The organism is Streptomyces sp. NPDC006430 (genome assembly GCF_040612395.1).
Lineage (GTDB): Bacteria > Actinomycetota > Actinomycetes > Streptomycetales > Streptomycetaceae > Streptomyces.
Window position 1 is genome coordinate 562,318 of sequence record NZ_JBEXQA010000002.1, and the last position, 56,870, is coordinate 619,187.

Consider the following 56,870-nt stretch of genomic DNA (forward strand, 5'->3'; position numbering starts at 1 on the left):
CGGAAGGGGCGGTCAGCCCCCCGGCGTACCGGTCAGCGCCCCCGGCGTACCGGTCAGGCGCCCCCAGAGGGCGTCGTCCTGGCGGAAGAGGCGGTCCTTGACCTGGGTCGGGCGGACCCCCGTGCCGACCGCCTCGTGCCAGTCGCGGGCGAACGCCCCGGCGTCCAGCAGGCGTACGGCGGGAGCCCCCAGCCGACCGGCCGCCCGGGCCCGTGCGTACCCGTCGGACTCCGCAGCCAGCGCACCGTCCACGGCGGCGGTGAAACGGGCGGCCTCGGTCGCGTGCCAGGGGGTGCGGGGAGCGATCGCGAACACATAGCGCGGGGTGTGGTCCGCCGCCGGTTCGACCCGGCACGCCACGTTGTGCAGCGCGAGTCCGCCGGCGGTCAGGGCCGTGTGCAGGGCCCTGACCACCTGGGCGTCCCGCAGCCGCTCACCCGCCGCGTCGGACCGGCCGCCCCGGCCCGCGTACTCCACCCGTGGCACCCCGCCGACCCGGTCCACGACCCGGACCACGTCACCGACCGCGTACCGGTACAGCCCGCCGACATGACTGAACACCACGTGGTACTCCTGGCCGGTTTCGAGTTCGTGCGGCAGCAGGGTGTCCCGGTCGGGGGCGAGGTCCTGATCGGCGGGCACGAACTCGTACACCGAGGCCGACGCGACGAGGCTGCCCGCCGAGGCGTGCCGGTCCAGCGCCACGCCGACCGGACCTTCCGAGGCGGCCACCGGCGCGGGCAGCACGGTGATGCCGGCGCCGAACTCCTCCCGCAGCGCCGGTAGATAGAGCGAGGCCACTCCGGTCGACCAGCAGAACAGCGCCCGGATGCGGGGCCACACATGTGCGGGGCGCACGGTCCCGAAGTAGTCCGCCAGTCGTTCGAGTTCGGCGGCGCGCTCGGGGTCCGGCGCCCGGTGGGGCACACCGCCGAGGGTGCCGTCGCGCACCTCCTTCACGATCCGCGGCCACCACAGGTTCAGCTGGTACGGGACGGCGGCGATCATCGCCGGATTGATGCCGATCAGAGCGCGCACGTCGCTCTGCACCGCCAGCCGGAGCCGCAGGTACGCCCGCTCCAGGTGGTCACCGGGCTCGGTGGGCACCGGGAGCGTCGCCCACGGTGCGCCCGTGCCGGGCTCGGCGGCGAGGGGTTCGCCGAACCTGGCGCCGAAGTCCACCTGGCTGGCGCCCACGTGCGGCCGGCCGTCGGCGGTGGTGGGCGGGGCGCTCAGCGGATCGTGCTTGAGGTTGAGGACGGCGTCGGGCCGGTCCAGCACGTCCGGGAAGTGCTCGATCAGCGGGGCCCACGCCGCGAAGTAGAACGGCATGAACGTCGTCCTCATGAAGCGCGGGGTGACGGGCACCTTCTTGTGCGCTCCGGTGCTGCCGCTGCTGGTGAAGTAGACCGCGGGGGCGTCGGCCGACAGCAGGTTCCGCTCTCCGGCGGCCGTCCGCTCGATCAGGGGGGCGTGGGCGGCGTAGTCGCGCACCGGTACGGCCGCACGGAAGTCGTCCATCGTACGGATACGACCGAAGCCGTGCTGCCTGCCGAACTCGGTGGCGGCGTTGAAGCCCAGCAGATCGGTGAGGACGCGCTGCTGCGCGCCCCGCAGGTCGGCGTGCTCGGCGGCCAGTCGCTCGCGCGCGGCGAACACGCGCTGACGGTAACGGTCGGTGTGGCCCGGGGTGTGCCAGCCGGAAGGAACGTTCACGCGCTCAGCACCTCCCGTACGGCTTCGGCCGCCCGGTCGGCGTCGGGTTGCTCGCGGAGCATGGTCACCGGCAGGTCCCGCACCTCCTCCAGCATCAACTCGCGCAGGTTCTTCTGGTACCGCTCGAAGTCCGCCCGGTCGCCGTCGTCCCCGTCGTGCTCCAGGAGGTTGAGCCGTGCCCCGTTGCCCCGGCGGCGCCAGGCCGTGCCGGGCGAGACGTCGAGGAAGACGACCCCGCTCGGCTGCGGGAAGGAACGCCACCAGGAGTACATCCGGCTGTCCCGGACACCGGCCGTCCGGCACTTCGCCAGGATCTTGTAGTAGTACGAGTCCACGAGCACCGGCACCTCCGGGTCCCCGCCGCAGACCTGGTCCCTGAGGTGGACCACGGCCGTCTGGAGCACGCTGGCCAGGAAGTCCACCGAGTAGGCGGCACCGAGGCCCGGCAGCAGGTGCGCGTGCAGGTCCCGCCGCAGGCGGGGGATCAGCGCGTGCTCGGGGGCGACGAACGCGTCGTCCGTCGAGACCAGCCGCCACTCGGGCAGCATCCCCGCGAGCCGCCGCATGACCGACGACTTGCCGGCCCCGTCGGGCCCCAGCAGCACGTGGAACCGACGCCCGTTCATCGGGTACGCATCGGCGAGGGACGCCGGGCCAGCCGGTCGCGCAGCTCTTCGTCGTCGCCCACGACCACGGGGTGCCCGACGAGTTCCAACATCGGCAGGTCGGACACGTGGTCTCCGTAGGCGTAGCAGTCGCCCGGGTCGACATCGGGTCGGGAGGCCAACTGGCTCAACACAGCCGCACGTTTGCCCTCGCCGATGACCGGGGTGTCGACCTCGCCGGTGTACCTGCCCTCCGAGACCAGCGGGCGGGTGCAGTGGATCGCGGCGGCCCCCACCTCCCGGGCCAGTGGTTCCAGGAGGGGCGGGAACGAGCCGGAGACCAGGACGAGGGTCGCGCCGGCGGCGCGGTGGGCGCGCAGGGCACGACGCGTGGAGTCGATGTAGAAACCCCGGGTGGACGCGGTGCGTTCGGTGAACCAGTCGTCCGCCAGGCGCGTGACCGTCGCCACGGAAACGTTCTTGTAGTGGCTGTAGTAGAAGCGGTTGATCTCCGCCCGGGGCGCTGCGTCGGCGGCGCGCCGGCGGATCGCGGCGGTGATCCGCTCGTACTCCTCCTCACCGGCGGTGCCGTGGCGGCGCACCAGTTGGTAGTGGAGGAAGTCGAACATGCTCTTGATCGTGATCAGCGTCTCGTCCACATCGCTGAAGACGATGTAGGGCCGGTCCACATCGGACACGTACGTGGCTCCTTGTCATGACGGTTGGCGGCCCGCCCGGGACGTACGGGCCGCCGTTTCAGGTGCAGCTCCTCGCCATGGTCATGACATGCGCGCCTCCGTCCTCGCCGGAGGCGCTGCCGCTGCCGCAGCCGCCGTGGCCAGGGCCACCCCGTCCTGGAGGGAACGCTGCGCCGCCCGCATCTCCTTGGCGTGGGAGGCCCGGGTGTCGAAGGCGGTGAACCGGACGTCCAGGCCCGCGGTCTCCGACCCGCCCTGAGTCACGGTGAGTTCGCAGTGGAACGTGGCGCGCGTGTGGTGCGGGGAGCGGTGGGCGAGGACGTGGCACCGCACGACCGCCGGCAGCGGGAAGAGGAAGTTGCGGTACCGGGTGGCGAAGGAGTCGATGACGAAATATCTGCTGCCCACCGCTTCGGGCGGCAGGTAGAACTGCTCGGCCACGGCGATGAACATCTGCCGCCCGGCCTCCGTGGCCAGCATCCCCTGCATGTGCTGTCCGGTCAGGTGGTCGGACATCACCTCGTTGGCGGCGTCCACCAGCAGGTCCGCCTCGTACCAGTCGGCGCCGACCGGACGCGGCTCGGAGATCAGCACGTTCTCCAGGCGGTGCTTGTGCGCGATCTCCCGCCCGGCGCGGGTGTGCAGCGCCTGGTCGTCGATGACGACCCGGTCCGCGAGCCCGCGCCGGGCCAGGGTGTCGCGTACGAACTGGACGTCGAACAGGGAGACACCCTGCCCCAGGCTCACCCGGACCTCGCCGGGTCCCTCCGGAAACGTCCCGTTCTTGATCAGACGGGCCAACTGGGAGACGGTGAACACGCCTTCGTGGTGGGCGAACTCGGCGAACACGTCGCCGACGAGGAACATCGCGCCCGGCTTGGAATCGGTGACCCGGGACTCTTCGTGGGGCATGGCTCTCGACCTTTCCGTTCTCGTGTGTGGATGTCTCGGCGCTCGCGTCCTCAGCAGTCCTCGCGCCGGCCTCGCCGGGGACCCGTCACGTCATTCGGTCGGACGCCGGCTCAGCTCCGGGAACTTCGGGTCGCTGCCCAGGGCCCCGCCCTCCGCCCAGCGGTTGCGCGGCACCTCCTGGATGTAGACGGTGATCTTGTCCAGCGGTGCTCCCGTGATGCGCCTGACGGTGCGGGTCAGCTCCTCCATGAGTTCTTGGCACTGGGCGTCGTCCTGACCGTCCCAGGTGGTGACGGAGATGATGGGCATGGGCCTCTCCCGGGCTCTGTGGTCTTCCGTGGCGGTCCGTTGGTCCCGCCGGGTGTCCTGTTGCTGTGGCCGGCGCCGTCAGGGCTGTGGGGCCCCGGTGGTCCGCAGGTCCTGGAAGGACGGGCCGCGCAGCTTGAGATGGGCGTGGATGTCGCCGCCGAGACCGAACTCTCCGATGGCGCCGCCGTAGCTGCGCTGGTAGCTCATCCACAGCACGACCACGTTGACGATCCGGTTGGCGCCGGGGAGGTCCGGGTCCGGGAACGGGTTCGGCAGCGTGGCGTGGTAGCGGGCGGCGCCGTCGGCGTCCGTGACGAACACGTTCGGTACGCCGAGCGGGCCCGGCCGGGTCGGCCCCGCCGGATCGAGGTCACGGGCACGCAGCGACATCACGGTGTAGACGCTGTGCGGTACGAGGCGGGAGAACGCGAAGTCGAAGGTCCCGGACCGGCCGTCCGGGGTGACGCCGACCTCCAGGGTCCCGCTCGCCCGCATCCACTGGCCCAACGTCACCGGCTCGACGACCTTGGGCCCGTCCTGCGCCCGCAGGTCCGGGATCGGCACCTCGTGGAAGGCGTGGCTCGGCCGCTCGACCCGGTCGGCATCGGGCCGTTGCTCCGGCGCGAACACCATGGGGTAGTTGTTGCACGGCAGGGGCAGCGGCAGCGTGTGGAGGACCAGGTCCCGGTCCGCCCCGTCGGGGTCGGTGTCCAGTTCGCGCAGCACCGTGTAGGGGGCCAGACGACCGAACTCGGGAACCGGACTGTCCGGCGAGACCACCGCCGCGCCCCACTCGGGCACGGCCCCGCCGTCCGGGGCGGGCCGGTTGATCAGGCCCACCACCAGGAAGTTGCCGTCGCCGTCCATGACCTCGCTCGGCGGGTACAGGGGGCCCTGGGTCGTCAGACCGAGTGCGTGGGTCTCCCTGCGGTTCGGGGTCGCGAGCGGGGCCGGGCCGGTCCGCGTACGGGTCTCAGACATCAGCACGCTGGTAGACGCGCGTGTACAGACCGCTCTCGCCGCCCACGATGTAGCGGTCGCCCGCCTGCTGGACGATCTGCTGGTACTCCGGCGACGTGAAGACCGACTGGTACTCCTGCGGCTCGCACTCGAAGCCGGACACGAACATCACGCCGGGCTCGGTGCTCAGCAGCGAGTGGTACGCCAGGAACGCCTTCACCTGGTCCGCGCGCCGGACGACGTCGAAGATGGTGTTCTCCCGCCACTCGCGGTAGGCCGCGTACTCCCGCGGCTTCACCTCGATGTGCCGCAGCTGGACGTACGGGGTCTGCGGCAGCGGGTCGGCGACGTCCTTGGGCGCCTCGACGAACTCCAGGAGCTGGCGCCGGAAGTCGGTGACCAGGTCGCCCGACACCTCTTCCCAGAGCTTCTGCCAGCCCGCGCTCAGGGCGCCCAGCTCCGAGAGGTCCTTGACGGGCGTGATCTCCAGGACGTTGCCGTCGTCCACGCTGCGGTACAGGGCGCGGCCGACCACCGGCTCCTTCTGGTTCAGTTCGCCCCAAGCGGCCAGGACCTGGTCCTCCTTGCCGGGGGCTACGGCGACTTCGGTGAGGACGAGCAGGGTGGAAGACATCGGTGTTCCTCTCGAACGAAACGTGGCTGACAGCACGACCGGCAGCACGGCGGTCGCGTGGGGGGTGGGGGGTGACGAAGGTGATGGGGAACGACGAGGGTGCGCGGCGCGAACGATGCGTGGCGGCGCGGGGCGCGGCGCGTCAGGCTACGGTGACGCCCTTGGCAGCGAGCACCGCGGCTGCCTCCGCAACGGTCTGCTCGGGGACGAGTTCACCCATCTCGATCTCGACACCGAAGGACTTCTGCAACCGCAGCGCCAGTTCTTCCAGCAGCAGCGAGTCGATCTCCATGGCCTCGAACGTGGTGTCCGGTGTGACGTTCTCCGTCGACACGTCCAGTTCGGCCAGGACCGTGACCACCCGACTGACGATCGAATTATCCATTGCATTCCTCCGTGAATCAACAGGAACGCCGACTTTCGATGGTTATTCGGCCACCTGAAAGAGGGCGGAATGTCATCGCGGGAAGGGAACTCTTCGAATTCCTCCGCGTCCCACGGATTCATCATGGGATCCGGGAGCGGGCGGAGGAAGTGTCTCCTGATCGTGGTGGTGCGAACACCACCCGTACCGAAAACCGGATCACGGTCCCGGAGTCCGGCTTTCGCATCGGCGTACGGTTCAGCCGGCGGCGCCGGCGTGCGCGCCGACCAGCTCGCGCGGCCGCTCGGCCGAATCCGTCCCGGGCTGGGCGATGTACAGGGTCAAGAGCGATTCGGGGCAGTCCGGCACGCGCATCACCACGCGGTCGTAGACCCTCACCCCGGCCTGTGGGTGCGCGATCTTACGGATGCCCTGGTTCGGGCCGACCACCTCGTGGCAGTCCCACAGCGCGGCGAAGCGCGGACTCCACCCACAAAGCCGTTCGGCCATCCGACCGAATTCCGGATCCTCCGGGAAACGGGCCGACTGCGCCCGGAACTGGGCGACCAATCCCCGCCCCACCTCGTCCGCGTCCGGGTATTTTTCGCGCGTGGACGGTTCGGTGAAGAATTTCTCCACGCAGTTGTCTCCACGAGTGTCGATGCGGAACAGGGAGCGGGCCGAACGGCTGGCCAGTTCGATGCGCCCGTACCTGTCGGTGATGTAGGCCGGATTGAACGACCATCCCTCGACGAGCGCGTGCATCCGCGCGTACGCGCTGTCCCACCGGTGGCCCTCCGTACGGGGTGGCGGGTTGTGGCCGGCCAGCCGGTAGAAGTACGTGCGCTCGCACTCTTCGAGCCGCAGGGCGTTGCTGACGGCGTTCACGATTCCTTCGGAGACGTTGATGTCCCGGCCCTGTTCGAGCCAGGTGTACCAGGACACCCCGACCCCGGCCAGGGCCGCCACCTCCTCGCGCCGCAGTCCGGGCGTACGCCTGCGCTCCACGTTCACCAGTCCGACTTCTTCCGGCGTGATCCGTTCCCGGCGGGCCCGCAGGAAGTGCCGCAGCCTCGCTCGCCGTAGGAGCCCGGACACCGGGGGAGATGCGGTTGCCTGCACGTAGCGACCTCTTTCCTTCTGAAGAACATTTCGGTGACGCAGACCGGGGGAGGAGACGGGGACGGGGATGGGGGCGGGGGAGCCGTAGGGGTGCGCCCGACGGTCAGGGCCCACCGGTGGTGGTGGCACCACCCTGTTCGACAGACACTCCCTCCCTCCGGTCCGCGACGTCAGACTGGCGGGCATGTTCCACACAGCGGCGAACATCCCGGCAGGCCCGGCGGCGGGTACGGCGGAGAGCATCCCGACGAAGAACGGGGCGGCACAGCTGCGCCTGTTCTGCTTCCACCACGCGGGCGGCAGCCCCTGGTCCTTCTCGGGTTGGGGGCAATGGCTCGGCCGGGAGGTGGAGGTGGTGCCGGTGTCCATGCCTCCCAGGTCGGCGCCCGCGGCCCGCGCCCCCGGTGCCGTCAGCACGATGGACGCCCTGGTGCGCGAGGTGACACGGCAGTTGACCCCCTTCCTCGACGAGCCCTACGCCTTCTACGGCCACAGCATGGGCTCGCTGGTCGCCTACGGAGTGGCGCAGCGGCACATCGCCGCGGGACGGCGCCCACCTGCTGCTTTCGTGGCCGGGGCCCACCGTGCGCCGCACGTCCAGGCTGCGCCCGACCTGACCGTAGGGCTTTCGGATCGTGCCGTCCTTGAGTTGTTGTTGGGTCTGGGTGGAGCCGGCCGTCTGCTGCGGGAGAACCCGGTACGCATGCGGGCGGTCACGGCCCGGCTCCGCGAGGACCTCCGGGTGTGCGCCACCTACCGACATCCGACGGCAGGGCACCGGCCGCTGCCCTGCCCGGTGCACGTCCTGCTGGGCCGCAGCGACCCCTTGGTCCCCGCCGCGGACGCCGCGGCGTGGCGCGTGCACACGAGCGCCCGCTTCACGCTCCGCTCCCTCCCGGGCGGTCACTTCTTCAACCGGGAACACAAGGACCTGTTCTTCGCCGAGTTGGGGCGCGTCCTCGGGGATCTCGACCACTGAACGACCGCCCCCCGACCAGGCTGCACCCGGCCCGCCCGCTGCCGCCGTACCGAGGAGCACGCGCGCGCCCGTGTACCGGGCATCCGGCTCTCAAACGGGCAGCGGTGTGATCCTCGCCGCTGACAGTGCGTGTCGGTGTGACCTAACTTCGGTCGGTATGGACGCCATGCCTTCCGGTACCGACAGTAAGAAGAAGCGGCGCAGCCAGCTGGCGCACTTCCTGCGCAGCCGCCGTGCAGGGCTCTCCCCCGAAGACGTCGGACTGGCAACGGCCGGCAGGCGCGCGAGGGTCGGGCTCCGCCGGGAGGAGGTCGCGGTCCTGGCCGGGGTGAGCGCCTCCTGGTACGCATGGCTGGAACAAGGTCGCCCCATCAAGGTCTCGGACGGGATCCTGGACGCCATCAGCCGCGCCCTGCGCCTCAGTGAACTCGAACGGGTGCACCTGTACCGGCTCGCGGACTCCAACCCGCCGTTACCGGTTTCGACTCCCGCCCCTTCGGACCCCGAAGTCTTCCAACGGCTCGTCGACACGCAGCTGTTGGGTCCGTCCTGCGTCATCGACCGTTACTGGGACGTCCTCGCCGCCAACGAATCGGCGGTGGACGTGCTGCGCCTGAACCGCGACGGCAACCACAACTTCCTGACCAGCTTGTTCACCGGTTCCCACGGCGAGCAGTATCTGAACCTGCCCCGGGTGGCACGGCAGATGACGGCCCGGTTCCGCCTCCAGGCCTCCTACGGCGCCGACGACCCGCGGTACGAGGAGATGGCGGACCACCTGTCGCGGAGCGATCCCCGGTTCGCCGAGCTGTGGGACCGCCACGAAGTCGAGGAGTTCGTCCCGACGGCCGTCGAACTGCACCGGCCCGACGACGGGCGCCTTCCCTTCGTGCTGTTCGCCATGGACCTGGACGAAGCCGCCCGCACCCGGCTCCTGGTGTACCTGCCGCCGGGCGTCGCCGGGCCCCCGTCGGCCTGGCAGTAGGCGCCGCACCGCACGGCGGGCAGGGTGGTGGTCCCGCCACCACCGCCGCCACCCACTGCGTCAGTACGGTCTGGAAGGGATCGGCCCGCCGCCGGACAATCGACCTACGTTTTCGAGACGGCTCGGCAGTCCGAGCCGTTCGTACCGGGTCGCGCCCGGTGGCCGCGTACCGCGGCCCGCCGGCGACGTCCGTTTCCGCGTCCGTCGCCCTTCGCCGAGCGGAGTGCGGCCCGTTCCACTGTGCCCGGTAGCGGCGTCCCGCACCGGCGATGAGGGAGGCCCCCCTTGACGTATGTGTCGTCCCACGGACAGTTACCCGCAGCGCCGCGCGCAGCGGTCCTCACCGGGCTCGGGACGTTCGTCCCGCCCCGCGTCGTGACCAATGAGGAGCTCTCCCGGACCCTGGACACCTCGGACGAGTGGATCCGTACCAGGACGGGCATCACCCAGCGGCACTGGGCCGATCCCGGGACCGCCACCGGCGACCTCGCTGTGGCAGCGGGCGAACGGGCGTTGAAGTCGGCCGGCTCCGGCGACGTCGACCTGGTGGTCCTGGCCACGACCACTCCGGACCACCCGTGCCCGGCAACGGCCCCCGACGTCGCCTCCCGGCTCGGCCTGGGGAACGTGGCGGCCTATGACATCGCCGCCGTCTGCAGCGGATTCGTCTACGCGCTGGCCTCCGCCGCGGGCGCCATCGCCGCGGGCACCGCCGAACGCGTACTGGTCATCGGCGCGGAGACGTACTCCACGATCCTCAACCCGGACGACCGCACCACCTCGGTCATCTTCGGCGACGGCGCGGGAGCCGTCGTGCTCAGGGCCGGTGACCCCACCGAGCCCGGTGCGCTCCTGGGGCACGACCTAGGCAGTGACGGCTCGTTGAAGGACCTCATCGTCGTTCCGGGCGGCGGCTCGCGGCAGCCGGCCACCGGAGCCGACGGGCCCGGACCGCGCCCCGCAGACTCGTACTTCACCATGCAGGGCCAGCACGTGTTCCGGCACGCCGTCACCCGTATGGCGGCTTCCTCCCAGGCCATGCTCGACCGCGCCGGATGGGCTCCGGAGTCCGTGGACCGGTTCGTGGGCCACCAGGCGAACGTACGGATCCTGCACGCGGTGGCCGATCAGCTCGGGATGGCGCGGGATCGGACGGTCGTCAACCTCGACCGTGTGGGCAACACCTCGGCCGCCTCCATCCCGCTGGCGCTCGCCGACGCCGTCACCGGCGGCTCGATCACACCGGGGGACCGCGTGCTGGTGAGCGCCTTCGGCGGCGGCGTGACGTGGGGATCGACCGCTCTGGTGTGGCCCGACGTCCTCGCGTACTGAGACCCACCCCCCGTCGGCCGTCGGTCAGAGGTGACCGACGGCCGACGCCCATGTCCGCCGTCCCCCGGCCGAGTCGTCCCCCGTACGCACGGAAGAACCAGAAGAACCAGAAGAACCAGAGGAGTTCCACATGACCGGATCGGCGATCCCCCTGAACATCGGCATCCTGGGTGCCGGGAACATCGGCCGCCCGCTCGGCCGACACTGGCTGGCCGCCGGCCACGCCGTGACGTTCGGCTCTCGGGATCCGGGCCGACTCGCCGCCTTCGTCGAACCGCTGGGCGACCGGGCCCGGGCCGCGACGTACGCCGAGGCGGTCGAAGCGAGTGACGTCGTACTGCTGTCCGTTCCGTACCCGGCCCTCGACGAACTGCTGGAGCAGTTGGAGGGCCGGCTCGCCGGAAGGACCGTGATCGACGCCACCAGCCCGATCGGCCTCTCCGAGGACGGCCTCTTCGTCTCCCAGCTCGGACCGGGCCTGACCCAGGGGAGCTGGGCCGCCGAGCGGCTGCCCGGCAGCCGCGTCGCACGCGCGTTCACCCACTTCCCGGACGAACTGCTGTGGTCGCGCGGCACGCAACAACGCCACTTCTGGGGCATGGGCATCGCGTCGGACGACCCGGGCGCCCGGCAGGTGACGGAGACGCTCGTGCGCGACGCCGGTTTCGTCCCGGTCCATCTGGGCCGCCTGGAGGAATCGGCCGCCGTGGATCCCGGCGGGGCGCTCTTCGGATACGTCTCCACCGCCGCGGGCCTGCGCGCCGCAGCCGGCCTCTCCGGCCGCGCCTGATCCCGTACGGAAACGCAGCGGACCGCCTGCCCCACCCGGACGGAGCCGGGCGGGGCAGGCGGTCCCTGTATGAGTGCGCGTGTACGTGCGGGTGCGCGAGCCGTACGAGCGGACGGGCCGGACGCGCCAGACGGCGGCCGGCCCGTCCACTCATCGCTCACCCCTCGGCCGCGCCCTGGGTGGCGAGGGGCCGGGACCCGGCCGCGGGACGCACGGCCACCGGCTTCTTCTTCGGGTTCGACCAGCGCCGTGTGATCGGCCTCTCGATCAGCTCGTACAGCGCCCACGAGGCCAGGATCGCGACGGCCATGCACAGCACCATCAGGCCGGCAGCCCCCGGAACCGAGTACGACGCGCTGCCCAGCAGCTTCCACACGCCGACCATCACGGTGTAGTGCACCAGGTAGAAGGCGAACGAGATGTCGCCGAGCCAGACCATCACGCGGTTGCGGAACAGCGTGAACCGTCCCTCGTTGTCCGCGATGGCGCCGGCGGCGATGAGCAGGGCGGCGGGGACGACGCAGACCGCCCGCGTCGCGTAGATGGGCGGCAGGAAGTAGCCCACCACGTAGCTGGCGACGAGCAGTGCGCCGGACCAGACCATGCCGATGTTGCGCCAGCGCCCCGCCATCACCGAGCGGGCCACGAGGATGCCCAGGGCGAAGTCCAGCACCCGGGGCAGCGGCAGGATGTACGAGAAGAAGTACTGGTTGATCGAGGTGTCGGGCTCCGTGGGCATCATCGCCCCGGCCGGGACCAGCAGCGTCGAGAGCAGCGGTGTCGCGATGATCCCGGCGGCCACGCCCAAGGCCCACAGGTTCAGCCGGTGCGCGGGGATCTTCTTGATCCAGTGCAGCAGGACCGGGAAGAGGAGGTAGAAGACGGCCTCGACGCCCAGGGACCAACCCGCCGGGTTCACGCCGAAGTTGATCGCGAAGTCCGGGTACCAGACCTGGACCATGAACAAGTTGAGCAGCCCGATCGTCATGTCCGTCAAGGGAGCGGCGAACACCAGCATGGCCAGCGTCCAGACCACGACGTAGTTGGGGACGATCTTGAGGAAGCGGCGCCGCCAGAAGCGCGGTGCGGTGTCGGTGTCCCGGGCCGACCAGGTCAGCACGAACCCGCTGAGCACGAAGAAGAAGGTGACGCCGAGGGCCCCGGCGTGGGCGACGGCGTCGTAGTAGGTGGTCACGGCCGAGCTGCTGCTCAGCCAGGGGACGCCCAGGAAGGCCAGGAGGGACGCGTGGTACAGGAACACCACGAAGGCTGCGGGGAAGCGTAATCCGGTCAGCGTGTCGAGGCGGTTCACCCGGGTGCGTCCCGGCGTCGCCGGGCCGGCGGCCGGCGGCGCAAGGCCCACGGTTTCGTGCTCCGTCCCACGCATGCGGTCCGTCGACAAGTCTCTGCTCCTTCAGGAGGGGGGATCTACGAGGCGGGGTGGTGTGACGAGTGGTGCGGCTCGACCCGGCCGCCGGCGTCCCGTTCCGCCGCAATGCCTCTGGCGGAACCGCAGGGGAATACCGACCCGATTTACCTTTCCGTTCTTTCCGTCTTTTCCGCGACGGTACGAAAAGGTGCCGGGAGTCGACCCGAGGAACCATTTCCCAATGGAAAGCTACCCGACGGGACGCCGCATTGCCGGGGTCAACTCATCCGGGTGCTCCCAGCACCAGCACGGTGGCCAACCCGTCGGCGCAGCCAGGGGCGTTCCCGCAGCGCGTAGCGCTGACCGGCCGGTGACTGGTGGTCCCACCACCATGACCCGGAGGCACTTCCTCCGTGGACCGCGGGCACGTGACAATGCGTGGGCGGACCCCTTTTGAATTCGTTCGGCACCGGCCCCGCCGTCGCGGTTCCCGCAGTTCCGATACCGCCCTTTCGCGCCCGTTCACCGCGCCTGCGCGCTTCCGGGCTGCCCGCGTGCAGAACCCCGTCCATCAATTCACCGCCGGACCATCGACCCGGGAGCAACGATGTCCCACAGCGTGACGACCAGTCAGAGCAGCAAGCGGCCCCCGGGCGACGATCCCGCCACGGGGCCGGCCGCCTCCGCCACCACTTCCGTGTCCGTCTCCGTCTCCGTCCCCGCGCCACCGTCGTCGCTGCGCAGCTGGCTGGCCGTGATCGGACTGGCCCTCGGCGTCTTCTCCTTCGTCACCACGGAGACCCTGCCCATCGGGCTGCTCCCGTCCATCGCCCAGGGCACGTCCGTGTCGTTGGGTACGGCGGGGTTCCTGGTCACGGGCTTCGCGGCGGTGGCGGCGGTGACCGCCGGACCCCTGACCGCGCTGACCGGGCGCGTGGACCGCAAATGGCTCCTCGTGGCCCTGATGGTCCTCTACATCGCCGGCAACCTCATGGCCGCCGTCGTCTCCAGCTATCCGCTGCTCCTGACCGCGCGCCTCGTCGTAGCCCTGGCCCACGGAGTGTTCTGGTCCATCGCCGTCTCCGTCGCCGTACGACTGGTCCCCGAGCGGCACGCCGTCCGCGCGACCTCGGTGGTCCTCGGCGGCATCTCCCTCGCCTCCGTCGCGGGCACCCCGCTGGGCACCGCCGTCGGCCAGTCCGCCGGCTGGCACGCCGCCTTCGTGTGCGTCGGGCTCCTGGGCATCCTCGTCCTGGGGGCGAGCCTGCTGTTCATGCCGGCCCTGCCCGCCCGGGGCAGCGGCAACCTGACCGTGCTGCTGCGCGTGCTGCGCCACCGTGCGTTGCGCGTCGCGGTCGCCGTCACCGCCCTGATCATGAGCGGCCACTTCCTCGCCTTCACCTACGTGGCCCCGTACCTACAGGAGGTGGCCGGTGTCCGGCCGTCCCTCGTCAGCGCGCTGCTGCTGGTCTTCGGCGTGGCCGGACTGGTGGGCAACTTCGCGGCGGGCGCCGTGGTCGGCCGAGCCCTGCGTACGAGTCTGATCGGCAGCACCGGACTCCTGGCCGTCGTCCTGGTGGTGATGTACGCGGGCGGAGGCAGCGGTCCGCTCGTCATCGCGATGCTGGTGTGCTGGGGGGTCCTGTACGCGGCCCTGCCGGTCGCGCTGCAGACCTGGGTCATGCGGCTGGTCCCCGAAGAGAGCGAGGCGGCCTCGTCGTTGTACGTGGCCGCCTTCAACGGGGCCATCGGTGTCGGGTCGTTCATCGGCGGCCTGATCATCGACGCCTCCGGTCCGCGCCCGGCGATGCTCGTGGCCGGCGCCTTCGCGCTCGCCGCCATGCTGGTGACAGCTGTCTTCGGCAGGCGCCGGGGAGGGGCGGCGCAGCCCGCCCGTTCGTGATCTAGGACGTGATCCCGGAGGCGATCGCGGGACGAGCCCCTCGTGGCCGTAAGGGGAGTCCGTACCGACTGTTTGGTGCAGTGGCTGTCGTGAGGCTCGGGCCCGGCTTCATACTCGACGAATCCCTCCGCCCGGCAAGAGAGGTGCACGATGCGGCGTACGACCGGGGGTGTCCAGACCTTCCATCTCTGGTCGCTGTCCGAGGACGTGATCATCGATCAGGGGGTCGGCGGCGATGCGCTGCTCCTCACCAGTCGCTGGGGCCAGGACCGGCTAGACCGGCCCAGTCCGGTGGTGCGCGAGGTGCTGCGGCGGATGGAGCTCGGGCCGGTACTCCTGGCCAATGCCCTGAGCGGGCCCGAGGACCTGTGCCCCTTCACGCTGCCGGCGCTCAACAAGCTGTCGCACCTCGTGGTGCGCACGCTCGGCGTGGACGACCTGAAGGGACCCCTGCTCTCGGTGATCCCGTTGTCGTCGGCGGCCCCGTTCGCCCTGGACCCGCCGTCCGGCGAGTGCCGCGTACGGCTGCCCCGGCACGTGGCCCTCACTGTCCCGGAGTCGGGCGTCGGATGCGTACTGGAGTCCGAGCGCTCGCCCCACCGGGTGGTCCTGCACCGGCAGGAGGCGGCGTGGGTCGCGATGACCCTCGCCTGGCCGACCACCCCCACCGCGGTTTCGGCGGCGCTGCCGCTGCCGCCCCAGGTGACCGAGGACATCATCGGATACCTGACCGCCGCCGGCCTGGTCACTCCCGTCGACGAGCCCGCCTAGAGGACGGACGGTCCCGTGGTGCGTGCGGGTGGCCTGCACGATCCGGCGCGATCCGGCGCGAACCGGTTCGAGGATGGCTGGTTCCATCTGCGAGCAGCCCTCCAGGCATTTTCTAGCAACTGCCTCAAGAGTGCCCGCACAAGCAGCGGGAGAGGCCCGTGAACGAGTCGACGGAGTGGACGCCATGCTGGACGCGGATACCTTCCGCAAGGTCTTCGGTACGTTCCCAACCCCTGTCGCGATCGTCACCGCACTCGGCGATGACGGCGATCCGAGCGGTTTCACCTGCAACGCCTTCTCCGCGGTGTCAGTGGCACCGCCCCTGCTCCTCGTGTGCGTGAGCAAGGGCTCCAGGACCCTGCCCGCGATGCTCTCCTCCGGAGCGTTCGCGGTGAACTTCCTGGCCCACCGGGGCCAGGATGCGGCACGGACCTTCGCCGGGAAGGCCGCGCGCAAGTTCGACGACGTGGTCTGGCACGGCGGGTTGGCGGGGGTCCCGGTGCTCACCGAGGCCGCGGTCGCCTACGCCGGCTGCACGCTCGTACAGACCGTGGAAGCCGGCGACCACCTGCTGGTGATCGGGCGGGTCGAAGAGGGCGAGATCTTCCCCGGCGCGGCGGCCCTCTACCAGCAGGGTGAGTTCGGCGTGTGGGAACCGGGCCCCCGGCTGGCCGTCCAGCAGCACTGAGCCGGACGGCCAGGTCTCGCGACCGGCGCCACCGGATCGGCCGACGGCCAGGTCGGCCGGGACACCCCAGAACAGAGACCAGACACCGACCGACGCCGATCCCAACCACCGCACCCCGCCGCCCTGCCCTGCCCGGCCTGGCCCGCCCTGCCCCGCCCTGCCCTGACCTCGGCCCGGTTCGCCCTGACTTGACGCCCGGCCCGGTCCTAAGTTCCTACCGGGCCGACCGAAAGCCCCAGCGGCCCGGCACGAAGCCCGAGCGGCCCGGTCCGAGAAGTCCTACCAGTCCGGCCGACCGTTCCCGAGGCCCCGCACCCGCGGAGAGCCCGCGCGGTGACGGTGGCCGCGCCATCGCGCCGTCCGGCCACCGTCCACGGCGCTGCCCCGCCCCCCGGTGCGTCCGTACCCCGACGGCAGCGCTGCCACGCCACAGTGCCCGTGCCCGTGCCCGTGCCCGTGCCCGTGCCCGTGCCCGTGCCCGTGCCCGTGCGCGGTCGCGGACGGACGTCACCGGTGCCGGGCCGCCTGAGGTCGTCCCCCGCGCCTCGGCGCCAGGCCCGTCAACTCCGCCCGCACCAGCACCCGTCCGAACTCCCGCACGGCTCATGCCGGTCGGAGGCCCAGATCCCGTCAGTCCCCCCGTCCCACACCCCGGAGGTCGATCATGAATACGTTAGTAAGCGGCGAACTCTACGCCCAGGTACAGCACTTCTATGCCCACCAGATGCAGGCACTGGACAACGGGCGGCTCGAAGAGCACGCGAACACGTTCACCGAGGACGGCACCTTCGCGCTCACCCCCGGCGCAGCCCCTGCGGTCGGCCCCGACGCCATCCTCGAAGAACTGCGCCTGTTCATGAAGCAGTTCGAAAGCGACCCCACCCAACTCCGCCACCACTTCAACCAGATCCGCCTCGCTCCGCAGGAGGACGGCAGCATCGCCTCCACCGTCTACGCCCTGATCGTACGGACGCGCCCCGCCGAGGCACCGGAAGTCGGACCCAGCATCGTCATCCACGACGTCATCGACATGACGGACGACAGGATCCGACTGCGGTCCCGCTCCGTCAGCTACGACCAGTTGGCCTGATCGAGGGGGAGCGGCCCGTCGGAGCCTTCGGCGGGCCGTGACCTCGGACGCGAACCAGCCGCGCCACCCCTGACCAGGGGTGGCGCGGCTGGATTCGACGCCCGACGCCCGACGCCCGACGTACGGCTACGCCGAGAGGGCGTGCAGCGTGGCGGAAGGAACCTGCAAGTCGGTGTCGTTGGCCAGGATGGCCTGGTGCAGACGCTGTAGCCGGGGCGACGGTTCGACCCCCAACTCCTTGATGAGGGCGTGGCGCAGCGACTGGAAGGCGTCGAGCGCCCGCCAGGGGTGCCCGGCCCGGTACAGGGCGGTCATCAGCTGGGCGGACAGGGTCTCGTGCAGGGGCTGCTGGCTCACGAGCATGCGCAGCTCGCCGATGATCTCCGCGTGCCGGCCGAGGCTGAGGTCGGCTTCGAGACGCATTTCCAACGCCCAGGCACGCTCCTCCTGCATGCCGATGACCTCCGTGCTGAGGACCTCCCCGATCGGGACGTCGGTGAGGGCCGGGCCGCGCCACAGGTCCAAGGCACGGCTGAGCTGCTCGGACGCCGTTGCGGGGTCGTTCTCGGCCAGCGTCCGGCCGCCCAGGCGGACCATCTGCTGGAATTCCAGAAGGTCGAGGGAGAATTCGTCCGGAGTGAGCCGGTAACCCCCGTAACAGGTCTCCAGTACGTCCTTGGCGCTGCGGCCGGTTTGCTGCACACCGGCCGCCGTCAATTTCCGGCGCACTTGCAGGACGTAGGTCTGGAGCGTGGTGGCGGCACTGCGTGGAATGGAGTTGCCCCACAGCTCGGCCATCAAGGTTTCCACTTGTACGACGCGGCCCGCGCGGATCGCGAGCAGTGAGAGGATCTGTCGGGGTTTTCCGGCAGTCGGCACAATGGATTTGTTGTGCATGCGCGCTTCGAGCGGTCCGAGAACTCCGAATTCCATGCGTCCAGCATCCCAGCCCGCTCGCGCGGCCAACCAGTGATGCCAGCACGAGCGGGCATGAAGTTTTCACATGGCGCCCCGCGCCCCGCGCCCCGCACTCCGCGCCCCGCCCTCGCCGGCGGCTCAGCCGTTGACGAAGGTCAGCCCGGTCGCGTCGTAGCGGGTGCCCGCGACCTGCTCGGGCGGTGCGGCGGCCTCGATGGCGGCGAGGTCCTCGGGGGACAGCTCGACGGCCAGGGCCGCGAGGTTCTCCTCCAGGTAGCGCTGCCGCCGGGTGCCGGGGATCGGCACCACGTCGTCGCCCCGGTGCTGCACCCAGGCCAGGGCGAGTTGGCCGGCGGTGACCCCCTTCGCGGCAGCCAGTTCGTTCAGCTTCGCGACGATGGCCAGGTTCCGTTCGCGGTTTCCGTCGGCGAAACGCGGGTGGTTGCGCCGTACGTCGGTCTCCGCCAGCCCCTCGACCGAGCTGTACTGGCCGGTCAGGAAGCCGCGCCCGAGCGGGGCGTACGGCACCAGGCCGATGCCGAGCTCGCGACAGACCGGGACGATCTCCGCCTCCAGGTCGCGGGACCACAGCGACCACTCGCTCTGCAGTGCGGCGATCGGGTGCACCGCGTGCGCCCGCCGGAGGGTCTGCGCGCCGGCCTCGGACAGGCCGAGGTGGCGGACCTTGCCGGCCCGCACCAGCTCGGCCATGGCGCCCACGGTCTCCTCGATCGGCACCTGCGGGTCGACCCGGTGCTGGTAGTAGAGGTCGATGTGGTCGACCCCGAGCCGGCGCAGCGACGCCTCGCACGCCTGTCGCACGTAGGCGGCGTCGCCGCGGACCCGGGTGGGCTCGCCCAGGCGGTTGGCGAAGCCGAACTTCGTCGCCAGCACCACCTCGTCGCGACGCCCGGCGACGGCCCGTCCGATCAGTTCCTCGTTGTGCCCGGAGCCGTAGAAGTCGGCGGTGTCCAGCAAGGTCACCCCGAGGTCCAGGGCGTGGCCCAGCGTCGCGATCGACTGTGCGTCGTCGGTGGCGCCGTAGCCGTGGCTCATGCCCATGCATCCCAGACCCTGAGCGGAGACCGCCAGTTCGCCTAAGTGCCGGGTGGGGATGTCGGTCATGTTGTTGCCTCCTGGGCTCGGAATCCGTCTGTCCGCGACGCTAGGTGTTGGAGTGCACTCCATGTCAAACGTGGCGCGGGTGCGGGGTGTGTCTCTGTCAGAGGGTGAACGCGCGGGCCGCGTACAGCGTCGCGGCCGGGTCGAACGTCAGGGCGATGTGCGTGGCCATGGAATTGACGTCACGCCAGATCCGCTGGAGCGGGCTGTCGGTGGTCTGCCCGGAGGTTCCGGCGGTGGCGAACATCCGGTTGACGGCGTTCACCACGAGTTCGGTCGACAGCGCGTAGTCGCGCACGTTACGAGCCGTCTCCTCGGCCGTGATCCGTGCGCCCCGGTCCGCGACGGCCCCGGCTCGCTCCAGCAGCAGCAGGGCGGCGTCGATCTCACCGGCGCTACGGGTCAGGACCGCTTCGTACGTGCTCCGGGCGGGGCCGGGCACCCCCGGGCGGCCGGCGCCGCGCCCCAGCCGCAGGGCCGTGTCGCCGGTCCACAGCCGGAGTGCGCCGCGAGCGGCCCCCACGGCGGCGGGTGCGCACGACAGCCCGTTGACGGCCTGGATCGGAACCGTGTGGCAGTCGGCCGACGAGGCCTGCGGCTGCCCGTCGAGGAGACGCTGCCGGTCGACGCTGCGCCACTCGGGTACGAACACGTCGTCGGCGATCAGCGTGTTGCTGCCGGTGCCGCGCATGCCGGAACCGGTCCAGGTGTCCTTGATCGCGTACTCGGCGCGCGGGAGCGCGAACAGCCGCGCGGGCGGCGGCCCCTCCTGCGCGCCCCCGTCCCCGGGTACGACGGCGCACACCACGGCCCAGTCGGAGTAGTCGACGCCGCTGATGTACGCCCAGGAGCCGGACACCCGCCAGCCACCCGGCACCGGCGTGGCCTTGCCGAGCGGGGAAAGGGAGCCGACCACGAAGGCATCGGGCCCGTCGGCCCACACCTCCGCGTGCGCTTCCTGAGGAAGGTGGGCGGCGATCCGGGCCAGACTCGATGCGACCGAGGCGCACCAAGCGGTGGCCGCACAGCCCTCGGCCACGGTGACGACCGCCTCGGTGAACTCTGCGAACGTCCCCTCCGCACCCCCGTGCGCGGCGGGCACGAAGTGCCGTGCGAACCCCGTCCGGAGCATCAGCGCGACCACATCGGGAGTCAGCCGACGCTGGTCCTCCGCGTCCGCGGCGCGACGACGGGCCAGCTCGGCCAGTCCTGCCGATCGAGAGACGAGCCCGGTCCCCTGGCGAGCCTGTGCAAGCATCCTTGCCTCCTCCTTGACGCCGGTGATCGGGCGGACCATGACACAGCCCTCTCGACCACGACTCGGATCAGCCTTGAGCGCCCCCCGCCCCCACGCCGGGCCGCACCCCGCGCTCTCCGAGTAAAGGCCGGAGCGACTGGCGTCGCCCAGTCCCAGATCGCCGACCAGCGACGGCCGTGCATCCCGCTCCAGAACCTGGGCGACTGGCTGGACTTCCTGGAGGCGGCCCTCGGCAGCGAGGACGTCCCGGAGGCTCCCTGCTGACCGGTATCGAGGACCTGTCCGTGGACGAGGCCCTGGACTTCCTCTCGGACATCGAGAACCGCCTCGACGGCACCCTCGGCATGCCCCCCGCGCCGCATGCTGTTCCGCTTTCCCTGGCTGGACACGATCGAGACCCTCGCGGGCACGACCGAGCGCGAGATAAAGACGGAGGACGGCCACGGCTTCTTCCACTGGGAACTGCACTTTGCGCACGTGTTCCGGGGGGAGGGCGGCGGCTTCGACCTCCAGGTGGGCAACCCGCCGTGTGTCCGGCCGAGGTGGGAGGAAAACCCCCTCCTCGCGGAATACGAGCCCTGGTTCATGCTCACGGAGAAGCCCACGCAGGTGGAGCGGTCCCGTCGCCGTGACGCCCTGCTGAGGACGGACCGGGTACGCCGTTACATCCTGGCGGAACTCGCCGCCAACAGCGGTACCGGCTCCATGCTCGGCTCCGGACACCTCTACTCGCTGCTCACCGGCATCCCGCTTCCTGCCAGCTGAAGTTGCTCCGTTCCGGGCAAGTCGGGAGCGGAGCACCCTGATCAGTCGGCGAGCTCAGGCCTCGGGCGCGTACGCGACGAAGTCAGCCCACGCGTTGGGGGAGAGGGCGAGCCGGGGGCCGTCCTGGACCTTGGAGTCGCGGACGTGGACAGCCTGCGGGCCCGTGGCCACTTCCACGCAGTCGCCGTCGCCGCTGCTGCTGTAGCTGCTCTTGAACCAGGCCAGTTCTTCCGTGCTCATAGCGCTCCTCGCATCTGCCGCAGCAGGCCCAGGGAGTCCTCCAGGGAGAGGGCCTGTGCCCGCATCCTGGCATACCGCCGTTGGAGCACGCTGATCTCCTTGGGATCGGAGAAGAAGAGGCCGCCGCGTTGGCCTTCGTTGTACGCGAACCACCGCGGCTCCGAGGTCTCCAGCAACTGCATCGGCCCCGCCAGCCCCGCATGTGACGCCCTCTCCACCGGCATCACCTGAATCTCCACGTTCCGCAGCTCCGCGATCTCCAGTACGCGGTCGATGAGCACCCCGGTCACCTCCACCCCACCCGTACCCCGCCGGAACAGGTGCTCCTCCAGAATGAAGCCGAACGTCGTGTTCGGCCGCTCCCGGAGCAGCCGCTGCCGCTGTGCCCGCGCCGTCCACTGGGCCTCGATCTGGTCGTCGCTGAGTGGGGGCAGCTGGTCCATGAACAGCGTGCGCGCGTAAGGCTCCGGCTGCAAGAGGCCCGGGATCATGCGGCATTCGTACGTGTACAGCGTCATGGCCTCCGCCTCCAGCCGCGCCCACCGCCGGAACCAACTGGCCAGTCCCGGCTGCCGGGACAGGTGCGGGGCCGCCTTCCGAAGTGCGCCCGTGTTGCCGAGTGCCGCCTCCGCCCGCTCCACGAAGTCCTCGTCCGGCATGCGCCGCCCCTGCTCGATCGAGGCCACGGTGTGCTTCGAGAAGCGGACCCGCTCCCCGAACTCCTCCCGGCTCAAACCCGCGTGCTCCCGCAGGGCCTGGACGACCGCGCCGAATGTGCGCAGACTGTCCGATGTCTCCGGTTCACCGCCGGCCGGCCCGCAAGCACCCGCCGCCCCGCCCGTACCGCCCTCGTCCGTGTTCTCGTAGGCCATCCCGGGCCACCTCCCGCGCACGTGCCCCCCCCCGTAACGCTCCCGACCTCCTCATCGTCACGTACGGTGACGCGTACTGTCCACCCTCCGTGCGCGTACGCTGACCCGGCGTACGCGCCGAAGCCCTGGTGAAGGCCTGCATCCCGCCGTCACATTGGGGCCATGACGTCACCCTCTGTCGGGCAGAGCCGGCGAACTCCGGTCACCGTACGTGTGTTCTCCCAGCGGTTCAGCTCCACACCGCGCGGTGCCCGCCTCGCCCGGGCCTTGGCTGCCCACGAGCTGTACACCTGGGGGATCGCCCACGGCAGCGCGCTCTCCGACTCCGCTGCCGTGGTGATCGCCGAGCTGGCCGCGAACGCCGTCACCCACGGCCGGGTGCCCGGCCGTGACTTCGAACTCGGGCTCACGCTCCGCTCGGACGCGCTCCGGATCGAGGTCTCCGACACCCGCGGCGAGCGACGCCCGCCGGCCCCGGGCGCGGTCCCCGAACCCCCGCCGCTCGCGGACACCGGCCGTGGCCTGCTCCTCGTGCAGGCCCTGGCGGCCCGCTGGGAGGTACGCGACCGGGTGCCCGTCGGTAAGACCGTCGTAGCCGAACTGGACCTGCCACGCTGAACAACCCTTCTTAAGAGGCTTGTTAGGGTGATCTCTTCCGATTCGAGCACCAGGGGGAGGGCCTTCGGTGACGTTCGACGAGGAATGGGCAGCGGCCAAACGAGCTGGGCAGCGGAGCGGCAGTGCCCGCCCCCGACGATCCCGGGCGCGCCGGCGAGCGCAGTGATCCGGGCCGCCATGGCCGGGACGGCGGAGGGGACGTCGACCGATGAACCGTTCCGCGGCTCCACCCGCTGCAGGGAGGCGGAAGCCCTGGCAGCGGCGCCTCGCCATCGGCGCCTGGGTGTTCACGGGTCTGTGCGTTTTCGGTTTCCTCGGGACAGCCCTGACGGTCATGTACGAAATGCGACAGCCGGCCGATGCCGAGAGGCGGATGTGCTGCTGGGAGGAGAACGCCACCCCCGAGTGGACGGCGGGCGCGCTTGGTGTGCAAGTGCCCGAGACGGCCACCGACCGTCGTGCCGGGCTCCACTCCAACGTGCAGTACGACGCCGCGCTGCTCGCCTTCACTGTGACGACCGCGGAGGCGGACCGGTTCGTGCAGCCGCTTCGGCGTGACGGTACCCAGATGGTGCCCAACCTGCGTCCGGAAGAACCGGGCTTCACCCGCAGCGACGGCTTCACTCACCTCGGCCTGCCCGAGCCCGAGACCCTCGTCGAGGGCATGCGCAGCACCAGTGTCTGCCCTCGCGAGGCGAAGACACCGGAAAGCGGCGCACTCCGACTGTGTGCGCAGATCCACGCGCACGAGTTCCAGCCGGGCATGACCCGCATCTACCTCTGGGCCGGTAGCGATGCGCCCCTCAACAAGCCACCGGCCTGACGACGCCGGTACAGCGCGCGGTGCCAGCCGGCGGCTCGCCGCACTGACGAGCCGTGGCGCGATCTATAGGCCGTGGAGGACAGTGATCAGGATGCGCTGAGAGGGAGACAGGGCTACCGCACGACCCGGGAGATCCTCCGCGACGCCATCCGGGTCCTGGGTGACGCCGACTACGACGACCTCGACGGCGACACCGACACACTCGCCGGCTACCGCTCGGTCCTCCACGGCACCGAGCCCTCGTTGCACGGGGCACGGAGCTGGGACGAGGAGATGGACCTCGTCGTGGAGCAGCTGCGAGCCCGGCACGACGTACCCCGGGAGGCCATGGCGATCTGCGTCCCGACCAACGACATGGTCACCCAGCTCGCCGACCGCCTCGCACGCAGCGGCATCGCAGCCTCGGAGATCACCCAGGACGGGCCGCGCGGCGACCAGGGCGTCCACGTCGGCACGATGTACCGCTTCAAGGGACTGGAGTACCGCTGCCTGATCATCGCCGGAGCTGCCGAGGGGCTCGTCCCCCGGACCTCCGTCGACGCCTGGGAACACACTGATCCGAGCCGCCACCGGCGAGAACTGCACCGAGCACGCTCGCTGCTCTTCGTCGCGGCGACCCGTGCCCGCGACGCGCTCGCCATCACCTGGCACGGCGAACCGAGCCGTTTCCTCGCACCGCTCATCCCAGCGAGCTGAGAAGAGGCCGCTCCTCGCGCCAAGGAGTGGGGCATGCGGACGGCGCCGGAGCGACGCATCAGGCACGGTTTGCCACGAAGAGCCGCTCCGTCTCCGAGGGCATTCCTGGTTCCCTCGCGGAACCGGGGCCGCGCGGGCTGTGCGGTGTGGTCTCCGGGGGAGTGCCCTACTGCCACCCGCCTGACGAGGGTCGGACAGGCGGCCCCACGCGTTCCCGTGGGGCCGCCCGGGCGAAGTCGGCCAGAGCAATCAGACCGCCGGGTCGTGATCCACGAGCTTCAGGAGCTTGAGCAACCCGCGTGTCGCAGCCAGCGCCGCGACATCCTCGGCGGGCGCGTCCACCGCCCAGTGGGCGAGATCGTTGCGGTAGTCCCGCACGGTGGCCAACCGCCGGCTGATGTCCTGTTGCTCGAAGGGCCACCGCAGCGTGCTCCAGCAATGGCCGTCCTCCACCAGGAAGACGTACTGGCCGAGACTGAGGTGCTGTCCGCGCTCCATGGTCCTGCGGATCTCCTTCGGCAGCTCCTCGGTGGAGAAGTGCCTGATGAGGCGGCGCAGTCGCCGCTCCAGCTCCTCCAGGAGGATGAAAGGCTCTATGCGCTGCTTCAGCTGCCCTGCGAGGTCGGTCGAGGTCAGAATTCCGATCACCGTGTTCTCGCCGTCCACGATGATCGTGAAGCCGCTCCGCTGGATGCGGTCCATCCGATCGAAAAGGGCATGTTCCACGCGGGCGGTTTCGGGATGCGGGTCCAGGGCGTTGGCCACCGTGGCCGTCCTGCCGCCCAGCTGGGCCCGTCCGATTCCCTCCCAGGTGACGACCCCACGCAGCACGTTGTTGTGGTCCACCACGGGAAGCTGGGAGAAGTCGTGCTCGATCATCGGAGTGATCGCATGGCTCAGCGCATCGCTCATCCGGACCGTCACGACCTCCCGGACGAAGGGAAGGTTGCCGATCCGCCAGGTCAGGTCACGGTCACGTGGGCCATCGTCTTCCGGACGCGCCTGCTGGTCGCCTCCCCGGTCCTGATCGCGGATGCCGTCCCCGAGCCCCGTGGAACCTTCCGCTGACACGGTGACCAGGCCGTCCAACTGGACGTCGTTGAAGTGGGGGTCGACCCGGAGCCCGAGCTCCGCAAGGTGTTGGTCCACCAGATCGGCGACGTCAGAGGTGCGCCGCTTCCACCCCCACAGGCCGATCAGGTCACGGGCGGTCAACTGCCGGGTACCGCTGTCCCGGACATCGTTCACCAAGCCCTCCGGGCTGCCGGGCGGCTCGCCGTCACCCACGTAACCAGGGTCCGTCCCCGTCTCGGCGAGGGCCTGGACGCGTGCCGCGGCGTCACGCCGACTCAGCTCGCTGACTGTGAGGAAAGCCCCCATGCTGTCCCGCAGATCACCCCGAACGGCAGCTCGTTCAACGGCCGGCCGCACCCAGTCCGTCCTCCGCACGTGCCGGAAACCTGGCGGTGCCTCGGCCCGGTACTCGTACGGTCCGACCAGCAGGCCCAGGGCCACGACCGACAGATGCTTGCGCGGCATGACGACGTAGTCGCCGACCTCCATCGCAATGAAGCGCCAGAGCTGACGCTTCCAACTGTCGATGGTCCCGACCGCCTCGCCCGGGTATGCCTTGGTCAGCAGATCACCGATGTCGTCAGGGGAAGAGCAGCCGCTCAGGTCGCCGAGATCCTCCCAACCGACGATCACCAGGCCCTCTGAGAGCGCGACTTGCTCCCGCTCCCCTAACTGTCCGCCCCGTACCGTCCAGGCCCGCACCATGCCCGCCTCCTGCCAATCGCCCAATGCGCACCCGAGTGTTCCTTGTCGAGCGGACTTGGTACAAGCGAGATCGTTTCAGCCGTCCCCTCGCGAGCTTGTCCAAGAGTTTGGACAGCTTCGGCGGGCAGTGCCTCTGGGCAGCTCGGCTCCGCAGGGCTGTCCAGAGGTGTGCGGGCACCGTGCGCGTGTCCCGCTCTGAGACCTCGCTGACAGGTCGCCGGAACAGCTACACCCGCATCAGACCTTGATCACGGTGACATGTCCGCCACAGAGGGTGACGAGGTCCTCGGGGTCGGAGGTGAGGATCGTGACGGGCCCGGGTGCGGCGAGGGCGGTAGCGCTGAGCATGGCGTCGATGGCGTACTTGTGGCCGTGAAGGCCGGCGTCGGCGAGCAGGGCCGCGGCGTGGCGGGCGATGGGCTCGGTGACCGGTTCGACGACGAGGCGGGAGAGGGTCCACTCCAGGGCCGGTCGGTTGATTCCGGGGTGCACCACTTCCACAAGGGTGGCCGTGGACGTGATGACCCGCAGGTCATCGGCTCGGGCGAGTGCCAGCCAGGCAGTGACGGTGCGGTCGCGCAGGACGGCCCTGGCCAGCCCCTCGCTGTCGAGGACGAGGGTGCCGCCAGGGACGGTGGGGGAGCGCGTCACGCCGCATCCGCCCCGCTGCGGGTCTGCTGTTGCCGGGCCTGGTGGAGCTGGTCGCGCAGGGCCTGGAGCTCTTCGTCGGTGACGGGCCCGTGTTCGGCTTCGGCGACCTGGACGATCTCGTTGAGGTTGTCGCGTTCGATCTGGCGGGCGACGGCGGCGGCGACATAAGCAGACAGGCCGGAGGGACCGCTGCGGGCCCGGGCCGCCTCCGCGATGTCACGCGGCATGGTGATCGAGTACTTCCCGGTAGGCTCGCTCATGCTACTCATCCTACTCCTCATCCTCCCGCCACATCTGGGTGAACTGGGGAGAAGGGCCACAGGGCGTTCCGGCGTGAACGGTGACGTGTTTGCGAGCCGGAGTGAGCAGGATGACCGCCCCGCGGGCGGGCGCCTCCGCCGGACCTTGAGGGCGGCGGCTTGAGGCGACGCGGCAGGTTCACCCCTGCGGGGTGGCTGGCCGACGCTAGGCTGGCCGGGTGAACGCGCGCACCGCCCTGGCGAAATGGCTCGGCGCCCAGGATGCCGAGCAGCTGACTGCCCTGCTGGAGGAGCGGGATCTGCCGCTCGCCGCCGAGTACCGGCAGGTCACCACCCTCCCCGAGCTCGCCGAGCACCTGCTCAGCGACGAGTCGGTGGGCCACGGCCTGATGGCGGGCACGGCAGGGGAGTTGGCGCTGTTGGCCTCCATCGCCGCGCTGGCTCTGGAGCGGCACGGCCCTGTCGAGGGCGAGAGCGGGAGCGGCCCCCGGTACCCCTGGCAGCAGCACCGGCCAGTGGTGCCGGTGGAGCCCGCGGACCGGCTGGTGGCCGAGCGGGACGTACTGGCCTGGTTCGAGTCGGGGGAGGAGCGGCAGCGGGCGGAGCACACGCTCACCCGACTGCGGGAGCGCGCGCTGTTGCTACCCGCACCCAAGGGGAGACTGGCGCTGCCGCCACTGCTGCACGTCCGGGCCGCCGGGTTCGACGGCTACGGGCGCACCGCCGACCGGCTGTTGACCTCCGCCTACAACGCCCCGGAGGTCAAGCGGATCGCCGCGAACCTCTTCGGCGAGGGCGCAGCCCGTACCCGCGACCAGGCCCAGGAACAGATCACCGCTCTGCTCGCCGATCCCGCCCGGGTGCGGGCACTGGTGGCAGCCGCCCCGGCCCGCGCCCAGGAACTCCTGGACCACCTGGTTCCCGGCCCGCCGCTGCTGCGCACCCACTGCTTCGTCAGCCGGTACGGGAGCCAGTACGCGGGCCCGGACTCCAAGTACGTCTTCCGGGAGGCCGGCAGCGGCGACGAGGGCACCGACTGGCTGGCCGCGCGCGGGCTCGTGCTCCCCGTCGGGCTCGACCTGTTGGAGCTCCCGTACGAAGTCGCCCGTGCGCTCCGCGACAAGGGCGCGGCACCCAGCCCCCGGCTGGAACCGGAGCCGCTCACCGCCACCGCGCCGCTGCCGCCCGGCTGGGAGGGTGAGGGCGGCACGGCCGCCGCGGGCGCCGCCTGGCGGGCCGAACTGGTCCTACGGGCGCTGGCCGCCCAGCCGGTCGCCATCCGCAAGGCGGGCGGGATCGCCGTACGGGACACCCGGCGGCTGGCCAAAGCGGCCGGGGCGGACGAGGCCGGCACCCGGCTGTGGCTCGACCTCGCCGTGAACGCCGGACTCGCCGCGCCCCAGGACGACGAGCCGGCCCCTGCCGCCCGGGGCCGCCGCCGGGACTCCAAGGCGCCCCAGCCCTCCGCCCGCCTGCTGCCCAGCGACCGCTACGACGCCTGGGCGGCGGCCCCGGCCGCGGGCAAGCTGCTGCCACTGCTGGCCGCCTGGGCCGTGGTCCCCGAGGTCCTCAGCCACTGGCCGGACCCCGACGAGACCCCGGTCGCGCTCATCAGCCCGAGCGACGAGGACGCGGTGACCCTGCGGACCGGCGTCCTGCGGGCCCTCGCGACCCTCCCCGACGGCCACGGGCTGACCGGGGACGCGCTGGGATACGCCGAACTCCTGGTCCTGGCCGCGTGGTTCCAACCGGCCCTGCGCGGCCACCTGGCCGGAGACGGCACGGGAGCGCTGACGGTCGCTGACGAACTGCTCGACCGCCTGGCGGCCACCCTGGCGGAGGCAGCTCTGCTCGGCGTGGTCGCCCACGGTGCGCTCACCCCCGTCGGGCGTGCCCTGTGCCGACTCCTGGAGGCGGGCGCGGCCCACCACTACCCGGCCGTGCCCGGAGCGGGCGCCGATCCGGCCGCCCGCGGCTCCGAGGGGCTCGGCGAGGACCTCACCCTCCGCCCCGCCCTGGCCCAGGCGGTGACCACCCTTCGTGAAGCCCTGTACACAGCCCTGCCCGCGCCCAGCGTCACCGCCCGCTTCCAGAGCGACCTGACCGCCACCGTCACCGGCGCACCCGCGCCCGCCCTCGCCGATCTGCTCTCAGCCGTCGGCGACATCGAGTCCGAAGGGCACGCGGTGGTCTGGCGGATCACCGCGAACTCCGTACGCCGGGCCCTGGACGCCGGCTGGGCCGCCGACGAACTCCTCGACCGCCTGGCCGAGGTGAGCGAACGCAACACCCCACTGCCCCAGCCGCTCGCCTACACGATCAAGGACACCGCCCGCACCCACGGACAGCTCAAGGTCGTACGCTCCGCCTGCTGCATCCGCTCAGACGACACCGCACTGATCGCCGAGGTGGCTCAGGCCCGCGGCCTGACCAAGCTCCGCCTGCGCCGGATCGCCCCAACCGTCCTGATCTCCACAGCACCTCCCGAGGAGACCCTCACCACCCTGCGCGCGGCCGGCTACGCCCCCACCCAGGAAGCCGAGACCGGCACCACGGTCCTCGACCGGGCCCCGGCCGAACGCGCGCCCAGCCTCCTCCCCACCCTGGACCAGGCCCACCCCCGGTACGGCGAACCCGTCCGCGGCGTCCCGGCCAGCGCCCGCACCCTGGCGGCGCAGCTCCTCAGCGTACGTACGTGACGAACGCCTGCCAGGCGCCGACCCCGAACCCGATCACGGGCCCGGCGGGCCGCTTGCTGTCGCGGACGGGGACGACGCCGGGGACGCCGTCGGCGACCTCGACGCACTCGCCCTGGCCGCCGCTGTAGCTGCTGCTATGCCACGTGAGGCGCGCCGCATCGCGCAGGCGCCGGAGTTCGTCGCCGAGTTGACGACGATGCCGCCGCGGGAGGCGTTGCCGGGGCCATGGTGCTGTCAGGGGTTGGGCAGGCCGACGGCGTCGAAGCGGCGCATCAGGGACGGCTTGCCGCGGTGGGTCGCACGCAGTGCGCCGACCCGGTCCTCGAAAACACCGCTGGTTCCCGCGCGGGAGTGGATCTCTCGCAGGTCGGTGAGCAGGGTGACCGCGATGTCGTACGGGCCGGCGCTCTTCTTCCCGATCAGCTGGTCGACGTCCCGCCATGCCCGCTCGGTGTCCTGAGCGAGCTGGTCCAGGCGTGTCTCCCGCGCCCGGCTGACCTCCAGGGCCCGCGCCCGTGCGGCAGCGGCCTTCTCCTCCGCCAGCCGCCGCATACGCTCGGTACGGTGCAGGTGGGCGGCGTCTAGGAGTTGGGCGGCGGTGCGGCGTTCGACGGTGGTGCGCGGGCCGGGCAGGCGAGTGGCGTTGTAGCGGGCGAGAAGCCCCGGCCCGGGCTGGGGAGCGGTGCCGAGTACGGCCTCCAGCAGCAGGGTGTCCTTCTCCGCGGCCGGCAGCGACGCGATGTACACAGCCAGGGCCGCGCGGTCCACGGTGGCGGCCCGAGGGGCGGGCGCGCTGACCGCGGCGGCGACGGCCAGGAGGTCGTGGTCCACGTTCAGGAGGTCGGCCAGGGCCCGCTGCGGTCCGGTGAGGGCTGCCAGGCCGGCGGGTACTGGGGGCTCGACCTCGCGGACGTACTCCTCCTCGTCGTCCTCGGCCTGCTCCCACACGCTCAGTCCGGCGAGCCAGGCCACGTACAGGCCCCGCAGGTCACCGGCCGAGAGCTCGGCGCGCAGCCCCACCAGCGCGGACAGCGAGAAGGCGGACTCGAAGTCCCACTCGGCGCCGTCCTCCGAGGAGAGGGAGAAGTCGAGGAGGGTGTGCCCGGAGCGGGTCCACACACTCAGTGACTCCTCCAGGGCATAGGGGGCGGCGGCCTCGGCGCTGAGGAGCCCGGCGGGCAGGCGCAGGACCAGGCGGCGGCTGCCCCAGTTCGCGTAGTAGAGGTGGGCGTCGTAGAACCGCTCGACGAGCTGGGTCGTGTCGCCGCGGAAGTTGCCCCAGTGGTACTCGTTGGTGAAGCTAGTGGGCGTGATGTGGGCCCGGGTGGACAACGCCCGTACCTGTTCCAACTCGCGTTCGTCCAGCGGCCGGTCGATCGCCAGGAACTCGTAGTACTGGTACTCGCTCACGACCGGACAGCCTACTGCGGGGAGGAGAGGTTCCGACGGGGCAGCCGGAGCCGCAGGAGGCACTGCGAAGTGGCGCCACCCACGCGACCCCGTGTGGGCGGGACGAGCCAGGGGCGGCCTACCGGCGGCGTCCGCGCCCCGGCTTACCTCCGCGCGTGGGCCGCCGGGCTGTCGTGCCCGGTCGCCGTCCGGCGCGTGCCGCGGGTGCGCGTGGCAGCCGGGCCGCGACATCGCGCAGATCCCGCAGCGCGTCGTGGTCGGGGTGCGGGGCGGTCAGAGCGACGTCGAGGGCCTCGCGGAAGTCGGCCCCCTGCGCGCGGATGGCATCGCCGAAGCCTTCCGGGCCGGTGACCTCCAGGAACTGGAGCATGCCTTCCGCGACCATGACCAGGCTCTCGGCCTCGGTCAGGTCCTCGGGGGCGAGCAGGCCCCGGTTGACGAGCACACCGATGGCGAGCGGCGCCAGCTGCGGGTCACGGCGCAGGGCCAGGGTGAGCCGGTCGCCCTCACCCTCGGGCAGCGCGGCGGAGAGCGTTTCGAGCATGGCCTGTCCGCGGGTGCGGTAGGGCATGGTGCGGATGGCGTCCAGGAGGAGGGGGAAGGCGTGCTCGGGGCCGTCGTGGGACTGGATCCACCGGTCCAGTTCGAGGCGGGCCGAGTCGGTGTCGTAGTGCTCGGCGAGGATGCCCAGGAGGCCGGCGGCGGGGGCGTGGGCGAGTTCCCCGACGAGGGGTGCGTCACGGCCCGCGTCGAGCAGGCGGGCGCGTACCGCCCAGGTACCCAGGGCGGTCAGGCGGATCAGCTCCACGGGGCCGTCGGACGGTTCTCCGGTGTCCGGTACCGGGTCAGCGGGCCGGCCGTCCGGGAGTACCGCGCTCCCGGCGGGCCTGCCAGGCGCCGGGTCCGCGGCGCCGGCGGGGAGCGGGAGCGACCGGTAGACGGGGTCCGCCAGGCCCACCGTCCTTTCGACGGCGCCGAGTTCCTCCAGCAGGTCCAGTACCACGCGCAGGTCGCGGTGCGCGTCGTCGAACCACATTCGGTGCGCGGCGCCGTCGAGCTGGAACCGGACCCGGTAGGCGTGGTCGACGGAGTCGCGCAGCCGGGGCCAGGGCATGGGGTGGGGAAGGCTGTAGAGGGTGTTGAGGACGTCGGGGAGGATGTCCTCGTACGCGTCGAAGAGCATCGACTCGGTGTGCCAGCCGCTCTTCGCCCCGAGCAGCGGCTGCCGCATACCGAACACGGCGTCGAATGCGCGCCGCCACAGGGCGAGCGGGTCCTTCAGGTCGCCGGCGGCCTTCCCGACCGCGTGCGCGCGGCCCTTGACGACGCGCACCAGGCGGGCCGCCCTGGCCAGTTCGAAGACCAGGCTCAGGCGCGGCAGGTCGTCGACGGAGCGCACGGCGGCGGGCGGGGTGTCCCCGGTGCCCAGCCGCTCGGCGAGCTCGCGCGCGTCGGCGGTCTTCAGCCGGCCGGTGGCGGTGACCGGCCGGCCTTCCCGGCCCGCCCATGCGGCGAGTCCTTGGAGCATGCCGAGCAGGGGCACCTGCCTGGCCTCGGCCGTCAGCGTTTCCGGCGACGGAAGGACGACGGGCAACTGCCGCTCGGCGCGCAGGGCGCCGGGCGGTCCCTCGGCCATGTGCCGTGCGGCGATGGCCTGCAGTACGTCCTCGTCGTACGGGACCTCTCCGCGCCGGGCGCGTTCGCTGAACCGGGCCAGCGCCGCCGGACTGCCCAGGTCGACGCCTTGCTCGGCCGCGAGAGTGGTCCAGAACCTCGCGAGCCCCCAGCGGCTCCGGTCGGCCATCGCCTGCGGATACCCGGCCGCCGTGTCGTCGACGGCGCCGAGCAGGGTGTCCAGGGCCGTCCCGCGCGGGTCCGCCAGCCCGGTGGCATCCAGGTAGCGCAGCAGCAGCCGCAGCGCCTCCGGCGCCTCGGGCAGCTCCTCGCCGGGCAGGACCGTCAGCGTACGGGGCGCCCAGTCGAGCAGGAACGCCGCGACGTGCCGCGGCTCCCACAGACCCAGCCGCCCGTCGACGGTGGCACCGTGCCGGTAGTCGAGCGCGGCGGCCACGGCGAAGGTGTCCACCGCGTCCGAGCTCTGGCCCTGCACGGCCCACCGTTCCAACCGCCCGACGAACACGTCACGGGCTGCCTCGAAGTCGTCGTCATCGGGCTCGTAGTGCATGCGCATGGGGGGACTGCCTGTTCCGTTCCGGGGCCGCCTGCCGACTCCCGGAGTACGCTACCGGCCCCGCTCCCGCCCCGTGGGCGGTCCGCGACGACGGGCGGCGGCCCGCGCCCCGTGGGCGGGCCCACGCGTCATACGGGTTCATGCGCGGTGCGGGGGTACGGACGTCACGGACGCGGCTCAGATGCTGGTGCCCGGGGACGGAATGCCGACCACCGCCACGTCGATGCCCTGCGCGCGCAGGGCGCGGGCCGCTTGGAGCAGGGACACCTGGGCGAAGGTGAACAGGTTCTTCGTCGTCAGGGCCTTGCCGCTCTTGAGCGAGATGGCGTAGACGACCTTCCTCGGGGTGAACTCCTCGCCGACAGGGTGCCCCGGGTGCCTTTCCCGCACGCGCCGGGCGAACTCGGCGCGCGCCTCCGCGTCGTAGCGCAGGGCGTCGGCGGAGACCCTGCCCTGGGCGAAGAGGTGGCTGAGCGGCGCCGAGGAGGCGGCCCTCTTCACGTGGATCAGGGTCCCGTCCTCGGCGAGCAGGTCCGCGGCCTCGAAACCGTGCGGATGCTGGGCGGTCCTGATCAGCCGACGATCCAGGCAGAGGTAACCGTGCTTCGCTGCCTCCAGGTTGTACTCCTCCTCCGTCGCGAGGTCGGCCGTCCAGGCCGGCAGCGTGCAGCCCGCCGGTGTGGTGAGCAGGGTGTCGACCTCGCTCCGGATGCCCTCCAGGTACTGGTCCCCGATCTCGAACCAGCGCCCCTCGTGGTGGAAGTAGCGGCTGGCGCCGAGCGGGATCTCGGCCGTGATCCACTTGTGGGCCTTCACCCGGGCGCTCACCGGGTCGGCGCCCTCCTCGTCCCGGTGCATCTGTATGAAGCCTGCGGACAGGGCTTCCAGGCGCCTGCCGGGCGGGAGGCCGTCGAGCAGCTCCAGAATGTCGTCGAGCACCGGAGAAGGCATGAGGCGGCGGACGGGTCCGACCTTCACCTGGTAGGAGAGTGCGGCGTCCTCCTGGTCGAGGCACGCCGCGGGGACGGCCAGAGCCAGCGATCCGGTGTCCGCCGAGGCGCCCAGCAGATCGTCGAGACGGGCATCGAGGACGCTGCGTCGCGGATCTCCGCTCTTGAGCGGCCGAACGCGGGCGATGGCCTCGAATTCCGGTGCGGGAGACCGGCGGGCGAGGATCGCCCGGACCTGCGTGAGGTCGTGGACCAGGTCCTGGGGCTGCGCACCGAGATGGATCTTCAGGGCGTCCGTGCCGGCCACCTGGGCCGTTCGCCGGCTGTGCTTGCCGATCGTGAGCTCCGTCGAGCTCAGGACGCCGACCAGCCGGCTCACCACTTCTCCGTACTCCTCGATGGGGAACGCACGGATGTGCTGGCCCTGGGCGGCCGAGCTCCGGTCCGTACGGCCTCTGGCGTCCATCAGGCTGTGCGTGACCTGGCGGATGGCGTCGGGCTGCGCGGCGCGCAGGACGAAGTCGAAGCCGAAGCCGGGGGAGATCCTGCTCTGGTCGAGCAGGAGGTGCCCCATGCCGAAGGTGAGGGCGAAGACGTCGTCGGCGACGGGGAGGAGCAGGGCGCACGCCGACGTGCGGTTCTCCACGGACGGCTTCCGCCCGGTGAGGGTGTGCACCGCCGAGGTCCAGTCGGGCGGCCGGTGGTGGCCGATCACCCCGTGGCACAGGAGCGCCGGGGTGTCCCCGGTCGTCACGTCCTCGACGACGAAGGAGTGATCGCGTTCGTACCTGGCGTTGAGCGCGGCGCGCAGGTCCGTGGGGGACGTGCCGGTGTCCCGGAGCAGGTAGAGGGTGCTGCGCCGGGTCTTGGGGGCGGTGGCAGGGCTGTGGGTGATGGCCGCGCCGAGCGGCATGGGGACTCCCGGGGTGGTGAGGTGAGGCCTGGTGCTAACGACACTCAGTAGATGTTCTCGTGAAAGCGCTGTCAAACATAAATTTCCGATCGGGTTGTGGTGTAGGGTGTGAGCTGTTCGCTCAATGGAGAGGTGCCGCCAGGCCATGCCCGAGACAACAGCCCACGTGACAGCCGCCGAGATCTCCCGCATCGCTGGTGTCACCCGGGCCACCGTCAGCAACTGGCGCCGACGGCACGACGACTTCCCCGCTCCGTCCGCCGGCACCGACACCAGTCCGCTCTACGACCTCGGAGCGGTCCGGGCATGGCTCGGTTCACGCGGTCACACACAGGTCGCCGACCCCCGGGAGGAGCTGCGCACCGCGGTCCGCTTCCAGACGTCCGACCCGGACAGGACGACCGGCCGCATCGGCTTCGTCCTCACGCTCGCCCGCCGCTCCCCGGACCAGGCGGCGGCGCTCGCCGACCTCACGGACGCCGAGCTCGTCGCTCGCGCCGCCGAAGAGGTGGCCGGGCTCTTGACCTCGCTCCCCGGTCCGACGCCCGCGAGTCCCCTGTTCTCCGCGTCCGACGGCTCCACCCTGCGCGCGCTCCTTCGCTGCGTACGTGAGGAGGGCGGCCCGGCCGCGCTCGCGGTGCTCGCGGAAAGGGAACTGGAGGACAGTGCCGCGACCGGCGTCTACGGAACCCCCGAACCCTTGACGCGGCTGGTCGCGGAGCTGCTCCCGGCCGCGGTTGCCCGGGTGCTGGACCCGGCCTGCGGCAGCGGCGCGCTGCTGGCAGCCGCCGCAGGGCGCGGCGCCACCACCCTCCTCGGCCAGGACTCCGTACCCGTACAGGCCCAGCGCGCCACGGTCGGGCTGAACCTCGCCGCGCCGCAGGCCGAGATCACCGTACGCATCGGGGACAGCCTGCGCGCCGACGCCTTCGACGGCCTGACGGCGGACGCGGTGGTCTGCAACCCGCCGTACGGAGATCGCGACTGGGGCCACGACGAGCTCGCCTACGACCCGCGCTGGGCGTACGGCGTACCGGGCCGGTCCGAATCCGAGCTCGCCTGGGTGCAGCACTGCCTCGCCCACCTCGCGCCGGGCGGCTGGGCCGTGCTGATCCTGCCGCCCGCCACCGCCTCCCGCCCCTCCGGGCGCCGGGTGCGGGCGGAGCTGGTGCGCGGCGGCGCCGTGCGGGCCGTACTGGCCCTCCCGGCCGGGGCCGCACCGCCGCTGCACGTGGGCCTGCAGCTGTGGGTACTGCAACGGCCCGAGCCGGGCGGCCCGGAGCGGAAGTCGGTGCTGTTCGTCGACATGGCAGGGGCGCCCGGGCCGGCCGCCGGGGGAGAGGCGGCGGGCTCGCCGCGTACGGGGGGTTCCTTCCGTGCCCCGATCGACTGGGCCGGCCTGACGGCCCGGACGCTCGCCCACTGGGAGGCCTTCACCGCCGACCCGGACCGCTTCGCGGCCGAGCCCGGCACCGCACGCGCGGTGCCGGTCGTCGACCTCCTCGACGACCTCGTCGACCTCACCCCGGCCCGCCAGGTCCGCATCTCCCGCACGGACGTCGACCCGGCCGAGCTGTCCACGCGTACGGAGACGGGCCGCCGCGAACTGACCGAAGCCGCCCGCTCCCTCCTCGACGCTGCGGACCTCACCGGCTGGACCCCACCCGAACCAGGCGGCCCGGCCAGGGAATGGCGTACGGCCACCGCCTCCGACCTCGCCCGGGGCGGGGCGCTGACCCTGCTCCGCACCGTGCCGGACGCCAAGGGACCGGAACCGGAGCCGGACGGCGCCTCCTCCGCAACGGCGCCGCCGGTCCTGACCGGAGCCGACATCGCACGCGGGACGGGCCCGACCGGCGACCCGGCGGAACTCCGTTCGGCGGCTCCCGCGCCCGTGATCGTCGTCGGCGACGTCCTGGTACGGGCGATCGCGGGCGGCGCCGGGCCGATGGCCCGAGTGGCGGACGAGACGGACGCGGGCGCGCTCCTCGGCCCCCAAGTCCACCTCCTGCGCCCCGACCCGGCCCGCCTGGACTCCTGGTTCCTGGCCGGATTCGTCGGCTCGGCGGAGAACGTCGCGGGGGCCTCCACCGGCAGCACCGTCCTGCACGTGGCTCCGGGCCGGCTACGGGTCCCGCTGCTGCCGCTGGACGAGCAGCGCCGCTATGGCGAGGCCTTCCGGCACGTCCACGAACTGCGCGCACGGGCACGGCAGGCCGCGCGGCTCGCGGAGGAGACGGCGGCTCTGCTGACGGACGGCCTCACGGGCGGCGCGCTGCTCCCGGCGACGGCGACGGCGATGGCGACGGCCGGGGCCCCGGCCTCGGCCGGTACCGGCCCGGCCTGAACCACACCCGAACTTCTCACCCATCGACCACACTTGTCCGCACCCGCTCCCCTTGGGCGGGACAGTCCGGAAGGAAACCGGGGAACCCCTTGAACAGCAGTAAGCACACGGAACTGGCGAACCACGCCTGGTCCGTCGCCGACCTCCTGCGCGGCGACTACAAGCAGTCCGACTACGGCAAGGTCATCCTGCCGTTCACGGTGCTTCGCCGACTGGAATGCGTCCTGGAGCCGACCCGGGAGCAGGTCGCGGAGACCGCTGCCGAGTACGAGGGCCAGGACATCGACCCGGACTACTGGCTGCGCAAGGCCTCGGGCCACTCCTTCTACAACAGGAGCGACCTGACCCTGAAGAAGATCGCCGGGGACCCGCAGAACGCTGCGGAGAACCTCCATATCTACGTCGGCGCCTTCTCGGAGAACGCCCGGGAGGTCCTGGATAAATACGAGTTCTCCCAGCAGATCAAGCGGCTGGCCACGGCGGACCTGCTCTACCAGGTCATCGGCAAGTTCACCGACCTGGACTTGCACCCGGATGTCGTGCCCAACCACAACATGGGCTACATCTTCGAAGAGCTGATCCGACGCTTCGCGGAGCAGTCCAACGAGACGGCCGGTGAGCACTTCACCCCGCGTGAGGTCATCAAGCTGATGGTCAACCTGCTGATCGCGCCCGACGGGGACGCGCTTCAGGTGCCGGGCGTGGTGCGTACGGTCATGGACCCGGCGTGCGGCACCGGCGGAATGCTGTCGGCCGCCGAGGAGCACATTCGGTCGCTGAACCCGGACGCCACGGTGGAGGTCTACGGCCAGGAGCTCAACCCGGAGTCCTGGGCCATCTGCCGGTCCGACCTGATGATCAAGGGGCAGGACCCGGAGCACATCGCGTTCGGCAACTCCTTCAGCGACCCCGCCCACCGCCGGGAGAGGTTCGACTACCTCTTGGCCAACCCGCCGTTCGGCGTGGAGTGGAAGAAGGTCAAGGACGAGGTCGAGTACGAGCACAAGCACATGGGCGAGGCCGGCCGCTTCGCCGCCGGCTTGCCGCGCATCAACGACGGCTCGCTGCTCTTCCTCCAGCACATGATCTCGATGATGAAGCCGGTGGACGTGAAGGGCGGTGGCGGCTCCCGCATCGCCATCGTCTTCAACGGCTCCCCGCTCTTCACGGGTGCGGCCGGTTCGGGCGAGTCCGAGATCCGCCGCTGGATCCTGGAGAACGACTGGCTGGAGGCGATTGTTGCCCTCCCGGACCAGCTCTTCTACAACACCGGCATCTCCACGTACTTCTGGATCCTCACCAACCGCAAGTCCCCCGACCACAAAGGCAAGGTCGTCCTACTGGACGCGCGCGACCAGTTCCAGAAGATGCGCAAGTCACTCGGTGACAAGCGCAAGGAACTGGGCAAGCAGCACATCGCGACCGTGACGCGCCTGTACGCGGAGGCCATCCAGGCCGCGGCGGACCCGAACCACGAGCTCCACGCCAAGGCCAAGGTCTTCGACAACGCGGCCTTCGGCTACCAGCGCATCACGGTCGAACGCCCGCTGAAGCTCCGCTTCGAAGTCACAGAGGAGACGCTCACGGCCCTGGCGACGGCGAAGCCGGTCCAGAAGCTGGCGGACGCGGAGCCGTTCGTGGCCGCCATTCGCACCCTGCTGGGCGCGTCGTGGTCCAAGAAGTCCGATGCGCTGGTGGCCCTGAAGGACGCGGTGGTCGCCGCTGGCCTGTTGTGGCCGACGGGCGCGCCGTTCGCGAAGGCGGTCCGCGACACGATCGGCGTCCGCGACCCTGGCGGCGAGGTCCAGAAGATCAAGGGTGAGCCGGAACCGGACACGGAGCTGCGGGACTACGAGAACGTCCCGCTGGGCGACGACGTCGAGGACTACCTGAAGCGCGAGGTCCACCCGCACGTCCCGGATGCATGGATCGACCACACGAAGACGAAGATCGGCTACGAGATCCCGTTCACGCGGCACTTCTACGAGTACGTGCCGCCGAGACCGCTGGCGGAGATCGACGCGGAGCTGAAGGCGGTGGAGGCTGAGATTCAGTCCTTGCTCACGGAGGCTATGCAGTGACTGCGATTCCAGGTTTGGGAGACGTTCCCTCCGGCTGGCTCACCGAACGGGCTAAGTGGCTGCTGAGCCGTCAGCGCAGGAGCGTCCGCCCGGAAGATAAAATCGTCACCGCCTTCCGCGACGGACAGGTCACACTTCGAGATAATCGACGCACCGACGGATTCACCAATGCCATTCAGGAGATTGGCTATCAGGGTATCCGAGAGGGTGACCTCGTCGTGCACGGAATGGATGGATTCGCCGGAGCCATTGGCGTATCTGACTCGGACGGCAAGGCATCTCCAGTCGTCCACGCATACCAACCAGCCGAGAATATGGACGTGCGGTTCGCGGCCTATGCACTGCGGACCATGGCACTGAATGGCTATGTCGCCACCCTCGCCAAAGGGATTCGCGAGAGGTCAACTGCTTTCGACGGTGCTGCGCTCGCCAATGTGGTGCTACCCGTACCATCATTGGATGAACAGCGTCGCATAGCTGACTTCCTTGATGTCGAGGCTACCCGTATTGATTCTCTAAATAAGAGCTATCGGCGTCTTAAGGGCCTGGCGATCGAACAGTCGCAGGCGGCCATTGACGCCGAAATTGAGAAGTGTCGCGATCTAATCCCGTTCCGCTACGTGGTGCGCTTCAGAGAAGGCCCCGGGATTATGGCTGCAGATTTTCGTGACGAAGGTGTTCCACTCGTCCGAATCGCAGGTCTCCAAGGTGGGCAAGTTACTCTAAACGGCTGCAACTTCCTTGATTCCGAGAAGGTGTCGCGACAGTGGTCCCAATTCTGCCTCAAGCTGGGCGACCGGCTGATCAGTGGCAGTGCAACGATGGGTGCCGTATCAGTCGTGGCCGATCTGCAGGTTGTGGGAGCAATTCCGTATACAGGCCTCATTATCCTGCGGCCTGCGCAATCACAGACGAACATGGAGTACGTCGAGGCGTTTCTCTGCTCTTCGTTTTTCTCTCGCCAGATCGATGTCCTCAAGACCGGGGCAGCCATGCAGCACTTCGGTCCGACGCATCTCGCACAGGTTCGATCCCCGCTGCCATCTCCTGCTGATCAGCGGCGTATCGCCAAGAATGCGAAGGTGGCGCTCTCCCATGCGCGGCGTGCAGGGAGTTTGGCTGATCGGCAGATCAGGCTGCTTGCCGAGCGCCGCCAAGCCCTCATCACCGCCGCCGTCACCGGTCAGTTCGACGTATCCACTGCCAGCGGACGCAACGTCACGGAGGGAATCACTGCATGAACCCCGGCCCGGTCTATAGTGAGTCCGCGTTCGGCGAAGCGATAGTCGCCGCCATGACCGCGCGTGGCTGGCGCGAGGTCAGCCCCGCCGGCTATCAGCCTGACCTCGGCCTGGACACTGAGGAACTCTTCGAGTTCCTCGGCGAGACCCAGACCGAGGAGTGGCACGAGCTGCGCACCGTCTACGGCGACCCCGCCGAGGCCCGGCGTGGCTTCGCCCGTCGCCTCGACCAGGCCATCGCCAACGACGGCTTGCTCCACGTCCTCCGCAACGGCGTCAAGGACCGCGGAGTACTCCTCCGCGTCGCCTACTTCAAGCCAAACCTGGTCGCCGACCCCTCCGTCCTCGACGGCTACCGCGCCAACCGCCTCACCGTCGTCCGCGAGCTTCCCTACGCCACGAAGCAGCTCGACTGGAACAACCGTCTCGATCTGACCCTGTTCCTCAACGGCATTCCCGTGGCCACCGCCGAGCTCAAGAACCCGCTCACCGGCCAGGGCGTCGAGCACGCCAAGGAGCAGTACCGGACCGACCGCGACCCTACCGAGTTGATCTTCACCCGCCGGGTCATCGCGAACTTCGCCGTGGACCCCGACCTGGTCTTCGTCGCGACCGCGCTCAAGGGCAAGAACACCCGCTTCCTGCCCTTCAACACCGGGTCCGAGGGCCCCGGCCGCCCCGGCGGCGCCGGCAACCCCGCCCCCACCGCGTACGGCCAGTACTCGACCTCCTACCTCTGGGAGCAGGTCTGGGAGCGGGACAACTGGCTGGACCTCCTCCAGCGGTTCGTCCACCAGCAGAAGTCCAAGACCTCCGGCGGCGGCACCACCCGCACCACGATCTTCCCGCGCTACCACCAGTGGGACGTGGTCAAGAAGCTGACCGCCGACGCTGCCACGCACGGTGCCGGTCAGAACTACCTGATCATGGCCTCGGCCGGGTCCGGCAAGTCCAACACCATCGGCTGGCTCGTCCACCGCCTCTCCGACCTGCACGCGGACAACGACCCCCGCACGCTGAACACCGAGGCCCTGTCCGCCGGCTTCATCAAGCCCGGCGCGCCCGTCTTCGACAAGGTCATCGTCATCACCGACCGCCGGAACCTGGACGCCCAGCTCCGCGAGACGGTCGGCGGCTTCTCCCAGACCGACGGCCTGGTCGTCAAGATCGACGAGAAGCACGGCGCCAAGAGCGAGCAGCTCGCCCGCGCACTCTCCCGCGACACCGGCAAGATCGTCACCGTCACCCTGCACTCGTTCCCCGCGCTCCTGGACTACCTCAAGCGCAACCCGACCGAGATCAAGGGCACGACCTTCGCGATCGTCATCGACGAGGCCCACTCCTCCCAGTCTGGCGACGCCGCGACATCCGTCCGGGCCGCCCTGCGCGAACTCGGCCTCGACTCCGACTCCGACGACGCCGGCGCGACCACCGTCACCGTCACCGACAAGCTCAAGAAGAAGGCGCTGGAACGCTCCCGGGCCGCGAACCTCTCCTACTTCGCCTTCACCGCCACCCCCAAGTCCAAGACCCTCGAACTCTTCGGCACTCCGGACCAGGTGGACGGCAAGGCCGCCTACCGCCCCTTCCACACGTACTCCATGCGCCAGGCCATCGAGGAAGGCTTCATCCTCGACCCGCTGCGCAACTACGTCACGTACAACACGTACTGGAAGCTGGTGAACCAGAACCACGACGAGCGCGAGGTCGACCCCGCCAAGGCGAACTCGCTCCTCGCCCGGTACGTGCTCACCCACGACTCGACCGTCTCCCAGCACGCGCAGGTGATCGTCGAGCACTTCGTCGCCCACACCAGGGGCCGGCTCGGCGGGCGTGCCAAGTCCATGGTCGTGACCGCCTCCCGGCATTCCGCCGTCCAGATGGCCCGCGCCATCAAGAGCTACATCAAGGACCGCGACTACCACACCAGGTACCCCGACCTGGGCGTCCTGGTCGCCTTCTCCGGCTCACTCACCATCGACGGCGAGGAGACCACCGAGCCGAAGGAGAACGGGGGTCTTTCCGAGACCGCCCTGCCCAAGGCCTTCGGCTACACGCGCGCCGATGACAAGGCGGTCAAGGCCGGAGCGAAGGGGCAGCCGGAGTACCGGATCCTGGTCGTCGCCGAGAAGTACCAGACCGGCTTCGACCAGCCCCTGTTGACGACCATGTACGTCAACAAGACGCTGACCGGCATCGCGGCCGTCCAGACCCTCTCCCGTCTGAACCGCACCGCCGAACGCAAGGCACAGGCCGACCTCGCCGTCCTGGACTTCACCAACGAGGCCGAGGACATCAAGGACGCGTTCCGCCCGTACTTCGAGGAGGCGAACACGCTCCCCTCGGACCCCAACCTGCTCTACACCGCCCAGAGCCGGGTCATGTCCGCACCGATCATCTCCGAAGCGGAGATGGACGAGTTCGCCGCCGCCTACTTCGAGGCGAAGGAGAAGGCCGCCGGCTCGCAGGCCAAGTGGGAGAAGCTGCACGCCGAGCTCTACCGACGGCTGTCCCCAGCCGTCACCCGCTACGAGGCCCTGCGCGACAACGACGAGGACGAGGACGAGGTCAAGACGGCCGAGGACTTCCGCGCCGACCTCATCGACTACGTGCGCAAGTACGGCTTCCTCGCCCAGATCGTGCCCTACCACGACCCCGACCTGGAGCGGCTCCACCTCTACGGCCGCTACCTCCTCACCCGGCTGCGCGGGCGCACGGACGGGGGCGTCGACATCGGCGATGTGGACCTCAGCCACCTGCGCGTACAGAAGACCGGCGAGCATGACGTCTCCCTGAGCCCGGAAGGGCCCGCGACGATGCCGGGCTTCGGCGAGGGACCGGGCGGCGCCAAGGAGGCCGAGAAGTCCCTTCTGTCCGAACTGATCGAGAAGTTCAACGCCAAGTTCGGCACGGACTTCACCGACAAGGACATCATCCGGCCCTTCGAGGAGGCGAGCGCCGACGCCAAGGTCCGGGCGGCGGCCGTCGTCAACGACGAGGAGAACTTCGGCAAGGTCTTCGACAAGGTCTTCGCGGACAAGATGGCCGACCACATCGAGTCCATGGCCGGTCTCGGCCGCCAGTACTTCGGCGCCGATCGGAACTTCAAGTCCAGCCTCGACCGCAGCGCCCGCCGCGCCGCGTGGCGGATGATCCGCCGCGAGGAGGGCGTGGACGACGCCGCGTGACGCACCGGCCTGGGCCCGCGTACACCGTGGCGGTGTACGCGGGCCTTGTGCCGCGATCGGCTACGCCTGTGGCCCGGCGGCCAGCTCCACGAACCCGGCCCAGGCGGCGGGGCCGACGGTCAGTACGGGGCCGCTGAGCTGCTTAGAGTCCCGGACGTGGATGTTGCCAAGCGTGGTGGCCACCTCGACGCACTCGCCGCCGCCGCCGCCGCTGTAGCTGCTCTTCCGCCAGGCGACCTCGACGCACTGACCGCCTTCGCCGCTGCTGTAACTGCTCTTGAACCACGCCAGGTCCGGCAGACGCGGCTCGGGCATCTTGTCGTTCATCTCTCTCCCAGCAGTTTTTCGATGAAGGCCAGGGATTCGCGCGGCGTCAGCGCCTGCGCCCGCAGGATGCCGTACTGGGCTTCCATTTCCCTGACCGTCGCGCGGTCGGTGTAGAGGCGGCTGTGTTTCTGCACCTCTACGTAGGCGATCCTGCGCCCCTCGCTCGTCTCGATCAAGGTGAAAGGGCCTGCGAGTCCGCTGTGTTCTTCGCGTTCGTTGGGCATGACCTGGATCTCGACATTTCGACGTTGGCCGTGCAGCAGGACCTGTTCCAGCTGGCCCCTCATGACCTCTCGGCCTCCGATGGGTCGTGTCAGCACCGACTCCTCGATAACGAAACTGAGCGTCGGCAGCCTCCGACGCGAGAAGATCTCCTGACGCCCCAACCGTGCTGACAGCCTCTGCTCGATGGTGTCTTCGTCCAGCAATGGGCGCCGCATCCGGAAGACTGCTCGCGCGTACTCCTCGGTCTGCAACAAGCCATTGACCACGTGAGTGTCGTAGACGTGCAGCTCAACCGCCTCCGCCTCAAGCCGGGCCGCATCCCGGAAGAACGCAGGGTACTGCGCCCGCGCCACCTCTTCCTTCAGCACCTTGAGCATGCCGCCCGCGTCCAGTACCTCGTCCGCCTTGTCGATGAACCGAGGCGGCGGGATCCGCCGCCCCTGCTCGAAGGACGCCACCGACTGCGGCGCGTACCCCACCAGCTTCCCGAACTCCGGCCGCTCCAGCCCGGCCCGTGTCCGCAGCAGCTTCAACTGCCGTCCGAACGCCGTCACCACGCCCTGACCCGGTTCGTCCTCCGGGCGCTGCCCCACAGGCTCCCGCTCGGCCTCGTCATCGTCCCGCACCGCCGTCACCCTTCCGCGCACGTACACCGCACCGCCCACCCGCGTACAAGCGGAACGCGACGGCGCGTCACCCCTGGTCACGCTACGCCACCACGGCCCACCGTGGAGCCATGACGAGCAACCCCGCCAGTACCGCCACCCCCACCCAACCCAGCACACCCGCACACCACTTCGAGATGCGGCTCACCTCCACGCCCCGCGGCGCCCGCCTCGCCCGCGCGCTGTGCGCGGAGCGGCTCCACGCCTGGGGGATCCCGTACGGCACCGAGGCACACGACGCGATCGTCCTTCTCGTGGCCGAGCTCAGCGCGAACGCCGTCCAGCACGGCCGGGTGCCGGGCCGGGACTTCCACCTGCGGCTCACCGTGTCCGCGGAGCCCGTCGCCGCCGTGCGGATCGAGGTGACTGACACCCGTGGCGAGCGGACGCCCGAGCCCGCGCAGCACCTCCCGGGCCCGGACCGCACCGGGGGGCGCGGCCTGCTCCTCGTCGCCGCCCTCGCCGACCGCTGGGGCTGGGGCCCGCGCCCGTGCGGGGCGCCCGGCAAGGTCGTGTGGGCCGAGTGCGACAGGCGAAATCCCGGCGCACAGTCGGTTCTCGGCCAGATGTGACACAGCCTTCCCACCTCCCTGGACGAAGATCGCCGCCCCCTACCACACTGGTCCTGACATGTCGGGCCGGCCGACACCACCTCGGTACGCACGTCGGCGACACGAACACGACGGGGCGGGGGCACGGTGCCGCAGCGGTTGATCGCCGGGCGTTACGAACTTCTGGAAGAGCTCAGCCACGGCGGCATGGGTGACGTCTGGCGCGGCTACGACTCCGTACTCGACCGGCCTATCGCGGTGAAACTGATCCGGCCCCAGGCCGTCACCTCGCCGCAGATGGCGGACGAGCTGGCCAAGCGGTTCCGGCGCGAGGCCCGGATCACGGCCCGCATCCAGCACCCGGGCGTGCCGCAGGTGTATGACGCCGTCCTCGACGACACCCACGAGCACCTGTTCCTTGTCATGGAGCTGGTCGAGGGCGTCCCGCTGTCCGCCTACGTGGACCCGGCCCGGCCGCTTCCGGTGAGCTGGGCCGTGGCCGTGGCCGCGCAGGTGGCCACCGTGCTCTCGCACGCCCACGAGGTCCCGGTGATCCACCGGGACCTCAAGCCGGGCAACGTCCTCGTCGCCCGCGACGGGACCGTGAAGGTCCTGGACTTCGGCATCGCGGCCATCCTGCGCACCGACGCGACCAAGCTGACCGCGACCGGGAGCCCCATCGGGACCTCTCAGTACATGGCGCCCGAGCAGGTCCGCGGCGGCCGGGTCACCCCGCGGACGGACCTCTACGCGCTCGGCTGCGTACTGCACGAGCTGCTCGCCGGGCAGGCGCTGTTCCACGCCGACAGCGAGCTGGCGCTCATGTACCAGCACGTCACCAAGGACCCCACCCCGCTCCGGCGGCTGCGTCCCGAGGTCCCGGCGGCGCTGGAGGAACTCGTCCTGCACCTGCTCCGCAAGGCCCCGGAAGCGAGGCCCGCCGACGTCCAGGAGGTGTACGAGCGGCTGCGGCCCTTCCTCCCCCAGGCCGGCCAGGAACCGGCGCCCGGTGAGAGCGGCCCGGCCGGAGCGCCGGACCCGACCGGGCTGTTCCGCCACCCGTACGCGCCCCGCTCCCGGCCCCGGCCGGCGGTCGCCCAGGCGCCCTCCGGGGAGTCGGCCCCCGCGCCCGTCCCCGTACCGGACGAACTCAGGGCGGACATCAAGGAGGCGTACGCGCACTCCGATGCCCTCCTGGAAGAGGAGCGGTTCGCGCAGGCTGCGGAGGTGCTGAGCGAGGTCATCGAACCGGCCGCCCGCGCCCTCGGCACCGAGAACCGGCAGGTGCTCGACCTGCGCACCCAGCGAGCGGCGATCCGGCTGCTCGGCGGGGACTACCGGGCCGCGCTGCCCGAGTTCACGGCGCTCGCCGACGCGTACGGGCGCATCGCGGGGCCCACGAGCGCGCGGGCCCGCGCCTGCCGTGCCCAGGCCGCCCGCTGCCGCGCCGAACTCGGCCAGGTGACGGAGGCGCTCACGGCACTGGAATCGGTGCTGGCCGTGGTCCGGTCCGTGGACAGCGACGTCAGCGAGGAAGCCATCGAACTGCGCCGTGACATCGGCATGCTGCTGCTCGCCCAGGGCCGCGCGGCTGATGCCCTGTTCGTGCTCGAACCGCTGCACGGCGACCTGAACGTCGTCTACGGGCCCGCGGACGAGCTGACCGCGGAGATCGCCGAGGCCCTGGCACTCGTGCGGCTGGATCTTAACGGTCGGGCGCCCTGAACGCCGTTCGGCGGGCGGTTGCGGGGGCCAGCAAGGTGGCGGGGCCGGTCGGCGCCGCCAAGGGGGGAACGAAGTATGAACGCACAGCAGCCCAAGGGCGGAAAGCCTGACCTGAACACCCAGGTGAGGCAGGTCGGCAACGCCCTCCAGAAGGTGTACGGCGAGCTCCTGGACACCAGCGACCTGGCAGCCAAGCACACAGGGGAGGCGTTCGAGATACGCCGGACCTCCAGGGCCCTGGCCGCGCAGGCCGTGCGGATCGTCACCGGGTTCAGCCCGGAGGAAGCCGCCGCCACCGTCATCGACGGTGACCTCGACCAGGGCATCGATGCGATCGCGGTGGTCGAGGGGGCCAAGCCCCACGTGTACCTCGTCCAGAGCAAGTGGAGCGCGAAGGGATATGCCAAGGGCGACCGCGAAGCCGTACTCGAACTCCTGGCGGGCTTCAGGCTCATCGACGAGGAGAACTTCGCCCCGTTCAACCCGCGGGGACGCAGGCTTGCCGAGTACGCCAAATCCGTCATGGACCGGGGGACCGTCCCGGTCACGCAGGTCGTTGTGATGATGCGGCCCGACATGCCCGGCGACGGCTTCATGCAGGCGATCAAGAACGGGGAGGAGGAGTTCAACCGGTACGGCGACGTCTTGGGCCACCGCATCATCCTGGCTCCGGAGATCTGGGCTTCCGTACGGGCCGACCAGGCGCCCGAGCCGGTGGTCCTGACCGCCGAGCTGTTCCCCTGGTTCGGCATGGGCTCCGACGCGCTGTACGAGTCGTACCAGGGAGTCGTAGACGCCGAGCAGGTCGCCGAATGGGCCGCGGGGTACGGAACGAACCTCTTCAACCTGAACATCCGCAAGCCCCTGGGCCGGACGCCCATCAACAACGCGCTGATCTCCACCCTCATTGAGGAGCCCGCGAACTTCTGGTACTTCAACAACGGAATCACCGTCCTCTGCGACCGGGTCGACAAAGTGGAAAGGTCGGCCCGCGCCCCCCAGCAGAAGCCCCTCATGCTGACGCTGCACAATGCGATCGTGGTCAACGGCGCACAAACCGTGCGGGCCGTGGCCGACGCCCTGGCCAACGACGACGCCGCGGCCGAGGCGAAAATCAGTGTGCGGATCATCGTCACAGACCAGGCCAAGGAGTTCGCCAGCGAGACCACCAGGGCGACCAACCGCCAGAACAGCGTCGGCGACCGCGACTTCATCACCCTCGACCCCGTCCAGGGCGACATCATGGACGAGATGCGGGCCGAACTCGACCTGGAGTACGGCGTCCAGCGCAGCGAAGTCGATCTGCCCGAAGCGTCCGGTTGCACGGTCGTCGAGGCCGCTTGTGCCCTGGCCTGCGCCCATGTCGACAGCCAGTACGCGGCCCGGATCGCACTGTCGCTGGAGCCCTTGTGGGAGCGGGGTCCACAGGGCGTCTACGACGTCCTGTTCCGGCCGAGGCCGAGTGTGTATCTCCTGTGGAACGCTGTCCAGGTGCTGCGCGAGGTGCAGCGCGGCCTTCTCGATCTCCGCAAGCGCTACCAGGGACGCGGGGCAGCACTGACGGAGCATGGCACCTACCTGCTCACCCATCTGGTGTTCCGGCTGCTCGACACGGAGGCCATGGGCGAACCCGATGCCAAGTCGGCATGGGCCGAAGGGGCCACCGGGGCGACGAGGGGACTCGTCGAGCGGCTGCTGCCCGTCACCATGGCCGCGATCGATGAGCTCTTCACGGAGCGCTCGCAGATCCGGGCCGTGTGCTCCGACGCCGACCGCTGCCGCGACCTCACGGCACGCGTGCTCGCCGTCATGTCCGGTGGCGAGGCAGGAGGCCACGCACCGGACAGGTACCGCCTCGTCCGTCCCCAGCGCAAGCGCCGCCGGCCCAACGCCGTGCATGTCCTCGTCGACAAGCGGATCCTGGACGATGGCGAGCCGCTGAGACTCAGTACCGGCTACCCGATGGAGGCCGAAGCCCTGCAGGCATGGCTCGCCGAGGACGACCGGCGCGCCCGGGCGACGTGGGTGAACCACCGGACGAAACCGATCCTCTGGGCGGCCGACGGAGAACAGTACTCGCCCTCCGGGCTGATCACCCGTATGTGGGAACTGGCCGAATGGACGGAGCGGCCCGTCGCGAACCAGGGTACTGCCAGGTGGGCCACATGGGCGGGGAAGACCCTTGCCGACCTGGCTTTGCAGACCCTGGAGGGCCTTGAGGAACCGGAGGAGCCAGGCCCGCAGACTCGTGACGAGACCGGCTGACAGCGTCACCGCGAAAGAACCGTCAGGAGAGACAACCCACCATGCCCCGCCTCGCCTTCGACATCGCCTTCTGTGCCCAGCTCCCCAAACTCCAGGGCACGGTCCGCAAGGGGGTCTTCGACGCCTGGGAGAAGTTCGAACGGCTCACCCTGGAGCAGCTGTTCAAGGACCCCGGCCTGAAGCTGGAGTCGCTCAAAGGCGCCCGCGACCCGCACATCCGGACGATCCGGATCGACCGCGGCACCCGAGGGGTCGTGCTGGCACCCGACAGAGGGGACACGTACGTCCTGCTGCGGGTGCTGCCGCACGACGAGGCCAACGCATGGGCTGTCAAGCAGAAGGCGAGCATCAACACGGTCACCCGGGCCGTCGAGATCCGCGACATCGCCGTCCTGGAGGAGCTCACCCCCGCATACGAGCGGATCGCCCCCGCCCCCGAGCAGCGGCTCTTCGCCAGGTTCTCGGACGGAGACCTCTCGGCCCTCGGCATCGACGGGACGACCCTGCGGCAGGCCCGGGTCCTGACCAGCGCGGAGCAGCTGGAGGCCTTCGCGCCGTTCTTCCCCCAGGACCAGCGGGAGGTCCTGGAGTACCTGGCCGCCGGCTTCACCGTGGAGGACGTGTGGCGCGAGGTGGTCGCCGTCAACCTGGCCGCCGCCGACAGCTCGGAGCCCGTGAACCCCGCCGACTACGAGACCGCGATCCGGCACAGCCGCACCCGCATCGCCCTGGTCACCGGATCGGACGAGCTCCGGGACATCCTCGACAAGCCCTTCGCCGCGTGGCGGGTCTTCCTGCACCCGTCCCAGCACAAGGTGGCCTACCGGGCCTCCTACTCCGGCCCGGCCCAGGTCACCGGAGGCCCCGGCACCGGTAAGACAGTCGTCGCCCTGCACCGCGTGCGCCACCTGCTGGGCCACCTCCGCGACGGCGACCGCATCCTGCTCACCACCTACACCAACGCACTGGTGGCCGCCCTGCGCGCGGGCCTCGCCGAACTCGTCGACGACGGGACGCTCCGGGCGCGGGTGGACATCATGACCGTGGACGCGTTCGCCGGGCGGGTGCTGTCCACCTCGCGCCGGCCCCTGCGCGCCGACGAGGAGCCGGCCCGCTGGCAGCAGGCCGCCCGGGCCGCGGGCTTCACCGGGAGCCCGCAGTTCCTCGCCCAGGAGTACAGGCACGTCGTCCTCGCCCAGAACCTGCGCACGTACGAGCAGTACGAAGCCGCCGAGCGCAAAGGGCGAGGCAGCGCGCTCCCCGTGGCGGCCCGGCCGCCGGTGTGGGGCGCCATCGAGGAGTTCACCGCCCGGCTGGCCTCCGACGGGCTGCGGACCTACCTCGGCACCTGCACGGAGGCCGCGGACCTGCTGGAGCGGACCGGACCGTGCTACCGGCACGTCGTCGTCGACGAGGCCCAGGACCTCCACCCCGCCCAGTGGCGCCTCCTGCGCGCCGCCGCCCCGGTGCGCCCGGACGACCTGTTCATCGCGGGCGACCCGCACCAGCGGATCTACGACAGCAAGGTCTCCCTCAAGGCGGTCGGGATCAAAGTCGCGGGGCGGTCGGCGAAGATGCGCAAGAACTACCGCTCCACGCACGAGATCCTGAGCTGGTCCACCGCGCTCCTCGTCGGACGCCCCTTCGCCGAGCTTGAGGACGAAGCCCGCCACGAAACCCTGCTCGGCTACCGCTCGGCCCTGCACGGGAACGGCCCCGAGACCCATGCGGCCGGTTCCCCGGAGGCGGAGCTGGCAGCGCTCGTCGAGCGCGTCCGCGGTTGGCTTGAGGACGGCATCGCCCCCGGTGACATCGGCGTGAGCGCCCGCTTCAACCGGACCTGCGACCAGGTGGCGGAACGCCTGTCCGCGGCCGGCATCCCCGCCCGGCGGCTGCGGGCGGATCGGCCGGAGGTGGCCGACGCAGTGAACGTCGGCACCATGCACTCCTTCAAGGGCCTGGAGTACCGATGCGTCGCAGTGGTCGGTGTCCATGACGGCGCCGTGCCGTTTCCCAAGGCGGTGACGCCCGTGGACGTCGACCGTCTCCAGCACGAAGCCGACCTGCTGGCGGAACGCTGCCTGCTGTTCGTCGCCTGCACCCGCGCCCGCGACGGCCTGTACGTGTCCTGGGCGGGGGACCCCAGCCCCTTCCTGCTCACGGCCGGGAGGTGAGCAACAACAGACTGGCCCGGTCCCAGGGGGAAAGCCCAGACGGGGAGGTGTGCCGCGCAAGCGCAACGGCAGGTACATGGTGTGCCTTCTGGCGTGAAAAAGAAGGCGCTGACCCGCATTTCTGCTGGTCAGCGCCTCGATGGCACTTCCTGTGAAGTGCCCCCGGCAGGATTCGAACCTGCGCACACGGTTCCGGAGGCCCCGTACGTCTTACGTGTTTCCCCAGGTCAGTGGCCTAGGGTCAGCGTCCTTCGCCCCGCAGGTCCACGAATGGGCTGCAGCTTGCAGGGCGCCGTTCATGCGCTGCCTCGGAACACAGCTACTAGCCCTGGGTGAAGTAGCCGAACACGTCGGTGATCACGTGGTTGCTGCCGCCCCAGCTGTTCCAGATGCTGACCTTGCCGTCCCCGACGGGGGTGATGACATGGTTGGGGACGGTTTCGCCGGGACGGGTGTTGAGGCTGCTGGCGTCCGTGCGGGCGGTCCCGTACCCGTGGATGGTGAGGAAGCCGGCGCCGGTGGTCTCGGTCGCGGTGACGTTCAGGGCCGCGCCGACGGCGTTCGCCGGCAGGCCGGCGACGGTGGTGGTCGCGCCGGGCGCGAGCTTGCCCGTGGTGCGGGTGTCGGCGAGCCGCTTGGGAACGACCGGCGTGAAGAGCGCCCCGCCGCCCCATCCGTGGTAGTAGCCGACCACGTCGAGGACGAGGTCGGTGGAGCCGGCGTTGTTGTAGAGGGTGATGGTGCCGTCCGGGCCGACCGGGACGATGACCTGGTTGGACTTGTCCTTGCCCGGCTCCGGGTTGAGGTTCGAGGTGGTGGGGCGCTTGTCCGCCTCCGGGTAGGCGATCACGTGCGTGTCGGTCGTGGCGCCGGTGCTGGTCAGGTTGAGCGCGACGGCCGCGGCGTCCGGCGGGATGCTCCGCACGCCCGCCACCTTGACGGTCCGGGTCTGGCCGGCGCCCAGCGCGCCGCCCATGGTGCGGGTGTCGGCGAGACGGGTCGGGGTGACCGGGTAGAATCTCTGCCCGGTGTTGGGCTGGTAGTAGCCGACGAAGTCGACGACGACGTGCCCCTGGCCGGAGTTGAGCTGGGCGAGGATCTTGCCGTCGGAGCCGATGGGCACGGTGACCGTGTTGGACGAGGTGCCGCGCGCGCGGACGTTCACGTTCGAGGTCGCCGGGCGCTGCTGGCCCGAGGGCCAGACGTTCAGGTGGGTGTCCTGGGTGGCGCCGGTCACCGTCACGTTCAGGACGGCCGCGGTGGCCCCGCCCGTGTGGTGGGGGCCCGAGCTGTAGTAGACGACTGGTACGGCCACCTGGGCGGCGGTGCCGGCCTGCACCGGGCTGTTGGAGAGACGGGTGTCCAGGACACGGAACGGGTGCACGGGCACATAGCCTGACGCGGCGTACGCAGCCTGCACGGTCCGGCTGACCGTGGAGGTGGCGCCCTTCGCATCCTTGAAGGTCACGGTCACCTTGTAGTCGCCGGGCTGCGCGTAGGCGTGCCGGACGGGCTCCAGCGCGGACACCTGCTCGTGGGCGCCGTCACCGAAGTCCACGTCCACCTGCTGGACCGGCCACGGTGCGACGGCGCTCCGCGGGTCGACCTCCACCGTCAGCGGGGCGACGTACGCCCGGGGGTCCTCGGCGGTCGGCAGGAACGGCTTGGAGGTGAAGCCGGCCGTCAGCGGACCGGGCGCGGTGACCTTGGCCTGGGAGCCGGCGGCGGTCTTCAGCTTGGCCTCGTTGTACACGGTCACCGTGGCCGTGCACTCGCACGGCGAGCTGTAGACGTGCGTGGCGGTGCGCTCGTCGGTGACGACGGGGGCGGAGCCGTCACCGAAGTCGAAGTGGTAGGTGAGCGGGCCGGACCACGCGCTGACCGCGGTGGCCGTCGCCTTCACGGCGGTTCCGGCCGGCGCCCAGGGCTGGTCGAGTTCCAGCCGGACGCTCTCCAGCCAGTTCTGGCCCTCGCGCGAGCCGCGGTCGAGGTACCCGCCGTCCTTGCCGGTGTTGGGCACGCGCAGGTCGTCCACGACCGGATACCCGCGGCTGTCGGTGAGCAGCACCCCGGGCGCGGTCGCGTCGGCGGAGTCCACGGCCTTCGTGCCGGCGTCCTGGGTGGCCGGGAGCACGATGTCGTGCCCGCCCTGGCCCGTCGCGGCGTGGAACGCCGCCTGGTCCTGGTGGGCGGCGCCGCCCCAGGTGTAGACCGTCTGCCCCACCTGGAAGGAGCCGGCGATCAGGTTGTAGTCGGCCCGGGTGCCGGCCGCCGCGCTCTGCGACACCGCGAGGGCGGCGCGTGCCCGAGCGGGGTCGCACGGACCGTTCTGGTACTTGGCGTTGATCACGTTGTTGAACACGGCGGAGCCGGACGAGCTGCCGCTGAGCGAGACGGCCGTGCCGCAGCCGAGTTGGATCGTGTTGTTCGTGACGACGGTGGCGGGAGCGTCCGCGATGGTGAGCGGCTCCTGGTCGTGGCCGAGGATCTCGTTGCGGCCGAGTACGGTGCGCTGGGTGCCGCCCTCGATCCGGACGCCGTAGAGCATCCCCCGGCTGACGCGCACATCCGTGCTCGCGTCGCCGACCACGAGGGCCTCCGCATCAACCGGGCCGAGCGCTCTGACCCGGTCCAGCTCGACGTCGGCGGACCGGTTGACCCGTATACCGCCGTTGACGCCCAGCTCGCGGACCACCACGTGCGAGGCGCCGCTGATGGTGAGCTGCTGGTTGCCCAGGCTCACCAGGCTGCCCGCCGGCCCGTCGGCCACGAAGCTGACCGGCTTGCCCGGTGCGCCGGAGCGGTCGATGGTGACGGCCTCGGCGTACATCTTGCCCGTCTTGATCCGTACGGTCTGCCCCGGCGCCACGACCTTGGCCGCCGCTGAGATGGTGCAGAAGGGCACGGCCTGCGAGCCGGGGCCGCCGTCCGCGCAGGAGGAGCCGGTGTTGTTGTTCACGTAGAGGGTGGGCGGGGCCTCGGCTGCCGCGGCGGACGGAACACCGAGAAGGGTGACGAGACCTGCGGTGAGCAGGACCGTCGCACGAGTGGGACGCACCAGAAGGGTTTCCTTCATGCAAGAAGTGACGTGGAGTCACGCCGGTCGCGGCGCCGCACGACTGGTAGACGTCCTGTTCCCCCAGCGTCAGTCGGGCGCACGCGTACTCGAACAGACGTCGACCATCATCTCTCGTGATCCAGCCGCTGTCACCCGCATTCAGCCACCTCCGGCAGGTGAGGGCGTGAGCATTCGCCCTGCCTCCCGACCGGGCCGCCTCGCCGCTCGCGCGGCGGCCCTACGACCTGTGGCACACCTGCTCCACGAACTGGCCATGCGCGCCATCGTCCCAACCCGCCGTCTTTCGCGCTGGCCGATAACGCAGTGCCTGGGTCGCGGTGCCCGGCTGCTCGCCCAGCACCAAGCTTGGTGCCCACACGCCCCGCACACGGGAGCAGTGAGCAGCAACGACAAAGGCCCGGACTCAGTGGGACTGAGTTCGGGCCTTCATGCTTGGCACTTCAGCTGGTCAGCGACACTTACACACTGCTGGCTGGAGTGCCCCCGGCAGGATTCGAACCTGCGCACACGGCTCCGGAGGGCATGCCAAGGGCACCCCGGAAATGTGCGCTGAACTGGTGTTTCCCTGCCGGGCGCCCCCATCCGGACTGATCTCTATCGCATACCGTGCGCGGGGCACTCAGCGATGGGCGCTGGCGTGCACGCCGGGGCCTCGGCGGGAGGCCCCCAGCGTGCGAAGCTGGGGTGGTTAACCACCGCCGTCAAGGCCCGGGAAAGGGAGGCTGCGTGCCGCAGGCCAGTCCACGAGGAACGTACTTGCTCGTCTCGGAGTCGCTGCGAGCCAGGATCGCTGAGGGACGCTACGCGGACGGTCTGCCGTCCGAGGCCGAGATCGGGCGCGAGTTCGGAGTAGCCCGTACGACCGTGCGGCGGGCCTTGCGCGCCTTGGAGGAGACGGGGGATGTCGCCACCGTCGCCGGAGTCGGCCGGCAACTCCCCGGGGGCGCCGGACGCGCACCGTACGAGCAGATCATGGCGGACCTGTTGAAGCAGATCCGCGAGGGCGCCCTCCCCGTCGGCGCCCGCCTGCCCAGCGAGGCAGCGATGGCCGACACCTACGGTGTTTCCCGCGGGACGGTGCGCCGTGCCGTCCGGGAACTGGAGACGGCCGGGCACGTAAGGGCCCAGCACGGGGTAGGAAGATTCGTCAGCAGCGCCGCCTGAACCCCAACGCCCTCGGAGGCAAATTCATGCAGTTGGCCAAGTGGGCCCATGACCTTGCGGAGTCGCTACTCGCTGAGGCCCTGCCGAAGCGGTGGGCCCACTCGCAGCGCGTCTATTCGCAGGCCTTGACCCTGGCCCCGGCGCTGGGAGAGGACGCCGAACTGTTGGCGGCAGCGGCCATCGCGCACGATGTCGGATACGCCCAGGCCGCCGTCGACACCGGGCAGCACATGATTGACGGGGCCCGGTACCTGCGGGATGTCGTCGGAGCCGATCCGCGCTTGTCCAGTCTCGTGGCCTTCCACACGTCATCGCCGTGGGAGGCGTCCGAGCTGGGGCTGAACGATGCCCTCGCGGAGTTCGGTCCCGCGGAGCCCGATCTGGTGGATGCCATCACCTTCTGCGACCTCACGAGCAGCCCGACCGGCGCCCTGGTCGACCCCGGC

Annotated in this window: 48 protein-coding genes (1 of these 48 running past the window's edge); 23 read left to right on the forward strand and 25 right to left on the reverse strand. The window is 70.6% G+C overall.

What is annotated here, in order from left to right; translation table 11 throughout:
• Positions 1-12: 12 nt before the first annotated feature.
• The 9 genes from ABZZ20_RS05720 to ABZZ20_RS05760 form a co-directional block, all read right to left on the reverse strand.
• Complete coding sequence (locus ABZZ20_RS05720; RefSeq protein WP_356867043.1) at positions 13-1,716, reverse strand: GH3 auxin-responsive promoter family protein; 1,704 nt, start codon at positions 1,714-1,716, stop codon at positions 13-15.
• Entirely contained in the window at positions 1,713-2,342 is a 630-nt protein-coding gene (locus ABZZ20_RS05725) for a hypothetical protein (protein ID WP_356867045.1), read from the reverse strand. Before ABZZ20_RS05725 ends, ABZZ20_RS05720 begins: the two co-directional genes overlap by 4 nt.
• Positions 2,339-3,019: an HAD-IB family hydrolase gene (locus tag ABZZ20_RS05730; RefSeq protein ID WP_356867047.1), complete on the reverse strand. Its 681-nt coding sequence runs from the start codon at positions 3,017-3,019 to the stop codon at positions 2,339-2,341. The genes ABZZ20_RS05725 and ABZZ20_RS05730 overlap by 4 nt, the downstream gene beginning before the upstream one ends.
• Positions 3,020-3,100: 81 nt before the next feature.
• Positions 3,101-3,931, reverse strand: coding sequence for an AfsA-related hotdog domain-containing protein (locus tag ABZZ20_RS05735; protein ID WP_356867049.1), 831 nt, complete (start codon positions 3,929-3,931; stop codon positions 3,101-3,103).
• Between the two features lie 90 nt (positions 3,932-4,021).
• Positions 4,022-4,240 carry a tautomerase family protein gene (locus ABZZ20_RS05740; protein WP_356867051.1) on the reverse strand — a complete coding sequence of 73 codons (219 nt, stop codon included), beginning with the start codon at positions 4,238-4,240 and terminating at the stop codon, positions 4,022-4,024.
• Positions 4,241-4,318: 78 nt separating this feature from the next.
• A complete protein-coding gene (locus ABZZ20_RS05745) occupies positions 4,319-5,221 on the reverse strand; it encodes a hypothetical protein (protein ID WP_356867053.1) in 903 nt (300 codons plus the stop codon).
• Positions 5,214-5,834 carry a hypothetical protein gene (locus tag ABZZ20_RS05750; RefSeq protein ID WP_356867055.1) on the reverse strand — a complete coding sequence of 207 codons (621 nt, stop codon included), beginning with the start codon at positions 5,832-5,834 and terminating at the stop codon, positions 5,214-5,216. Before ABZZ20_RS05750 ends, ABZZ20_RS05745 begins: the two co-directional genes overlap by 8 nt.
• 142 nt (positions 5,835-5,976) lie before the next feature.
• Positions 5,977-6,219 carry an acyl carrier protein gene (locus ABZZ20_RS05755; RefSeq protein WP_356867057.1) on the reverse strand — a complete coding sequence of 81 codons (243 nt, stop codon included), beginning with the start codon at positions 6,217-6,219 and terminating at the stop codon, positions 5,977-5,979.
• 237 nt (positions 6,220-6,456) lie between these two features.
• Positions 6,457-7,320, reverse strand: a complete 864-nt coding sequence (locus tag ABZZ20_RS05760; RefSeq protein WP_356867059.1) for a helix-turn-helix transcriptional regulator — start codon at positions 7,318-7,320, stop codon at positions 6,457-6,459.
• 184 nt (positions 7,321-7,504) lie between these two features.
• Here ABZZ20_RS05760 and ABZZ20_RS05765 point away from each other — a divergent pair, with 184 nt between their 5' ends.
• From ABZZ20_RS05765 to ABZZ20_RS05780, 4 genes are all read left to right on the forward strand, one after another.
• A complete protein-coding gene (locus ABZZ20_RS05765; protein WP_356867061.1) occupies positions 7,505-8,299 on the forward strand; it encodes an alpha/beta fold hydrolase in 795 nt (264 codons plus the stop codon).
• Positions 8,300-8,456: 157 nt separating this feature from the next.
• Entirely contained in the window at positions 8,457-9,284 is an 828-nt protein-coding gene (locus tag ABZZ20_RS05770) for a helix-turn-helix transcriptional regulator (protein WP_356867063.1), read from the forward strand.
• Between the two features lie 285 nt (positions 9,285-9,569).
• Positions 9,570-10,616, forward strand: coding sequence for a beta-ketoacyl-ACP synthase III (locus tag ABZZ20_RS05775; RefSeq protein WP_356867065.1), 1,047 nt, complete (start codon positions 9,570-9,572; stop codon positions 10,614-10,616).
• Between the two features lie 130 nt (positions 10,617-10,746).
• Complete coding sequence (locus ABZZ20_RS05780; RefSeq protein ID WP_356867067.1) at positions 10,747-11,406, forward strand: NAD(P)-binding domain-containing protein; 660 nt, start codon at positions 10,747-10,749, stop codon at positions 11,404-11,406.
• 157 nt (positions 11,407-11,563) lie between these two features.
• Here the strand turns inward: ABZZ20_RS05780 and ABZZ20_RS05785 are convergent, their stop codons facing one another.
• Positions 11,564-12,808 carry an acyltransferase gene (locus ABZZ20_RS05785; RefSeq protein WP_356867069.1) on the reverse strand — a complete coding sequence of 415 codons (1,245 nt, stop codon included), beginning with the start codon at positions 12,806-12,808 and terminating at the stop codon, positions 11,564-11,566.
• Between the two features lie 574 nt (positions 12,809-13,382).
• Between ABZZ20_RS05785 and ABZZ20_RS05790 the strand changes: the two genes are divergently transcribed.
• The 4 genes from ABZZ20_RS05790 (at position 13,383) to ABZZ20_RS05805 (ending at position 17,227) form a co-directional block, all read left to right on the forward strand.
• The gene (locus tag ABZZ20_RS05790; RefSeq protein ID WP_356867071.1) at positions 13,383-14,678 is read left to right on the forward strand and encodes an MFS transporter; all 1,296 of its coding nucleotides are present in this window, start codon (positions 13,383-13,385) and stop codon (positions 14,676-14,678) included.
• A 150-nt stretch (positions 14,679-14,828) separates the two neighbouring features.
• Positions 14,829-15,449, forward strand: coding sequence for an NADH oxidase (locus tag ABZZ20_RS05795; protein ID WP_356867073.1), 621 nt, complete (start codon positions 14,829-14,831; stop codon positions 15,447-15,449).
• Between the two features lie 184 nt (positions 15,450-15,633).
• On the forward strand, positions 15,634-16,137 hold the full coding sequence (locus ABZZ20_RS05800) for a flavin reductase family protein (RefSeq protein WP_356867075.1): 504 nt from the start codon (positions 15,634-15,636) through the stop codon (positions 16,135-16,137).
• Positions 16,138-16,801: 664 nt separating this feature from the next.
• On the forward strand, positions 16,802-17,227 hold the full coding sequence (locus ABZZ20_RS05805) for a nuclear transport factor 2 family protein (protein WP_356867077.1): 426 nt from the start codon (positions 16,802-16,804) through the stop codon (positions 17,225-17,227).
• A 126-nt stretch (positions 17,228-17,353) separates the two neighbouring features.
• On the opposite strand, the gene ABZZ20_RS05810 is transcribed toward ABZZ20_RS05805, so the two are convergent.
• From ABZZ20_RS05810 to ABZZ20_RS05820, 3 genes are all read right to left on the reverse strand, one after another.
• Entirely contained in the window at positions 17,354-18,160 is an 807-nt protein-coding gene (locus ABZZ20_RS05810) for an AfsR/SARP family transcriptional regulator (RefSeq protein WP_356867079.1), read from the reverse strand.
• A 123-nt stretch (positions 18,161-18,283) separates the two neighbouring features.
• Complete coding sequence (locus ABZZ20_RS05815) at positions 18,284-19,270, reverse strand: aldo/keto reductase (RefSeq protein ID WP_356867081.1); 987 nt, start codon at positions 19,268-19,270, stop codon at positions 18,284-18,286.
• A gap of 97 nt (positions 19,271-19,367) precedes the next feature.
• Positions 19,368-20,525, reverse strand: a complete 1,158-nt coding sequence (locus ABZZ20_RS05820; protein ID WP_356867083.1) for an acyl-CoA dehydrogenase family protein — start codon at positions 20,523-20,525, stop codon at positions 19,368-19,370.
• Positions 20,526-20,885: 360 nt separating this feature from the next.
• Here ABZZ20_RS05820 and ABZZ20_RS05825 point away from each other — a divergent pair, with 360 nt between their 5' ends.
• Positions 20,886-21,290, forward strand: coding sequence for a hypothetical protein (locus ABZZ20_RS05825; protein WP_356867085.1), 405 nt, complete (start codon positions 20,886-20,888; stop codon positions 21,288-21,290).
• 54 nt (positions 21,291-21,344) lie between these two features.
• Here the strand turns inward: ABZZ20_RS05825 and ABZZ20_RS05830 are convergent, their stop codons facing one another.
• Positions 21,345-21,530 carry a DUF397 domain-containing protein gene (locus ABZZ20_RS05830; protein ID WP_356867087.1) on the reverse strand — a complete coding sequence of 62 codons (186 nt, stop codon included), beginning with the start codon at positions 21,528-21,530 and terminating at the stop codon, positions 21,345-21,347.
• Positions 21,527-22,402, reverse strand: a complete 876-nt coding sequence (locus ABZZ20_RS05835; protein ID WP_356867089.1) for a helix-turn-helix transcriptional regulator — start codon at positions 22,400-22,402, stop codon at positions 21,527-21,529. The genes ABZZ20_RS05830 and ABZZ20_RS05835 overlap by 4 nt, the downstream gene beginning before the upstream one ends.
• A gap of 162 nt (positions 22,403-22,564) precedes the next feature.
• On the opposite strand from ABZZ20_RS05835, the gene ABZZ20_RS05840 reads away from it, so the two are divergent.
• From ABZZ20_RS05840 to ABZZ20_RS05850, 3 genes are all read left to right on the forward strand, one after another.
• Positions 22,565-23,020 (forward strand): ATP-binding protein, encoded by a 456-nt coding sequence (locus ABZZ20_RS05840; protein WP_356867091.1) that lies wholly within the window; start codon positions 22,565-22,567, stop codon positions 23,018-23,020.
• 208 nt (positions 23,021-23,228) lie between these two features.
• Positions 23,229-23,843 carry a hypothetical protein gene (locus tag ABZZ20_RS05845; RefSeq protein ID WP_356867093.1) on the forward strand — a complete coding sequence of 205 codons (615 nt, stop codon included), beginning with the start codon at positions 23,229-23,231 and terminating at the stop codon, positions 23,841-23,843.
• Between the two features lie 72 nt (positions 23,844-23,915).
• Positions 23,916-24,539: a 3'-5' exonuclease gene (locus tag ABZZ20_RS05850; RefSeq protein ID WP_356867095.1), complete on the forward strand. Its 624-nt coding sequence runs from the start codon at positions 23,916-23,918 to the stop codon at positions 24,537-24,539.
• A gap of 249 nt (positions 24,540-24,788) precedes the next feature.
• Here the strand turns inward: ABZZ20_RS05850 and ABZZ20_RS05855 are convergent, their stop codons facing one another.
• The 3 genes from ABZZ20_RS05855 to ABZZ20_RS05865 all read right to left on the reverse strand — a co-directional run bounded on the left by ABZZ20_RS05855 (position 24,789) and on the right by ABZZ20_RS05865 (position 27,229).
• Positions 24,789-26,342, reverse strand: a complete 1,554-nt coding sequence (locus tag ABZZ20_RS05855) for a CBS domain-containing protein (RefSeq protein WP_356867097.1) — start codon at positions 26,340-26,342, stop codon at positions 24,789-24,791.
• 213 nt (positions 26,343-26,555) lie between these two features.
• Positions 26,556-26,969, reverse strand: a complete 414-nt coding sequence (locus tag ABZZ20_RS05860) for a PIN domain-containing protein (protein WP_356867099.1) — start codon at positions 26,967-26,969, stop codon at positions 26,556-26,558.
• The gene (locus tag ABZZ20_RS05865) at positions 26,966-27,229 is read right to left on the reverse strand and encodes a CopG family transcriptional regulator (RefSeq protein WP_356867101.1); all 264 of its coding nucleotides are present in this window, start codon (positions 27,227-27,229) and stop codon (positions 26,966-26,968) included. The genes ABZZ20_RS05860 and ABZZ20_RS05865 overlap by 4 nt, the downstream gene beginning before the upstream one ends.
• Positions 27,230-27,447: 218 nt before the next feature.
• Here ABZZ20_RS05865 and ABZZ20_RS05870 point away from each other — a divergent pair, with 218 nt between their 5' ends.
• Complete coding sequence (locus ABZZ20_RS05870) at positions 27,448-29,928, forward strand: helicase-associated domain-containing protein (protein WP_356867103.1); 2,481 nt, start codon at positions 27,448-27,450, stop codon at positions 29,926-29,928.
• Here the strand turns inward: ABZZ20_RS05870 and ABZZ20_RS05875 are convergent.
• The 4 genes from ABZZ20_RS05875 to ABZZ20_RS05890 form a co-directional block, all read right to left on the reverse strand.
• Positions 29,912-30,094, reverse strand: a complete 183-nt coding sequence (locus ABZZ20_RS05875) for a DUF397 domain-containing protein (RefSeq protein ID WP_356867243.1) — start codon at positions 30,092-30,094, stop codon at positions 29,912-29,914. The two genes, ABZZ20_RS05870 and ABZZ20_RS05875, sit on opposite strands and share 17 nt — an antisense overlap.
• 68 nt (positions 30,095-30,162) lie before the next feature.
• On the reverse strand, positions 30,163-31,338 hold the full coding sequence (locus ABZZ20_RS05880; protein WP_356867105.1) for a hypothetical protein: 1,176 nt from the start codon (positions 31,336-31,338) through the stop codon (positions 30,163-30,165).
• 118 nt (positions 31,339-31,456) lie between these two features.
• Complete coding sequence (locus ABZZ20_RS05885) at positions 31,457-33,529, reverse strand: hypothetical protein (protein ID WP_356867107.1); 2,073 nt, start codon at positions 33,527-33,529, stop codon at positions 31,457-31,459.
• 177 nt (positions 33,530-33,706) lie between these two features.
• Positions 33,707-35,392: a DUF6119 family protein gene (locus tag ABZZ20_RS05890; protein WP_356867109.1), complete on the reverse strand. Its 1,686-nt coding sequence runs from the start codon at positions 35,390-35,392 to the stop codon at positions 33,707-33,709.
• Between the two features lie 145 nt (positions 35,393-35,537).
• Between ABZZ20_RS05890 and ABZZ20_RS05895 the strand changes: the two genes are divergently transcribed.
• The 4 genes from ABZZ20_RS05895 (at position 35,538) to ABZZ20_RS05910 (ending at position 44,249) form a co-directional block, all read left to right on the forward strand.
• Complete coding sequence (locus ABZZ20_RS05895) at positions 35,538-37,739, forward strand: N-6 DNA methylase (protein ID WP_356867111.1); 2,202 nt, start codon at positions 35,538-35,540, stop codon at positions 37,737-37,739.
• Between the two features lie 89 nt (positions 37,740-37,828).
• Positions 37,829-39,820, forward strand: coding sequence for a class I SAM-dependent DNA methyltransferase (locus tag ABZZ20_RS05900; RefSeq protein WP_356867113.1), 1,992 nt, complete (start codon positions 37,829-37,831; stop codon positions 39,818-39,820).
• On the forward strand, positions 39,817-41,061 hold the full coding sequence (locus tag ABZZ20_RS05905; protein ID WP_356867115.1) for a hypothetical protein: 1,245 nt from the start codon (positions 39,817-39,819) through the stop codon (positions 41,059-41,061). Before ABZZ20_RS05900 ends, ABZZ20_RS05905 begins: the two co-directional genes overlap by 4 nt.
• On the forward strand, positions 41,058-44,249 hold the full coding sequence (locus ABZZ20_RS05910) for a type I restriction endonuclease (RefSeq protein ID WP_356867117.1): 3,192 nt from the start codon (positions 41,058-41,060) through the stop codon (positions 44,247-44,249). Before ABZZ20_RS05905 ends, ABZZ20_RS05910 begins: the two co-directional genes overlap by 4 nt.
• 60 nt (positions 44,250-44,309) lie before the next feature.
• On the opposite strand, the gene ABZZ20_RS05915 is transcribed toward ABZZ20_RS05910, so the two are convergent.
• Both ABZZ20_RS05915 and ABZZ20_RS05920 read right to left on the reverse strand, forming a co-directional pair.
• Positions 44,310-44,576 (reverse strand): DUF397 domain-containing protein, encoded by a 267-nt coding sequence (locus tag ABZZ20_RS05915; protein WP_356867119.1) that lies wholly within the window; start codon positions 44,574-44,576, stop codon positions 44,310-44,312.
• Entirely contained in the window at positions 44,573-45,427 is an 855-nt protein-coding gene (locus ABZZ20_RS05920) for a helix-turn-helix transcriptional regulator (protein ID WP_356867121.1), read from the reverse strand. The genes ABZZ20_RS05915 and ABZZ20_RS05920 overlap by 4 nt, the downstream gene beginning before the upstream one ends.
• Positions 45,428-45,537: 110 nt before the next feature.
• On the opposite strand from ABZZ20_RS05920, the gene ABZZ20_RS05925 reads away from it, so the two are divergent.
• The 4 genes from ABZZ20_RS05925 (at position 45,538) to ABZZ20_RS05940 (ending at position 52,181) form a co-directional block, all read left to right on the forward strand.
• Positions 45,538-46,038 carry an ATP-binding protein gene (locus tag ABZZ20_RS05925; RefSeq protein WP_356867123.1) on the forward strand — a complete coding sequence of 167 codons (501 nt, stop codon included), beginning with the start codon at positions 45,538-45,540 and terminating at the stop codon, positions 46,036-46,038.
• Positions 46,039-46,164: 126 nt separating this feature from the next.
• Positions 46,165-47,742: a protein kinase gene (locus ABZZ20_RS05930; RefSeq protein WP_356867125.1), complete on the forward strand. Its 1,578-nt coding sequence runs from the start codon at positions 46,165-46,167 to the stop codon at positions 47,740-47,742.
• A 75-nt stretch (positions 47,743-47,817) separates the two neighbouring features.
• The gene (locus ABZZ20_RS05935; RefSeq protein ID WP_356867127.1) at positions 47,818-50,007 is read left to right on the forward strand and encodes an AIPR family protein; all 2,190 of its coding nucleotides are present in this window, start codon (positions 47,818-47,820) and stop codon (positions 50,005-50,007) included.
• Between the two features lie 41 nt (positions 50,008-50,048).
• Complete coding sequence (locus tag ABZZ20_RS05940; protein WP_356867129.1) at positions 50,049-52,181, forward strand: UvrD-helicase domain-containing protein; 2,133 nt, start codon at positions 50,049-50,051, stop codon at positions 52,179-52,181.
• A 322-nt stretch (positions 52,182-52,503) separates the two neighbouring features.
• On the opposite strand, the gene ABZZ20_RS05945 is transcribed toward ABZZ20_RS05940, so the two are convergent.
• Positions 52,504-55,257 (reverse strand): PKD domain-containing protein, encoded by a 2,754-nt coding sequence (locus ABZZ20_RS05945; RefSeq protein ID WP_356867131.1) that lies wholly within the window; start codon positions 55,255-55,257, stop codon positions 52,504-52,506.
• Positions 55,258-56,016: 759 nt separating this feature from the next.
• Between ABZZ20_RS05945 and ABZZ20_RS05950 the strand changes: the two genes are divergently transcribed.
• Together ABZZ20_RS05950 and ABZZ20_RS05955 are read left to right on the forward strand one after the other, a co-directional pair.
• Positions 56,017-56,424: a GntR family transcriptional regulator gene (locus ABZZ20_RS05950; protein WP_356867133.1), complete on the forward strand. Its 408-nt coding sequence runs from the start codon at positions 56,017-56,019 to the stop codon at positions 56,422-56,424.
• A 26-nt stretch (positions 56,425-56,450) separates the two neighbouring features.
• Positions 56,451-56,870 carry the 5' portion of an HD domain-containing protein gene (locus tag ABZZ20_RS05955; RefSeq protein ID WP_356867135.1) on the forward strand. 135 nt of this gene lie beyond the right edge of the window, so the window shows 420 of its 555 coding nt (coding positions 1-420); it begins with the start codon at positions 56,451-56,453; its stop codon lies beyond the right edge, outside the window.

Bases quoted from the DNA above. Each gene is read 5' to 3' on its own strand.
- ABZZ20_RS05780 (WP_356867067.1), top strand. From the start codon at position 10,747: ATGACCGGATCGGCGATCCCCCTGAACATCGGCATCCTGGGTGCCGGG.
- ABZZ20_RS05885 (WP_356867107.1), bottom strand. From the start codon at position 33,529: ATGCGCATGCACTACGAGCCCGATGACGACGACTTCGAGGCAGCCCGT.
- ABZZ20_RS05840 (WP_356867091.1), top strand. From the start codon at position 22,565: ATGACGTCACCCTCTGTCGGGCAGAGCCGGCGAACTCCGGTCACCGTA.
- ABZZ20_RS05805 (WP_356867077.1), top strand. From the start codon at position 16,802: ATGAATACGTTAGTAAGCGGCGAACTCTACGCCCAGGTACAGCACTTC.
- ABZZ20_RS05800 (WP_356867075.1), top strand. From the start codon at position 15,634: ATGCTGGACGCGGATACCTTCCGCAAGGTCTTCGGTACGTTCCCAACC.
- ABZZ20_RS05915 (WP_356867119.1), bottom strand. From the start codon at position 44,576: ATGAACGACAAGATGCCCGAGCCGCGTCTGCCGGACCTGGCGTGGTTC.
- ABZZ20_RS05765 (WP_356867061.1), top strand. From the start codon at position 7,505: ATGTTCCACACAGCGGCGAACATCCCGGCAGGCCCGGCGGCGGGTACG.
- ABZZ20_RS05740 (WP_356867051.1), bottom strand. From the start codon at position 4,240: ATGCCCATCATCTCCGTCACCACCTGGGACGGTCAGGACGACGCCCAG.
- ABZZ20_RS05810 (WP_356867079.1), bottom strand. From the start codon at position 18,160: ATGGAATTCGGAGTTCTCGGACCGCTCGAAGCGCGCATGCACAACAAA.
- ABZZ20_RS05890 (WP_356867109.1), bottom strand. From the start codon at position 35,392: ATGCCGCTCGGCGCGGCCATCACCCACAGCCCTGCCACCGCCCCCAAG.
- ABZZ20_RS05935 (WP_356867127.1), top strand. From the start codon at position 47,818: ATGAACGCACAGCAGCCCAAGGGCGGAAAGCCTGACCTGAACACCCAG.
- ABZZ20_RS05755 (WP_356867057.1), bottom strand. From the start codon at position 6,219: ATGGATAATTCGATCGTCAGTCGGGTGGTCACGGTCCTGGCCGAACTG.
- ABZZ20_RS05770 (WP_356867063.1), top strand. From the start codon at position 8,457: ATGGACGCCATGCCTTCCGGTACCGACAGTAAGAAGAAGCGGCGCAGC.
- ABZZ20_RS05910 (WP_356867117.1), top strand. From the start codon at position 41,058: ATGAACCCCGGCCCGGTCTATAGTGAGTCCGCGTTCGGCGAAGCGATA.
- ABZZ20_RS05835 (WP_356867089.1), bottom strand. From the start codon at position 22,402: ATGGCCTACGAGAACACGGACGAGGGCGGTACGGGCGGGGCGGCGGGT.
- ABZZ20_RS05795 (WP_356867073.1), top strand. From the start codon at position 14,829: ATGCGGCGTACGACCGGGGGTGTCCAGACCTTCCATCTCTGGTCGCTG.
- ABZZ20_RS05815 (WP_356867081.1), bottom strand. From the start codon at position 19,270: ATGACCGACATCCCCACCCGGCACTTAGGCGAACTGGCGGTCTCCGCT.
- ABZZ20_RS05735 (WP_356867049.1), bottom strand. From the start codon at position 3,931: ATGCCCCACGAAGAGTCCCGGGTCACCGATTCCAAGCCGGGCGCGATG.
- ABZZ20_RS05725 (WP_356867045.1), bottom strand. From the start codon at position 2,342: ATGAACGGGCGTCGGTTCCACGTGCTGCTGGGGCCCGACGGGGCCGGC.
- ABZZ20_RS05945 (WP_356867131.1), bottom strand. From the start codon at position 55,257: ATGAAGGAAACCCTTCTGGTGCGTCCCACTCGTGCGACGGTCCTGCTC.
- ABZZ20_RS05865 (WP_356867101.1), bottom strand. From the start codon at position 27,229: ATGAGCGAGCCTACCGGGAAGTACTCGATCACCATGCCGCGTGACATC.
- ABZZ20_RS05830 (WP_356867087.1), bottom strand. From the start codon at position 21,530: ATGAGCACGGAAGAACTGGCCTGGTTCAAGAGCAGCTACAGCAGCAGC.
- ABZZ20_RS05925 (WP_356867123.1), top strand. From the start codon at position 45,538: ATGACGAGCAACCCCGCCAGTACCGCCACCCCCACCCAACCCAGCACA.
- ABZZ20_RS05940 (WP_356867129.1), top strand. From the start codon at position 50,049: ATGCCCCGCCTCGCCTTCGACATCGCCTTCTGTGCCCAGCTCCCCAAA.
- ABZZ20_RS05820 (WP_356867083.1), bottom strand. From the start codon at position 20,525: ATGCTTGCACAGGCTCGCCAGGGGACCGGGCTCGTCTCTCGATCGGCA.
- ABZZ20_RS05790 (WP_356867071.1), top strand. From the start codon at position 13,383: ATGTCCCACAGCGTGACGACCAGTCAGAGCAGCAAGCGGCCCCCGGGC.
- ABZZ20_RS05825 (WP_356867085.1), top strand. From the start codon at position 20,886: ATGCTGTTCCGCTTTCCCTGGCTGGACACGATCGAGACCCTCGCGGGC.
- ABZZ20_RS05750 (WP_356867055.1), bottom strand. From the start codon at position 5,834: ATGTCTTCCACCCTGCTCGTCCTCACCGAAGTCGCCGTAGCCCCCGGC.
- ABZZ20_RS05845 (WP_356867093.1), top strand. From the start codon at position 23,229: ATGAACCGTTCCGCGGCTCCACCCGCTGCAGGGAGGCGGAAGCCCTGG.
- ABZZ20_RS05745 (WP_356867053.1), bottom strand. From the start codon at position 5,221: ATGTCTGAGACCCGTACGCGGACCGGCCCGGCCCCGCTCGCGACCCCG.
- ABZZ20_RS05895 (WP_356867111.1), top strand. From the start codon at position 35,538: ATGCCCGAGACAACAGCCCACGTGACAGCCGCCGAGATCTCCCGCATC.